The sequence below is a fragment of the Streptomyces sp. NPDC006384 genome (genome assembly GCF_042870695.1).
Classification (GTDB): Bacteria; Actinomycetota; Actinomycetes; order Streptomycetales; family Streptomycetaceae; genus Streptomyces.
This window is the reverse complement of record NZ_JBIAHR010000025.1, coordinates 56,881-114,551: the sequence shown is the minus strand read 5'-3', so window position 1 is coordinate 114,551 and position 57,671 is coordinate 56,881. Positions and strand designations below refer to the sequence as shown.

Sequence of the window (57,671 nt, the reverse complement as noted above, 5' to 3'; positions counted from 1 at the left end):
CGTCGTCGCCCTCAACGGCTTCGACGGGCAGCAGCCGTACACCCCGGACGAGGTGCGCGAGGCGCTGCAGATCGGCCCCGACACCCCCATCATCACGACCGACGCCCGGAACCGTGCGGACGCCAAGAGCGCGCTGATCACGCTGGTGGAGCACGCGCTGATGGCACGGCTGAGGTAGGCCGGCGGCCAGGAAGATCCAATTCCTCGGGGGTCTACGGCAGTTGCCGTAGACCCTCCGGAGCCGGCTGTGTCCTTCGACACGGCCGGCCGCGGTGTTCATAACGTTTCGGCAGAGGAATCGGGTGGTACCGACACCCCTCGCGGTCGGCCGGTGCCGCTGTGCGCACGAACGTCCCGTCTTTTGACGGACCTCGCTCTTTATGACCGTTTTATCTGGGGCTTACCTCACGGGCGCCCCTCGCGTTCCACTGTTTGGAAGAGCGCTGGTCGTCGTGCTGGAATGCCAGAACTGCCCAATGGCCAAGGACGTACTCAGCAGTAGCACGTACCCGACGGCGACTGGGCGCTGAGACACTGCGGCACGTGTAGGTGCCGACCGCCGAGAGGTTGTTGGTCGAGTGAGGCGAAGCAAGAACAGTCCCGAGCCATCGGCCCGGGGCAACTTCACCCCGCCGCCGCGTACAGCGGCTCCCACCCCCGTGGCCGCTCCGGAACCCGCGCCCGCTCCGAGCGGCGGCCGCCTCTCGCCGCGCAACTGGCGGGTGACCACCCGGCTGAACGCGATCCTGCTCATACCCGTGCTGGTCGGCCTCGTCATGGGCGGCTTCCAGGTGAAGAGCTCGGTCGACACCTGGCAGGACGCCGAGGACGCCAGGAGCACCGCGCGCCTGGTGCGGGCCTCCCTCGCCTACGCCGGCGCCCTCTACAACGAGCGTGACATCACCGCCGCTCCCCTGCTGCAGGGCAAGGGCGAGCAGGACGAGACGGTCGTCAGGGCCCGTTCGGCGACCGACCGGGCCGCCGACGCCTTCGACGAGGCCGCCCGGGACATGCCCGCCAAGGCCGGCCTGGAGCGCCGGCTGAAGGTGTTCCGCGAGCAGGAGCCCAAGCTGCAGACGCTGCGCGCCGCCGCCTACACCTCCAAGCTCAAGGGCGTGGAGACCGAGGAGGGTTACACCGGTGTCGCCCACCCCCTGATGGAGTTCGCCAACGAGCTCGGCCTGGGCACCGGCAACATCACCTCCTACGGCCGTACCGTCTACGCGATCTCCCTGACCAAGGCCGCGCTCTCGCTGGAGCGCTCCATCGGCATGCACATGCTGATCAAGCCGGGTCCGGAGCCGAGCCACCTCGCCAGCCAGCGCGTCGCGCTCTCCTCGTACGCCTACCTCGAGCGCATCGCGGTCGAGGAGTACATCGGCGGCGGTACCGAGGCGGACGCGCAGAAGCTCGAGGACGCCGAGAAGAAGGCGCGGGAGGACGGCGCGGCCATGGCCAGGGAGGCCAAGGCCAAGGACCCGGACTACGTCGCGCCGCCGTCCAACCCGACCACCATGGTCTCCGAGCTGGCCGGTCTGTCCTCCACGGACTCCGACGCCCGCGCCGAGCTGGCCGGGCAGGGCATCACGCCGGACAACTGGTGGGCGGTCAACACCCTCAAGTTCGACGCCTACGGCAAGATCGAGTCGGATCTGGCCGACAAGGCGGTGGACGAGGCCTCCGCCATCGCCGACGACGCCGAGCAGGACGCCTACATCACCGGCGCCGTGGTCGTCATCGCCCTCCTCGCCGCGTTCGTCCTGGCCGGCATGGTGGCCCGTCAGATGAGCCGCTCCATGCACCGGCTGCGCAACGCCGCCTTCGACGTCGCCGAGCAGCGTCTTCCGGCGCTGGTCGACCAGCTCTCCCGCACCGACCCCGGCCGGGTCGACACCCGGGTGGCGCCGATCCCGATCGGCTCGACCGACGAGATCGGCGAAGTCGCCCGCGCCTTCGACCAGGTGCACCGCGAGGCGGTCCGGCTCGCCGCCGAGCAGGCCCTGCTGCGGGGCAACATCAACGCGATCTTCACCAACCTCTCGCGCCGCAACCAGTCGCTGATCGAGGGCCAGCTGAGCCTGATCACCGACCTGGAGAACAACGAGGCCGACCCCGACCAGCTGGAGAACCTCTTCCGCCTGGACCACCTGGCCACCCGTATGCGCCGCAACGGCGAGAACCTCCTGGTCCTCGCCGGCGAGGAGCCCGGCCGCCGCTGGGACCAGCCGGTGCCGCTGGTCGACGTGCTGCGCGCCGCCTCCTCCGAGGTGGAGCAGTACGAGCGCATCGAACTGCAGGGCGTCCCGGAGGCCGAGATCCACGGCCGTGCCGTGACCGACCTCGTGCACCTGCTGGCCGAGCTGCTGGAGAACGCCACCACGTTCTCCTCCCCGCAGACCAAGGTCCGCGTCACCGCGACCCGGCTGCCCGACGGCCGCATCATGGTCGAGATCCACGACAAGGGCATCGGCCTGACCGCCGAGGACTTCGCGGACATCAACCACAAGCTGGCCAACCCGCCGACCGTGGACGCCGCGATCTCGCAGCGCATGGGCCTGTTCGTGGTCGGCCGCCTGTCCGGCCGGCACGGCATCCGCGTCCAGCTGCGCCCCTCCGGCGAGCAGGCAGGCACCACCTCGCTGGTCATGCTCCCGGACGCCATCACCCACGGTGGCGGCGGCGAGCAGCAGCCGCGCGACGAGTTCACCGTCTCGCAGATCATCCCGGAGCAGAACGTCCAGGGCGAGCACTCCGGCCAGTCCGGTCAGCCCCTGCGGACCGCCGCCGAGCTGGGCTTCGACGACAGCCGCTACACCGAGGTCCCCGACGACATCCGCGAGCTCGACCCCGTCGGCCGCTCCCTGCTGCGCGAGGAACGCCGCGCGGCCCTGGAGGCCCAGGCGCAGTCCGAGCAGTCCGGCCCGGCGGAGCACGGCGGGCACGGGAGTGCCGGGACGGCCGGGTTCCAGGACCAGTTCACCGGGCAGCAGCCGGTCTACGGCCAGGACCCGAACGGCTACCAGGGTCCAGACGGTTACCAGGACCCGAACGGCTACCAGGGCCTGCAGAACGGGACCTACGACCAGCAGACGGCGTACGGCGACCAGCAGCAGACGGCGTACGGCGACCAGTACTACGCGCAGGACGGCGGCCGGCCGCAGGGCGAGGGTCATGCGCCGGGCGACGGCTACGCCGACCCGTCCTACGCCGACCCGTCCTATGCGGAGCCCGGCCGGGGCGGGCACGAGCCCGCCGCCTCCGGCGCCCAGGAGACGTACACGGCCTTCGAGCAGCGCCGCCACCAGGACGACTGGCCCCAGCCGGACGGTTACCGAAGCGGCCTGCCGGGACAGTACGCCGCGGGTGCCGTGGAAGCGGAATCCTCGCAGGCCGCTGACGCGGGCGAGGCGGAACGCGTAGGCTTCGACCGTCCGGGGGCGGATTCCTCCGCGGCCCACGAGCTCACCGACGCCGGTCTTCCGCGCCGCGGTTCCGCCGCGGGCGGTCCGGGTGAGGCGAGGCGCGCGGACCACGGGACGCCGGCTTCGGCACCGGCCGCGGGCGACACCGGCGACTGGCGTTCGGCCAACGACGAGCGCTGGCAGCAGGCTTCACAGCTGCGCAAGCCGAAGGCGGGCGGGGTGACCCCCTCCGGTCTGCCGCGGCGGGTCCCCAAGGCCAATCTGGTCGAGGGCGCCGCCGAGGCCACTCCTCAGGGAGGCCCACAGGTCTCCCGCGCCCCGGAGGACGTCCGGGGCAGGCTGAGCAACCTGCGGCGCGGCGTCGAACGGGGCCGCACCGCAGGCAGTGAAACGAACGGCCAGGACACAAGGAACGAAGACCGTGGTCCTGACAGCACCTACAACCAGGAGCGTTAGTGTGAGCCCGATGAGCCAGGCGGCACAGAACCTGAACTGGTTGATCACCAACTTCGTGGACAACACCCCGGGGGTGTCCCACACGGTGGTGGTCTCCGCCGACGGACTCCTTCTGGCGATGTCCGAAGGGTTCCCCCGCGACCGCGCCGACCAGCTCGCGGCCGTCGCCTCCGGTCTGACCTCGCTGACCGCCGGCGCCTCGCGCATCTTCGAGGGCGGCAGCGTGAACCAGACGGTTGTGGAGATGGAGCGGGGATTCCTTTTCATCATGTCCATCTCCGACGGTTCCTCGCTCGCCGTTCTCGCCCACCCCGAAGCGGACATCGGCCTCATCGGGTACGAGATGGCCCTTCTGGTGGACCGTGCGGGTACGGTCCTGACGCCCGATCTGCGGGCCGAGCTCCAGGGGAGCCTTCTCAACTGAAGGACAGACGGTGCGTTTTGGCGTCCCGTGGCCGTAAAGTTTCGGGACGCGGCTCCACAGCGATGGACGCCAGGCACAGTCGGAGGAGGAGAAAGTGGCAACACCCCCAGGCGGTCCGTTTTCGGACAACTGGTCGTACGGCCCCGCACAGAGTCAGAACGACGGCTCCGCGAACGGGTACGGGTACGGCTTCCCCTCCGTCCCGGGCCACCGGCAGCCGTACGCGCCGCAGGGTCCCGCTCCTTCGCCGTACGACCAGCCGCACGCTCCGCGCGTCCAGCCCCCTGTGCAGCCGCAGCGCCGCACCCCTGAGCCGGCGCCCGCAGGGGCGTCGAACAACCCCCTGGTGCGCCCGTACGCCATGACGGGCGGCCGTACCAGGCCGCGGTACCAGCTCGCCATCGAGGCGCTGGTGCACACCACCGCGCAGCCGCACCAGATGCAGGGCCAGCTGCCCGAGCATCAGCGGATCTGCAACCTCTGCCGGGAGATCAAGTCGGTGGCCGAGATCTCGGCCCTGCTGACCATCCCTCTCGGCGTGGCCAGGATCCTCGTCGCCGACTTGGCGGAGGCGGGCCTGGTCGCCATCCATCAGCCCGGCGGCGACGACAACGCCGGCGGCCAGCCAGACGTGACATTGCTCGAAAGGGTGCTCAGTGGACTTCGCAAGCTCTAGCGGAGGGCCTTCCCGCTCCACCACGTCCGCGAAGATCGTGGTGGCGGGCGGTTTCGGCGTCGGCAAGACCACGTTCGTCGGCGCCGTCTCGGAGATCAACCCGCTGCGCACCGAGGCCGTGATGACATCCGCGTCAGCGGGCATCGACGACCTCACCCACACCGGGGACAAGACGACCACCACGGTCGCCATGGACTTCGGCCGCATCACGCTCGACCAGGACCTGATCCTGTACCTGTTCGGCACGCCCGGCCAGGACCGTTTCTGGTTCATGTGGGACGACCTGGTGCGCGGCGCCATCGGCGCGGTCGTGCTGGTCGACACGAGGCGGCTGGCCGACTGCTTCCCGGCCGTCGACTACTTCGAGAACTCCGGGCTGCCGTTCGTCATCGCCCTCAACGGCTTCGACGGGCAGCAGCCGTACAACCCGGACGAGGTCCGGGAGGCGCTGCAGATCGGCCCCGACACGCCGATCATCACGACGGACGCGCGGCACCGGGCGGACGCGAAGTCGACGCTGATCACCCTCGTGGAGCACGCGCTGATGGCGCGGCTGCGCTAGCGCTCCGCGCGGTCTGCGGGCACCCCGTAGCGCCGGGTTGCGACACGCCCCCTGCGGCCACTGGGCTGCCGGGGGCTGTTTCGTCGCCGGGTGCGGGTGGCCGGTGGCTGGTGGCGCCCGCGCGGCGGAGCCGCATACCGGCACGGCCCCGCGTCCCTGGGTGAGCTGCCCAGCCCTTGGCCATACGTAGAGGCCCCCTCCAGGTGCGGAGGGGGCCTCTACGTATGGTCAGGTCAGCGCCAGCTGTGCGGTGCTCGGAAGCCGGGCTCGCGCTCCAGGCGGCGCCAGCCGGCGCGGACGCGGCCGCCGCCGTGGACGGGGGCGATCCCGGCGGGGCGGGCGGCGGCGCGGGCCAGCAGGAGGGCCGTGATGGCGGCGACCTCCTCGGGCTCGGCGTGGCCCTTCTCGACGCGGATGTCGGGAATGGACATGGGGGTGGCTCCTCGGGTCACTGCGGCGGGTTGCCGTGCTTGCGGGAGGGCAGATCGGCGTGCTTGGTCTGGAGCATCGCCAGGGACCTGATGAGGACCTCGCGGGTCTCGGCCGGGTCGATGACGTCGTCGACCAGGCCGCGTTCGGCCGCGTAGTAGGGGTGCATCAGCTCGGTCTTGTACTCCTTGACCATGCGGGCCCGCATGGCCTCGGGGTCCTCGGCCTCGGCGATCTGCCGGCGGAAGATGACGTTGGCGGCACCCTCGGCGCCCATCACGGCGATCTCGTTGGTGGGCCAGGCGTAGGTGAGGTCGGCGCCGATGGACTGGGAGTCCATGACGATGTACGCGCCGCCGTAGGCCTTGCGCAGGATCAGGGAGATGCGCGGCACGGTCGCGTTGCAGTACGCGTACAGCAGCTTGGCGCCGTGGCGGATGATGCCGCCGTGTTCCTGGTCGACGCCGGGCAGGAAGCCGGGGACGTCGAGGAAGGTGACGATGGGGATGTTGAAGGCGTCGCACATCTGGACGAAACGGGCGGCCTTCTCGCTGGCCTCGATGTCCAGGACGCCGGCCAGGGTCTGCGGCTGGTTGGCGACGATGCCCACGACCTGCCCGTCCAGGCGGGCCAGCGCGCAGATGATGTTGCGGGCCCAGCGCTCGTGGACCTCGAGGTACTCGCCGTCGTCGACGATCTCCTCGATCACCTTCGCCATGTCGTACGGCCGGTTGCCGTCCGCCGGGACCAGGTCGAGGAGCGTGTCGCCGCGGCGGTCGACCGGGTCCGACGACTCGGTGCGCGGCGGGTTCTCGCGGTTGTTCTGCGGGAGGAGGGAGAGGAGGTAGCGGACCTCGGCGATGCAGGTCTCCTCGTCGTCGTAGGCGAAGTGACACACGCCGGAGGTCTCGGCGTGCACGTCCGCGCCGCCGAGCCCGTTCTGGGTGATCTCCTCGCCGGTGACCGCCTTGACCACGTCCGGACCGGTGATGAACATCTGCGAGGTGTCACGGACCATGAACACGAAGTCCGTCAGCGCCGGGCTGTAGGCCGCGCCGCCGGCGCACGGGCCGAGCATGACGCTGATCTGCGGGATCACACCCGACGCCTTGGTGTTGCGCTGGAAGATGCCCCCGTAACCGGCGAGCGCGCTGACGCCCTCCTGGATGCGGGCACCGGCGCCGTCGTTCAGCGACACCAGCGGCGCACCGGCCGCGATGGCCATGTCCATGATCTTGTGGATCTTCGTGGCGTGGGCCTCGCCCAGCGCGCCGCCGAAGATCCGGAAGTCGTGCGCGTAGACGAAGACCGTACGGCCCTCCACCGTGCCCCAGCCGGTGATCACACCGTCCGTGTACGGCTTCTTCGCCTCCAGGCCGAACCCCGTCGCCCGGTGCCGCCGCAACTGCTCGACCTCCCGGAACGACCCCGGGTCCACCAGCAGTTCGATCCGCTCGCGCGCCGTCAGCTTGCCCTTGGCGTGCTGCGCCGCCGTCGCCTTCTCGCTCGGCCCGGCCAGCGCCCGCGCACGGATCTCGTGCAGCTCGGCCACTCGCCCGCGCGCGTCCGTCGGCTCACCCGGCGCCTCATCCAAAACGGTCATGTAGCGACTCTACGAAGCGGACGGGGCAAAGCGAGCCGTCGACTCCGCACAGTCTCCGGCGTGTTTTCCTGGTAACCCTGAACAGAACCCCGCCGGTATGCAGCCCTTTCGACTGCTCAGAGGGCCCGAGTCTTGTAGAGGTCGCACAAAGCCGTCGGCTGAGAGTCACCTCACATTCATGGGTGGTACATACCACCTCTGGAGTGACACGGGGGCTCCGGAAGATCCTTCCGGAAAACATCTCCGATGATGTTGAACATTGAACAGAATAGGACTACGGTCGTTCTCGTTGCAGTGATTGAACATTCAACGAAAACCAAGGAGAACGTCATGGGCCTCTTCGGCAACAAGTCCGCCACCCCGGCCGCCACCACCCCCGCCGCCGTCGACCCCGGCCTCGCCGCCCTCACCGGTGACTACGTGATCGACCCGTCGCACACCACGCTCGGCTTCGTCGCCCGGCACGCCATGGTCACCAACGTCAAGGGCAAGTTCCTCGACTTCACCGGCACGCTGCACCTGGACGGAAGCGACCCGTCCGCCTCCACCGCGTCCCTCGACATCGCGATGGACAGCATCGACACCGGGTCCGCCGACCGCGACGGCCACCTGAAGAGCGCGGACTTCTTCAGGACGGACGAGTTCCCCACGATGACCTTCCGTTCCACCAGGGCGGAGGCCCTCGGCGGTGACGACTACCGCATCACCGGCGACCTGACGATCCTCGGCACCACCAAGCCGGTCACCATCGACCTGGAGTTCAACGGCGCCGCCAAGGACCCCTTCGGCAACGAGCGCGTCGGCTTCGAGGGCAAGGCGGAGATCCTGCGCTCCGAGTGGGGCCTGACCTGGAACGCGGCCCTGGAGACGGGCGGCGTGCTGGTGTCCGACAAGATCAAGCTGACCTTCGACATCTCGGCGGTCAAGCAGGCCTGAGGCCCGCTCTCCGGCGGCGTGCCTCCCGGTGCCCTCCGCTCCTCAGAAGCCTCCGCCGAAGTCCCCTCCGCTGCCGCCCCCGCCGAAGCCGCCGCCCCCGCCGAAGTCGCCGAAACCGCCCCCGAAGTCACCGGGGTCGAAGTCGCCGCCGGAGACGTCGCCGCCGTATCCGCCGAAGTCGCCGTATCCGGCGCCGTAGTCGGCACCGTAGGAGGGGGTGGCCATCATGCCGCCCAGCATCGTGCCGACCAGCAGGCCGGGCAGGATGCCGCCGCCGAAGTATCCGCCGGCCCAGGGGCCGTAGGCCGGGCCCGCGTCCCAGTAGGGGCGGCGGCCGTAGTCGGTCTCCACCTCGCGGACCATGGGGTCACGCCCGTCGGACAGGCGGGCCCGGTCGGCCGCGCAGACCGGCACCTTGCGGGTGGCGCCTCCCGGCGGCGTCCACATCGCGTCGGCGACGGACGGGCCGTGGCGCGGGTCGAAGAAGCACGGCGGACGGCGCTCGGGCAGGGGCCTGCCCTCACGGCGGGCGGCGAGCCGGGCCAGGGAGAAGCGGCCGTCCTCCAGGGCCTCGGTGACGGCACGGACGTCCTCCGGCCGGCGGGCGGCCGCCATGGACGCCTTGGCCTGTTCGTAGGCGTCGAGAGCGTGCCCGTAGTCCGCGCGCATCGCGTCGTCCGCGCCGGGCTCCGCCGGGTGGAAGTCCAGCCGGTCGAGTTCCTCGCCGAAGGCCGTGATGTCCTCGTCGACCACCACCCGCAGCCGCTCCAGCGCGGCCCGCTGCTCCTCCTCGCGCCGGAGCCGGCCGCGCCGCGCCAGGGCGTAGGCGCCCGCGCCGCCGGCCACCACGACCGCGCCGAGACCGATCAGGGCGCCGGCCGGGACGGTACCGCCGCCCGAGTCCCACGAGGCGGGCGCCGAACCGCGCACGCTGCGCAGCGCGCCGTCGACGAAGTCGTTCAGCTGGGCCTTGGGGTCACCGGCGCCCTGCACGGCGGCGACCAGGTTGTTCACACCCTGCCGGCCGAGCACGCTGCTGTCGGCGCGGGCGTCGAAGCGGTCGCCGAGCCGGATGCCGTACAGGCCGGTGACGCCGGTCTCGGTGCGGAGGTTCCGGAAGAGGTCGCGCGTCGGGTAGTCCGCGGGGAGGACCGCCACGAAGACCGGTTCGTCCGCGCTCTCGATCTTGTCGGCGAGCGCCTCGGCGTCCGCCTCGGAGAGCAGGTCGGAGGCGGCCGGGTCCACGTACACGGGACTCTCGCGCAGAGCGGCGCCGATCTCGGACACGCTCGTGGCCGCCTGGGCGCCGGGCGCACCGGCCGTCAGCACCGCCAGGGCGGCGACGACCGGCACGACCAGCAGTCGTATGAGGACTCGTATGCGAACGTCCGTCATACGTTCGAAAGTACCCGAATCCTCGTCGAAGAGACATCAGTGAGGAGACAGGAAAAAACACCCGACCGGGCCTCATCGGGCCGGCGAGACCCCCGCGCGCAGCAGGCCGTACGTGTACGCGTCCTCCAGTGCCTGCCAGGAGGCGGCGATGACGTTGTCGGCGACTCCGACCGTGGACCATTCGCCCTTGCCGTCGGAGGTGGAGATGAGGACCCGGGTCGTGGACTGGGTGCCGTGCACGCCCTCCAGGATGCGGACCTTGTAGTCGACCAGGCCGAGGCCGGCGAGCTCGGGGTAGATCTTCTCCAGGGCGACGCGCAGCGCGCGGTCCAGGGCGTTGACCGGGCCGTTGCCCTCGGCCGTGGCGAGGATGCGCTCGCCCTTGGCCCACAGCTTCACGGTGGCCTCGTTGGCGTGGGTGCCGTCGGGGCGGTCCTCGGTGATCGCGCGCCAGGACTCGACCTGGAAGTACTCCAGCCGCTTGCCCTCGGCCTCCGCGCGCAGCAGGAGTTCGAAGCTGGCGTCCGCGGCCTCGTACGTGTACCCCTTGAGCTCGCGCTCCTTCACCCGCTCGACGACCCGGCCGACCAGTTCGCGGTCGCCGCCGAGGTCGACGCCGAGCTCCTTGCCCTTGAGCTCGATGGAGGCGCGGCCGGCCATGTCGGAGACCAGCATCCGCATGGTGTTGCCGACCAGCTCGGGGTCGATGTGCTGGTACAGGTCCGGGTCGACCTTGATGGCGGAGGCGTGCAGGCCGGCCTTGTGCGCGAACGCCGAGACGCCGACGTAGGGCTGGTGGGTGGAGGGGGTGAGGTTGACGACCTCGGCGATGGCGTGGGAGATGCGGGTCATCTCGCGCAGCCGGCCCTCCGGCAGCACCTTCTTGCCGTACTTCAGCTCGAGGGCGGCCACGACCGGGAAGAGGTTGGCGTTGCCGACGCGCTCGCCGTAGCCGTTGGCCGTGCACTGGACGTGGGTGGCGCCCGCGTCGACGGCGGCGAGGGTGTTGGCGACCGCGCAGCCGGTGTCGTCCTGGGCGTGGATGCCGAGCCGGGCACCGGTGTCGGCGAGCACCGTGGCGACCACGGCCTGGATCTGCGCCGGGAGCATGCCGCCGTTGGTGTCGCACAGGACGACCACGTCGGCGCCCGCCTCGGAGGCGGCGCGGACGACGGCCTTGGCGTACTCGGGGTTGGCGCGGTAGCCGTCGAAGAAGTGCTCGCAGTCGACGAAGACCCGGCGGCCCTGGGCCTTCAGGTGGGAGACCGTGTCCGCGACCATGGCCAGGTTCTCGTCGAGCGTGGTGCGCAGCGCCAGTTCGACGTGCCGGTCGTGGGACTTGGCGACCAGCGTGATCACCTGGGCACCGGACTCCAGCAACGCCCTGACCTGCGGGTCGTCGGCGGCGGTCGTACCGGCGCGGCGGGTGGAGCCGAAGGCGACGAGCTGGGCGTGGCGGAACTCGATCTCCTGCTGGGCACGGGCGAAGAACTCGGTGTCCCGCGGGTTCGCGCCGGGCCAGCCGCCCTCGATGAAGCCGACGCCGAAGTCGTCCAGGTGCCGTGCGATGGCCAGCTTGTCCGCGACGGTGAGGTTGATGCCCTCGCGCTGCGCGCCGTCGCGCAGGGTGGTGTCGAAGACGTGGAACGAATCGTCGAGTTCGCTGGATGCGGTCATGATCTGAAGGCTCCTGTAGGGGATCTCGGTCTACCGGAATGACCGGTTCCACCGTCCGTCTATGATCCCTCGCGCTCTCCTCCCGGCTTGAGGTGGGCCGGGAAAACGAAAAACCCCTCGCGGGTGCGAGAGGTCTGCGCGCGGGTCGAGGACGACGGTGTCCACCCGTACCTGGTCGTACGTGGTGGTCACTGCGGACCGGCGCGCCTGCTGCCAATAATCATGGCGAACGAGAGCACGGGGGCAGTCTGGCACAGTCCCTCCCCCTTCTCGCCGCCCGTCTCAGCATGCGAGCGCCGGCGTCCGGCGCGGGGCGCGCCCCGTGCGGGATGTGCTCGGGTCAGGGTTGCGCGTGCAGGCCTTCGGCGAGGAACTCGGCCACGTGACCGAGGACCTGGACCCGGTCCGTGCCCCGCAGGCCGACCGCCACGTTGATGGCGAAGCCGTCGAGGAGCGCGCGCAGGCGGGTCGCGAAGCGGTCGGGGTCGACGGGCCGGAACTCGCCGCGCGAGACGCCCTCCGCGAGCAGGGCGACCAGGTCACGGTGCCAGGCGCGCTCGATGGCGGCCTGCCGGTCGCGGGCGTCGGATTCGACGGCGGCGCTCTGCGAGCGGTTCCACACCTCCAGCCACAGCGTCCAGTGCGGGTCGCGGTGGCCGTCGGGGACGTACAGGTCGACGTAGGCGTCGAGGCGTTCGCGGGCGGTGCCCGGCCGGGCGAGGAGACGGCCGCGCTCGGCGCCGAGGCGGCCCTCGCTCCACTCCAGGGTGCGCAGCAGCAGTTCGTCCTTGGAGCGGAAGTAGTAGAGGAGATGGCCGCTGCTCATGCCGACCTCGCGGCCGAGCGCCGCCATGGTGAGTTTCTCCAGACCGCGCTCGGCGATCATCCCCATGGCGGCGGCGAGGACCTCCTCGCGCGGTGGTGCGTGTCTGCGCGCTCCGGCCGCACCGGCCATCCCTGCTCCTCTAGACCCTCGGCTGCTGCTGCGTGATGCAGTGGATGCCTCCACCGTTCGCGAAGATCGTACGGGCGTCGACCAGGGTGACGGTGCGCTCGGGGAACAGCCGCCGGAAGACGTCCGCGGCGACCTCGTCGTTGGGGTCGTCGAAGGCGCACAGGACGACGCCGCCGTTGCACAGGTAGTGGTTGATGTACGAGTAGTCGACCCAGTCGCCGTCCTCGTCCTTCAGGACGGTCGGCGCGGGCACCTCGACGACCTCCAGCGGGCGGCCCTGGGCGTCGGTCTGGCCGCGCAGGATCTCCAGGTACGTCCGCGAGCGGGCGTGGTCCGGGTGGGCGGGGTCGCGCTGGCTGTGCACGAGGACGGTGCCCGGCCGCGCGAAGGCCGCGACGATGTCGACGTGGCCCTGGGTGCCGTAGGTGCCGTAGTCGGCGGTGAGGCCGTGCGGGAGCCAGATGGCCTTGGTGGTGCCGAGCTTGGCGTGGATCTCCGCCTCGACCTGCTCACGGGTCCAGCCGGGGTTGCGGCCCGCGCCGAGCTGCACCGTCTCGGTCAGCAGGACCGTGCCCTCGCCGTCGACGTGGATGGCGCCGCCCTCGTTGACGAGGGTGCTGCTCAGCGTGGGGACGCCGGCGAGGTCCGCGACGTGGCGGGCGATCTCGGAGTCGTGCTCCCAGCGGGCCCAGTCCTGGGCGCCCCAGCCGTTGAACACCCAGTCCACGGCGGCCAGGCGGCCCTCCTCGTCGGTCACGAAGGTGGGGCCGATGTCCCGCATCCACGCGTCGTCCAGTTCGCGCTCGACCAGGTCGACGTCGGGGCCGAGCAGTTCGCGCGCGGTGTCGCCCTGACCGGGGCCGTGCACCATCGTCACCGGTTCGAAGCGGCGCACGGCGCGGGCCACGGCCGCCCAGGCGGCGCGGGCGTCCGCCAGCTCGGCGTCGCTCGCGAACGTCGGGTTGGGGCCGGGCCAGGCCATCCAGGTGCGTTCGTGCGGGGCCCACTCGGGGGGCATGCGGAAGGTCATGGAGGTGTCCCAGAGGGTCTAAGGACCAGGAGGTCAGAGGAAGTAGAGGCGGTTGAGGGAGACGGAGTCGGCCGGTTCGGAGCGCAGCGGGTCCCCGTCGAGGGTGACGAGCCCGGTGCGCTGGTCGACGTCGACCTGTCCGGTACGGGAGTTCAGCCGCAGGTCGGCCGGGCCGATGCCGCGGGTGCCGCGCACGGCGACCCGGCGGCGGCGGGTCGGCATGGTGTCGTGGCCCTGGTCGAGGGCGGCCTGGGCGACGAAGGCGACGGAGATGTCGGCGGGCGTGGCGCCGTGCGCGCCGAACTGCGGGCCCAGGACGAGGGGCTCGCAGGTGTCGGTGGCCGCGTTCGGGTCGCCGACGACGCCGTAGGCCGGGAAGCCGGACTTCAGGACGAGCTGCGGCTTGGCGCCGAAGTACTCCGGGCGCCACAGGACGATGTCGGCGAGCTTGCCGACCTCGATCGAGCCGACCTCGTGGGCGAGGCCGTGGGCGATGGCCGGGTTGATGGTCAGCTTGGCCATGTAGCGCAGGACGCGCTCGTTGTCGTTGTCGTCGTCGGGGGCGCCGAACTCGGCCTTCATCTTGCCGGCCATGGCGAAGGTGCGGCGGACGGTCTCGCCGGCGCGGCCCATGCCCTGGGCGTCGGAGGAGGTGATGCCGATCGCGCCCAGGTCGTGCAGCACGTCCTCGGCGCCCATCGTCCCGGCGCGGATGCGGTCGCGGGCCATGGCGGCGTCGCCCGGCAGGTCGGTCTTCAGGTCGTGGACGGAGACGATCATGCCGTAGTGCTCGGCGACCGCGTCCCGGCCGAAGGGCAGGGTGGGGTTGGTGGAGGAGCCGATGACGTTGGGGACGCCGGCCATCTTGAGCACGTTGGGGACGTGTCCGCCGCCGCAGCCCTCGATGTGGAAGGCGTGGATGGTGCGGCCCTCCAGGACCCGGAGGGTGTCCTCCACGGAGAGGCATTCGTTGAGGCCGTCGCTGTGCAGGGCGACCTGGACGTCGTGCTCCTCGGCGACGCGCAGCGCGGTGTCCAGGGCGCGGGTGTGGGCGCCCATGTCCTCGTGCACCTTGAAGCCGGACGCCCCGCCCTCGGCCAGCGCCTCGACGAGCGGCGCCTCGTGGGAGGAGGAACCCCGGCCCAGGAAGCCGATGTTGACCGGCCAGGCGTCGAAGGCGCCGAACGCGTGCTTCAGCGCCCAGGGCGAGTTGACGCCGACGCCCCAGACGGGGCCGAACTCCTGCCCGATGATCGTCGTCACGCCGGAGGCGAGGGACGCCTCCATGATCCGCGGGGAGAGCAGGTGGACGTGGGTGTCGACGGCTCCGGCGGTGGCGATGAGGCCCTCGCCGGAGACGATCGAGGTGCCGGTGCCGACCACGACGTCGACGCCGTCGAGGGTGTCGGGGTTGCCGGCCCGGCCGATGGCGTGGATCCGGCCCTCGCGGATGCCGATGGAGACCTTGCGGATGCCCTGCACGGCGTCGATGACGACGACGTTGCTGATGACGACGTCGCAGGTCTCGCGGACGGCGGCGGCCTTGAGGTGGAGTCCGTCGCGGGCGGTCTTGCCGAAGCCGGCGAGGAACTCGTCGCCGTACTTCTGGGAGTCGGACTCGACGCGGATCACCAGACCCGAGTCGCCGAGGCGGACCCGGTCGCCGGCGCGGGGGCCGTGGGTCGCGGCGTACTCGTACGGGGTGAGGCGGCGGGCCTCGGCGGGGTGTCCTCCTGGACGGCTCATCGCTCGCCTCCTTCCGGCGTCTCCTGCACGACGCCCAGATATCCGCAGGCCGCGGCGCGGCGCAGGGCCTCTTCCTTGGCACCCGGGGCGTCCAGCGGCCCGTCGACCAGACCGGCGAAGCCGATCGCGACGCGCCGGCCGCCGATGGGCACGAGGCCGACCTCGGCGCTCTCCCCCGGTCCGAAGCGGACGGAGGACCCGGCGGGCACGGCCAGCCGCATGCCGTAGGCCCGCTCGCGGTCGAAGTCCAGGCGCGGGTTGGCCTCGAAGAAGTGGAAGTGGGAGGTGACGGAGACGGGCACGGTGGCGGTGTTGGTGACCGTCAGCCGCACCTCCGCCTCGGGCTCCGCGTGCTGCGGGCCGGGCAGCAGCGCGCCGGGCGCGTCCTCGCCGGCCCCTCCGCCGAGGGGGTCGGTGACGATCGCGAGCCGGGAGCCGTCGTCGAAGACCGCCTCCACGTGCACCTCGGTGACCACGTCGGCCACGCCGGGCAGCACGTCGTCCGGGCCGAGCACGGACCGGGCGCGCTCGATCGCCTCCGCGAGGCGGGCGCCGTCGCGGGCGGCCTCGCACACGGTGTCCGCGATCAGAGCCGTCGCCTCGGGGACGTTCAGCCTGAGGCCCCTGGCCCGGCGGGCGCGGGCCAGCTCGGCCGCGCCGAAGAGCAGCAGCCGGTCACGTTCCGTGGGAGTCAGTCTCACGACGCGGCACCTCCTTGCCTTCCACATTTAGAGCATCACTCTAAACGTGAATGACAGGGAAACAAACCATCGGCAGAGCAGACGACGGACATCACATTGAGCGCCGCTCTAATCTCCGGACAGACGTCGGCCCCGCTCCCCGGGCTCACAAGGAGACCGGGGCGGAGCCCCGAGGGGTCCGCCCCGGTACCGGGCGGGCCGGGCCGGGTCAGGCCAGGCGGTGCATCCAGCCGTGCGTGTCCTCGGCGGTACCGCGCTGGATGTCCAGCAGCGCGTCACGGAGCCGCCGCGTGACCTCGCCGGGCTCGCCGCCGCTCTGCTGCCACTCCGCGCCCTCGCGCTTGACCGTGCCGACCGGCGTGATCACGGCCGCCGTGCCGCAGGCGAAGACCTCGGTGAGGGTGCCGTTCTCCGAGTCGCGCTGCCACTGGTCGACCGAGATGCGGCCCTCCTCGGCCTCGTAGCCGAGGTCGCGGGCGACGGTGAGCAGGGAGTCGCGGGTGACGCCCTCCAGGATGGACCCGGTGAGGGAGGGCGTGATGATCTTGTCGCCGTACACGAAGTACAGGTTCATGCCGCCGAGCTCCTCGACCCACTTGCGCTCGATCGCGTCGAGGTAGCAGACCTGGTCGCAGCCCTTGGCCGCGGCCTCGGCCTGGGCGAGCAGGGAGGCCGCGTAGTTGCCGCCGGTCTTGGCGTCGCCCATGCCGCCGGGGACGGCGCGGACGCGGTCCTCGGAGACCCAGATGGAGACCGGCTTGACGCCGCCGGGGAAGTAGGCGCCGGCCGGGGAGGCGATGACGACGAAGAGGTACTCGTTGGCCGGCTTCACGCCCAGGCCGACCTCGGTCGCGATCATGAACGGGCGCAGGTAGAGGGATTCCTCGCCGCCGTGCGCGGGGACCCACTTCTCGTCCTGCCGCACCAGCGCGTCGCACGCCTCGATGAAGGTCTCCACCGGCAGCTCCGGCATGCCGAGCCGGCGCGAGGACGCCTGGAAGCGCTGCGCGTTCTTCTCCGGGCGGAAGGTGGCGACGGATCCGTCGGGGCGGCGGTAGGCCTTCAGCCCCTCGAAGATCTCCTGCGCGTAGTGCAGGACCATGGTGGCCGGGTCGAGGGAGAGCGGGGCGTACGGGACGAGCTGTCCGTCGTGCCAGCCGCGGCCCTCGGTCCACTTGATCGTCACCATGTGGTCGGTGAAGTGGCGGCCGAAGCCAGGGCTGGCCAGAATCGCCTGGCGCTCCGCGTCGGAGAGCGGGTGGGCGGAGGGCTTGAGCTCGATCGTGGGCGTCGTCATGGAGTGATGTCCTTCACCGGTTCTGATTGTGACGGGCCGCTGTCACGCCCGTACGGCCGGTGGCCGGTGCTAGGACGTCCGAGCATTCCCTCATGTCGCGGCTTCGCGTTCGATTATCTCGCGCGGCCCGCGCCGGATGAAACGGGGTGAAGGCGGCCCAGGGTTCGATGGTCCCACCCGGCGGACGCAGGAGAAAGCCGCCGGGTGCCTTGTTTCCGGGACCCGGCGGCTTCGGAGAGTCGGTTCTCGAGTGCGCTGCCCGGTCAGCCGGCTACGCGTACGGCGAGCGCGTCACCGATCTCGGAGGTGCTGCGCGCGGGCTTGCCGACGCGCTCGCCGAGGTCGGCGGCGACGGCCTCCTCGATCCGGGCGGCCTCCGCCTCGTGGCCGAGGTGGCGCAGCAGCAGGGCGACGGACAGGACCGTGGCGGTGGGGTCGGCCTTGCCCTGGCCGGCGATGTCGGGCGCGGAACCGTGGACCGGCTCGAACATCGAGGGGAACTCGCCGGACGGGTTGATGTTCCCGCTGGCGGCGACGCCGATGCCGCCGGAGACGGCCGCGGCGAGGTCGGTGATGATGTCGCCGAAGAGGTTGTCGGTGACGATCACGTCGAAGCGGCCGGGGTCGGTGACGAGGTAGATCGTCGCGGCGTCGACGTGGATGTAGTCGGTGGTGACCTCGGGGTACTCCTCGGCCACCTTGTTGAAGACGTCGGTCCACAGGTGACCCGCGAAGGTCAGCACGTTGTTCTTGTGCACCAGCGTGAGCTTCTTGCGCGGGCGGGCCTGGGCGCGGGCGAACGCGTCGCGGACGACGCGTTCGACGCCGTAGGCCGTGTTGACGGAGACCTCGGTGGCGACCTCGTGCGCGGTGCCCTTGCGGATGGTGCCGCCGTTGCCGGTGTACGGGCCCTCGGTGCCCTCGCGGACGACGACGAAGTCGATCTCCGGCTGGCCGGCGAGCGGGGTGGCGACGCCCGGCAGGAGCTTGGACGGCCGCAGGTTGACGTGGTGGTCGAAGGCGAAGCGGAGCTTGAGCAGGAAGCCGCGCTCCAGCACGCCGGAGGGCACCGACGGGTCGCCGATCGCGCCGAGCAGGATGGCGTCGTGGGCCTTGAGGGCGTCGAGATCGGCGTCGGTGAGGGTCTCACCGGTGGCGTGGTAGCGCCGGGCGCCGAAGTCGTACTCCTTGGTCTCCAGCTTCACATCCTGCGGAAGGACGGCGGAGAGGACCTTGAGACCCTCGGCCACGACCTCCTGGCCGATGCCGTCACCGGGGATCACTGCGAGATTGAGGATGCGAGAGCTTGCCGACATGCGCAGCACCCTACTCTCCGTCCCAGGGGATGACACGAGGTGTCCGCCATGCGGACGGCCGCCGTCGTTCCCGCCGCTCAGTGGCCGGTGGAACCGCCGTTGTCGCGGCGGTCGAGGGCGCGCTGGAGGGCGGCCGCGGCGTTCTTGCGGTCGGAGTCGCTCGTACGGGAGAGGTGGCGGACTCGGCGGCGGACGGTGGTCTCGGCCATGGGAATCGACTCCTTCGGCACAGCGCACGAGGGGCGCGGGAAAGGGGATCACGAGAGGCCGGAAGGGGGCGGGGAGCGCGGTGCCGCAGGGATTGCCTGCACGGGGCCCGGCTCACGACCGCCTGTCGCTCGATCGAGCGGGACGTTCGGCTCCTACCAAGCTAAGGGAGTCCGGAGCGCCTGTCTCCACCATTACTCGGACTTCCTACTATCTGAGACGGTGACCTCCGGCACACCTCGCCCGCCTGCGAAAACGCCGACGGGCCAGGTCGGGTGACCTGGCCCGTCGGCGGGCGTACCGAGGGGGCGTCAGCCCATGTGCGGGTACGTGTAGTCGGTCGGCGCGACCAGCGTCTCCTTGATGGCGCGGGTCAGCGTCCAGCGCATCAGGTTCTGCGGGGCGCCGGCCTTGTCGTTGGTGCCGGAGGCACGGCCGCCGCCGAAGGGCTGCTGGCCGACGACGGCGCCGGTCGACTTGTCGTTGATGTAGAAGTTGCCGGCCGCGTAGCGCAGCTTCTCCATCGTGTACGCCGCCGCCGCGCGGTCGTTGGAGATGACCGAGCCGGTGAGGGCGTAGTCGGAGACCGACTCCATCTGGGTCAGCATCTCGTCGTACTTGTCGTCCTCGTAGACGTGCACGGCGAGGATCGGGCCGAAGTACTCGGTGCGGAAGACCTCGTTCTCCGGGTCGGTGCACTCGATGACGGTCGGGCGGACGAAGTAGCCGACCGAGTCGTCGTAGGAGCCGCCGGCGACGATCGTGCAGGCGTCGTCCTCCTTGGCGCGGTCGATGGCGGCCTTGTTCTTGGCGAAGGACCGCTCGTCGATGACGGCGCCCATGAAGTTCGACAGGTCGGTGACGTCACCCATGGTGAGTCCGTCGACCTCGGCGGCGAACTCCTCCTTGAAGCCGTCGTTCCAGATGGACGCCGGGATGTAGGCGCGGGAGGTGGCGCTGCACTTCTGGCCCTGGTACTCGAAGGCACCGCGGGTCAGGGCGGTCTTCAGGACGGCGCGGTCGGCGCTCGGGTGGGCGACCAGGAAGTCCTTGCCGCCGGTCTCGCCGACCAGGCGCGGGTAGGTGCGGTACTTCTCGATGTTGTTGCCGACCGTCTTCCACAGGTGCTGGAAGGTCTTGGTCGAGCCGGTGAAGTGGATGCCGGCCAGGTCGCGGTGGTTCAGGGCGACCTCGGAGACCTCCAGGCCGTCGCCGGTGACCAGGTTGATGACGCCCTTGGGCAGCCCGGCCTCCTCCAGCAGCTCCATGAGCAGCACGGCGGCGTGGGTCTGCGTCGGGGACGGCTTCCAGACCACCACGTTGCCCATCAGGGCCGGGGCGGTGGGCAGGTTGGCCGCGATCGCGCTGAAGTTGAACGGCGTGATCGCGTAGACGAAGCCCTCCAGCGGGCGGTGGTCCAGGCGGTTCCAGACGCCCGGCGAGTTGGCCGGGGGCTGCTCGGCGAGGATGTTCCGCGCGTAGTGGACGTTGAAGCGCCAGAAGTCGACCAGCTCGCAGGGGCTGTCGATCTCGGCCTGCTGGGCCGTCTTGGACTGGCCGAGCATGGTGGAGGCGGCGATGGTCTCGCGCCACGGGCCGGACAGCAGCTCGGCGGCGCGCAGGATGATCGCCGCGCGGTCGTCGAAGGCCATCGCGCGCCACGCCGGGGCGGCGGCCAGGGCGGCGTCGATAGCGTCCTGCGCGTCCTGCTGCGTGGCGTTCGCGTACGTGCCCAGGCGGGCCTTGTGGTTGTGCGGCTGCACGACGTCGAAGCGCTCGCCGCCGCCCATCCGCTTCACACCATCGATGGTGCAGGGCAGGTCGATCGGGTTGTCGGCCAGCTCCTTGAGCTTGGCCTCCAGGCGGGCGCGCTCGGGCGAGCCGGGGGCGTAGCCGTGCACCGGCTCGTTGACGGGGGCGGGGACCTGGGTCACAGCGTCCATGGGTTCCGTAACTCCTTTAACTGAGCGGTCTTGCGAGCGGGTGGGCTCAGCCCTTGGTGACCATCGAGCGGGCGAAGAAGCGCAGGTTCGCCGGCTTCTCCGCGAGACGGCGCATGAAGTAGCCGTACCAGTCGGTGCCGTAGGCCGTGTAGACGCGCATGCGGTGGCCCTCGGCGGCCAGTCGCAGGTGCTCCTCGCTCCGGATGCCGTACAGCATCTGGAACTCGTACTCGTCGAGCTTGCGGCCGGCGGTGCGGGCCAGCTCCTGCGCGATGGAGATCAGGCGCGGGTCGTGGGACCCGATCATCGGGTAGCCCTCGCCCTCCATCAGCGTGCGCAGGATCCGGACGTACGCCTTGTCGATCTCGTGCTTCTGCTGGTAGGCGACCTCGGCGGGCTCCTTGTAGGCGCCCTTCACCAACCGTACGCGAGAGCCGTTGCCGGCGAGGCGGCGCGCGTCGGCCTCGGTGCGGAAGAGGTAGGCCTGGATGACGCAGCCGGTCTGCGGGAAGTCCTTCCGCAGCTCCTCGTGGATGGCGAACATCGAGTCGAGGGTGGTGTGGTCCTCGGCGTCCAGGGTGACCGTGGTGCCGATCCCGGCGGCGGCCTCGACGACCGGGCGGACGTTCTTCAGGGCCAGCTCGTGGCCGCCGTCCAGCGCCTGGCCGAACATCGACAGCTTCACGGACATCTCGGCACGGGTGCCGAGGTCCAGCGGCCTGAGCCGGTCGATCAGCTCCAGGTAGGCGTCGCGGGCGGCCTCGGCCTGGGCGGGGGTCGTGATGTCCTCGCCGACGACGTCCATCGTCAGCTCCAGACCCTTGCCCGCGAGGTCCTGGACGATCGGCACGATCTCGTCGACCGTCTCGCCGGGGATGAACCGGTCGACGACCGGCTTGGTCACCGGCGCGGCCGAGACCAGACGTCGCATCCTGTCGCTGCGCGACGCGGCGAGAATCACGGGACCCAGCACGGGGCACCTCCACTTACCGAACAACACAAGGCCGCTACCCGATGTTTCGGAAACGGCACGGAGAACCACCGTCGAATCTAAGGACCTCCCCGATCGTCGGCCATCGACAGCTGTCACGCATCCGTGCCGCGCTTCTCAGACAGATGTATGAAGACGCGGGTGCGAATGAGGCAGAATGCCCGGGTGACGTCGGATTCCAGAGGTGCGGCAGGCTCCGGGGGCTCCCGGGGCGACTACCAGGAGCTGGTCGACGAGATCTCCGAGCTGCTGGGCGCGCCGGCGACGCTGGAGAACCGCGACTTCGAGCTGATCGCCTTCGGCGCGTACGACAGCGAGGGGGAGCTGGACCCCTCCGCGCTGGACCCGGTGCGCACCCGTTCGATCCTCACCCGCCGTTCGACGGCGGCCGTCCGGGCCTGGTTCGAGGGCTTCGGCATCACCCGGGCGAAGGGCCCGGTCCGTATCCCGCCGGCCCCGGAGGCGGGGGTGTACCGGGGGCGGACCTGTCTGCCGGTGCGGCACCGGGGTGTCGTCCTCGGGTACGTCTGGCTCCTGGACACCGACCCGGGGCCGACGGAGCGGCAGCTCGCGGCGGCGATGGAGGTGACGGCCCGGATCGGCGCGCTGCTCGCGGACGAGGCGCAGCACGGCGCGGATCTCAGCCGGGAGCTGCGGGCGGTGCTGACCACCGAGCGCGACTGGCAGCGGGACATGGCCGTGGCCGAACTGCGCACCGCCCTCGGCACCCGCGCCGGCACCCTGCACACGGTGGTGTGCGTGGCCCCCTGGCCGTCCGCCGGCCCCGACGACGCGCCCTCGGTGCGTACGGTGCCGGGGGCGACGGCGCTGTGCACGGTGCCGTGGGACGGGGCGGCCGCCCCCGGGTCCGGATCGGCCCGGTCGCTGGCGGTGCTGGTCCGGCTGCGCTCGGCGGACGTCCTGACCCCTGCCACCTCGGCGGCGGGGCGGCTGCGGGAACGGGCCCGCGGTGCGGCGGGAGCCGCTGCGGCGGCGGACGTCGCGGCCGGTGTCTCCGCCCCGCGCACCGGGCTCGCGGAGCTGGCGGACGCCTGGTGGGAGGCGTCGGCGGCGGCCCGGGCGGCGCTCGCCGAGACCCGGTTCGGGCCGGTCGCCGAGTGGGGGGCCATCGGCCCGTTCCGCCTGCTGGCCGCGCTGCCCCCGCGGGCCGCGCACGACCCCGCCGTACGGGCGCTGCTCTCCCCCGCCCACCGTGAGCTGGCCCGTACCGCCGAGGTGTACCTGGACTGCGCGGGCCAGGCCGGCCGCACCGCCGCCGCGCTGGGCATCCACCGGCAGACGCTGTACTACCGCCTCTCCCGCGTCGAGCGGCTCACGGGCCTGGACCTGGACGACGGCGAGGACCGGCTGCTGCTGCACATGGCGTTGAAGGCCGCCCGGCTGTGAGCGCGCTCAGCTCTTCCGGAAGCCCTCGACGGCCCGGCGCAGCCCCTCGGTGAGCCGGTCGGCCTCGGGGGCGTACTGCGGGCCGAAGGACCACTGGACCATCAGTCCCATCAGCAGGGTGACGTAGAAACTGCCGAGCGTGTCGACGGTCTCCTCCGGGACGTCCTCCTCCCGGCCGCCCATGAAGAGCGTCACGAGGCCGCGCGCGCCGTCCCGCTGGGCGCGCGCGAGGTGGTCCCGCACCTCGGGGAGCGAGTCCCCGAGGGCCACGATCTCCATGCTGAGCCGCCACAACGAGCCCGGGTCGCGCATCGTGCCGATGATGTTCGCGTACACCGCCGTGAACCGTTCCGGCGAGCCGGGTTCACCGGGCAGGTCGGCCTCGGCGCCGCCCCCCTCGAAGGCGTCGGACATCGCCTCCACCAGCTCCACGTAGGCCTGGGCGAGCAGCGCGTCCTTCGACCCGTAGTGGTAGCCGATCGACGCCAGGTTGGTGCCCGACTCCTTGACGATGTCCCGCGCGGTCGTCCGCGCGAACCCCTTCCGCAGCAGGCAGCGCTTGGCGCCTTCCAGCAGGTCTTCGCGGTGTCCCATGACGTCACCCTACTCCCGCCCCATACAACCGTCCCATACGCATGTCTCATACAGATGTCCCACACGGGCGTCCCATACAACAGTCTCATACAAGCGTCATAGACAAACGTATAGGACGTGCGTACAGTCACCGGCATGACAACCGAACCGACGGTCACCTCCCCGACCGCACGCGCCGGACGCCGCGAGTGGACGGCCCTGTGCGTGCTGATGCTCCCGCTGCTGCTGGTCTCCATGGACGTGTCGGTCCTGTACTTCGCCATCCCGGCGATCAACGCCGACCTGACGCCGAGCGGCACCCAGCAGCTGTGGATCTTCGACGTCTACGCCTTCGCCGTGGCCGGCCTGCTGATCACCATGGGCTCGGTCGGCGACCGCATCGGCCGGCGCAGGCTGCTGCTGATCGGTGCCGTCGCCTTCGGTGCCGCCTCGCTGGCCGCGGCGTACGCGAGCAGCGCCGAGATGCTCATCGCGGCCCGCGCGCTGCTCGGCATCGGCGGCGCCACGCTGATGCCCTCGACGCTGGCCCTGGTCCGCTCCCTCTTCACCGACTCCGCCCAGCGTGCGCAGGCCATCGCGATCTGGTCCGGCGTGATGACGGCCGGCGTGGCGCTCGGCTCGGTGCTGAGCGGAGTGCTGGTGGAGTTCTTCTGGTGGGGCTCGGTCTTCCTGGTGAACCTGCCGGCGATGGTCCTGCTCCTGGTCCTGGGCCCGCTCCTGCTGCCCGAGTCGAAGGACCCGGCGCCGGGCCGCTTCGACCGGGTGAGCGTCCCGCTGTCGATGGCCGCGGTGCTGCCGGTCGTCTACGGCCTCAAGGAGATCTCGTCCGAGGGCTGGAACGTCCGCTACGTCATGGCGGTCACCGTGGGCCTGCTGTTCGCGGCCCTGTTCGTGCACCGGCAGCGGACCGCCGCCTCGCCGATGGTCTCCCCCGACCTCTTCCGCAGGCGCGGTTTCGCCCCCGCCGTCGTCCTCAACCTCGTCACGATGTTCGCGATGATGGGCTCGGCGTTCTTCACCACGCAGTACCTCCAGTCGGTCCTGGACAAGAGCGCGCTGGAGGCCGCCCTGTGGGCGCTGCTGCCCTCGGTGCCGATCGGCCTCGCCGCCCCGCTCGCCGCGTACCTGGTGCGCAGGGGCGTCGACCGCGCCCACGTGGTGGCCGCGGGCTTCACCGTCGCCGCCTGCGGCTACGCGCTGCTGACGCTGGTGGACACGGACGCGCTGACGCCGGCGCTGGTGGCCTGCGGTGTCCTCGCCTCGGGCGTCACCATGGTGATGTCCCAGATCATGGACCTGGCGCTGAGCGCCGCCCCGGTGGAACGGGCGGGCTCCGCGTCCTCGCTGATGGAGACCGGCACGGAGTTCGGCGGGGCGCTCGGGATGGCGGTGCTCGGTTCCATCGGTACGGCGGTCTACCGGCAGGAGATGCCGGACTCGGCTCCGGCGGTGGCGCACGAGACGCTGGGCGGCGCGCTGGCCGTCGCCGAACAGATGCCGGGGCGCGCGGGAGACGCACTGGCCACGGCGGCGCGGGAGGCGTTCACCAGCGGTATGCACGCGGCGGCGGTCGCGGGCGCGGTGGTGCTGGCGGCCGCCGCGGTGCTGGCGTCGGTGACACTGCGGAAGGTCCGGGTGTGCGAGGAGACGTGCACGGAGAACGCCGGACGGGCTGACCGGTTCAGCCCGTCCGGCATGTGAGGACGGCCCGTTCAGGGTGAACGGGGGCTCGGGGGGTGAAGCCCCCGGATCACGTCAGATCAGGTTCACCGACCGGGCCGAGGCCGCGCCGATCTCCGAGGCGACCTCGGTCAGCACCCCGGCGGGCACCGTGTCGTCGACGGTCAGCACCGCGAGGGCCTCGCCGCCGACCGTCGCACGGGCGACCTGCATACCGGCGATGTTGAGGCCGGCCTCGCCGATGATGCGGCCGACGGTGCCGACGACGCCCGGACGGTCCTCGTAGCGCAGCACCACCATGTGGTCGGCGAGGGCGAGGTCGACGTCGTACTCGCCGATGGCGACGATCTTCTGCACGTGCTTCGGGCCGGCCAGCGTGCCGGAGACCGAGACCTCCTGGCCGTCGGCGAGGGTGCCGCGCACGGTGACGACGTTGCGGTGCTCCGGGGACTCGGAGCTGGTGGTCAGCCGGACCTCGACGCCGCGCTCCTGGGCGAACAGCGGGGCGTTGACGTAGGAGACGGTCTCGTCGACGACGTCCTCGAAGACGCCCTTGAGGGCGGACAGCTCCAGCACCTTCACGTCGTGCTGGGTGATCTCGCCGTAGACCTCGACGTCGAGGCGGACGGCGACCTCGCCGGCGAGCGCGGTGAAGATGCGGCCGAGGCGCTCGGCGAGCGGCAGACCCGGCTTGACGTCCTCGGCGATGACACCGCCCTGGACGTTCACCGCGTCGGGGACCAGCTCACCGGCGAGGGCCAGGCGGACGGACCTGGCGACGGCGATGCCGGCCTTCTCCTGGGCCTCGTCGGTGGAGGCGCCGAGGTGCGGGGTGCAGACGACCTGGTCGAACTCGAACAGCGGCGAGTCGGTGCAGGGCTCCTTGGCGTACACGTCCAGACCGGCGCCGGCGACGCGGCCTTCCTTGAGCGCCGAGTACAGCGCCTCCTCGTCGACGATGCCGCCGCGCGCGGCGTTGACGATGCGGACGCTCGGCTTGACCTTGCGCAGCGCCTCGTCGCCGATCAGGCCGAGGGTCTCGGGGGTCTTGGGCAGGTGGACGGTGATGAAGTCGGAGACCTCGAGCAGCTCGTCCAGCGACAGGACCTTGACGCCCATCTGCGCGGCGCGCGCGGGCTGCACGTAGGGGTCGTAGGCGACGACCTTCATGCCGAAGGCCGACATGCGCTGGGCGACCAGGGCGCCGATGCGGCCGAGGCCGACGACGCCGAGGGTCTTCTCGGCGAGCTCGACGCCGGTGTACTTGCTGCGCTTCCACTCGCCGTTCTTCAGCGCGGCGTTGGCCTGCGGGATGTTGCGGGCGGTGGCGAGGATCAGGCCGCAGGCCAGCTCGGCGGCGGTCACGATGTTGGAGGTCGGGGCGTTGACCACCATCACGCCGGCCTTGGTGGCGGCGGAGACGTCCACGTTGTCCAGGCCGACACCGGCGCGGGCGACGACCTTCAGCTTCTTCGCGGCGGCGATGGCCTCGGCGTCCACCTTGGTGGCGGAGCGGACCAGGATCGCGTCCACGTCGGCGATGGCGGGGAGCAGTTCGGCCCGGTCCGCACCGTTGCAGTGGCGGATCTCGAAGTCGGGGCCGAGCGCGTCCACGGTCGCGGGCGACAGCTCTTCGGCGATGAGTACGACGGGTTTCGAGCTCACGTGAGTCCTCACAAGTCCAATGCGGACGGCCGTCCCGACGGCCGCAGGCGGTGGAGGGTAGTGACGCCGGGCGGCGCGGGGGCGTGCCTGCACTTCTCCGGAGTCGCTAGGCCGCGTGGAAGACGCACGACGCTGTGAGCCTGACGCGTATGTGTTCAGCAGTGTAGTGGTGTGCCGGGCGTCGTCCTGCGCCTGTACGGAAGGATCACCCGTCCGTGGGTGGACGGGGTGGACAACGCCGTCCACCCGGCGCCGCCCTGATCCGCCGAAGGGCCGGGGCGGTCACCGCCCCGGCCCCCGGCGACGAGGCTTACGCCTCCTCGTCGACCCAGCTCATGAGCTTGCGCAGCTCCTTGCCGGTGGTCTCCAGCAGGTGCTCGGAGTCCTGCTGCTTGTACTCGTTGTACTTCTTCAGACCGCCGTGGTACTCGTCCATCCAGTTCTTGGCGAAGGTGCCGTCCTGGATCTCGGCGAGGACCTTCTTCATCTCGGCCTTGGTGGCGTCGGTGATGATCCGCGGGCCGGTGACGTAGTCGCCCCACTCGGCGGTCTCGGAGATCGACCAGCGCATCTTCTCCAGGCCGCCCTCGTACATGAGGTCCACGATCAGCTTCAGCTCGTGCAGGCACTCGAAGTAGGCGATCTCCGGCTGGTAGCCGGCCTCGGTCAGGGTCTCGAAGCCCGCCTTGACCAGCGCCGCGGTGCCACCGCACAGGACGGCCTGCTCGCCGAAGAGGTCGGTCTCGGTCTCCTCGGTGAAGGTCGTCTTGATGACGCCGGCGCGGGTGCCGCCGATGCCCTTCGCGTACGACAGGGCCAGCGCGAAGGCGTTGCCGGTCGCGTCCTGCTCGACGGCGGCGATGCAGGGGACGCCGCGGCCCTCCTCGTACTGACGGCGCACCAGGTGGCCCGGGCCCTTGGGGGCGACCATGCAGACGTCCACGCCGGCCGGGGGCTTGATGAAGCCGTAGCGGATGTTCAGGCCGTGGCCGAAGAACAGGGCGTCGCCGTCCTTCAGGTTGTCCTTGATGTGCTTCTCGTAGACCTCGGCCTGGATGGGGTCCGGGACCAGGATCATGATGACGTCGGCCTCGGCGGCGGCCTCGGACGGGCTCACCACGCGCAGGCCCTGCTCCTCGGCCTTGGCCTTGGACTTGGATCCCTCGTGCAGACCGACGCGCACGTCGACGCCGGAGTCGCGCAGCGACAGGGCGTGGGCGTGGCCCTGGCTGCCGTACCCGATGACCGCGACCTTGCGGCCCTGGATGATGGACAGGTCGGCGTCGGCGTCGTAGAACAGCTCGGCCACTGGGTTCTCTCCTTGTGTGCAGGTGTTGCGTCCCACCGTATGCCGGTGGGGGGAAGGGAAGTTTCGGGGTCTCGGAATGCGGGCGGCCGGTGGTGTGCGCGACCGCCCGTCTCCGTCGTTACGCGGACCGGTCGAGCGCGCGCAGCGAGCGGTCGGTGATCGAACGGCCCCCGCGGCCGATCGCGATCGTCCCGGACTGGACGAGTTCCTTGATGCCGTACGGTTCCAGCATCTTGAGCATGGCGGACAGCTTGTCGCTGCTGCCGGTGGCCTCGATGGTGACGGCGTCCGGGGAGACGTCGACGGTCTTGGCGCGGAAGAGCTGGACGATCTCGACGATCTGGGAGCGCGTCTCGTTGTCGGAGCGCACCTTCACCAGGACGAGTTCGCGCTGCACGGCCTGGCCGGGGTCCAGCTCGACGATCTTGAGCACGTTGACGAGCTTGTTGAGCTGCTTGGTCACCTGCTCGAGGGGGAACTCCTCGACGCTCACCACGATGGTGATGCGGGAGATGTCGGGGTGCTCGGTGACGCCGACGGCGAGCGAGTCGATGTTGAAGCCGCGGCGGGAGAACAGGGCGGCGATCCGGGCGAGGATGCCGGGCGTGTTCTCCACCAGGACGGAGAGCGTGTGCTTGGACATGTTCTGCTTCCTCTGCTGGTCCTGACGGCTCTCAGTCGTCTTCGCCGTCGCCGAAGTCGGGGCGGACGTCCCGGGCGGCCATGATCTCGTCGTTGGATGTGCCGGCGGCGACCATCGGCCAGACCATCGCGTCCTCGTGGACGATGAAGTCGACGACGACGGGGCGGTCGTTGACGGCGTTGGCCTCCTCGATGACCTTGTCGAGGTCGGCGGGGTCCTCGCAGCGGATGGCGTAGCAGCCCATGGCCTCCGACAGCTTCACGAAGTCGGGGACGCGGGTGCCGCGGGCGTCCGGGTCGATGTTGTCCGGGCCGGAGTGCAGCACGGTGTTGGAGTACCGCTGGTTGTAGAACAGGGTCTGCCACTGGCGGACCATCCCGAGGGCGCCGTTGTTGATGACGGCGACCTTGATCGGGATGTTGTTCAGGGCGCAGGTGGTGAGCTCCTGGTTGGTCATCTGGAAGCAGCCGTCGCCGTCGATCGCCCAGACGGTGCGGTCGGGGGCGCCGGCCTTGGCGCCCATGGCGGCGGGGACGGCGTAGCCCATGGTCCCGGCGCCGCCGGAGTTCAGCCAGGTGGCGGGCTTGTCGTACTGGATGAAGTGCGCGGCCCACATCTGGTGCTGGCCGACGCCGGCGGCGAAGATCGTGCCCTCGGGGGCGAGCTGTCCGATGCGCTCGATGACCGCCTGCGGGGACAGGGAGCCGTCCTCGGGCTGGTCGTAGCCGAGGGGGTAGGTGTCGCGCCAGCGGCTGAGGTCCTTCCACCAGGCGCTGTAGTCGCCCTTGTTGCCCTCGGCGTGCTCCTTCTGGACGGCCTGGACGAGGTCGGCGATGACCTCGCGGGCGTCACCGACGATCGGCACGTCGGCCTCGCGGTTCTTGCCGATCTCCGCCGGGTCGATGTCGGCGTGGACGATCTTGGCGTACGGGGCGAAGCTGTCCAGCTTGCCGGTGACGCGGTCGTCGAAGCGGGCGCCGAGGGCGACGATCAGGTCGGCCTTCTGCAGCGCGGTGACGGCGGTGACCGCACCGTGCATGCCCGGCATCCCCACGTGCAGCGGGTGGCTGTCGGGGAACGCGCCGAGCGCCATCAGGGTGGTGGTGACGGGCGCTCCGGTGAGTTCGGCGAGGACCTTCAGCTCGGCGGTGGCCCGCGCCTTGAGGACGCCGCCGCCGACGTAGAGCACCGGGCGCTTGGCGGCGGTGATGAGCTTGGCGGCCTCGCGGATCTGCTTGGCGTGCGGCTTGGTGACGGGGCGGTAGCCGGGCAGGTCCGTGGCCGGCGGCCAGGAGAAGACCGTCTGCGCCTGCAGCACGTCCTTCGGGATGTCGACGAGGACCGGGCCGGGGCGGCCGGTGGAGGCGATGTGGAACGCCTCCGCGATCGTCTTCGGGATGTCCTCGGCCCGGGTGACCAGGAAGCTGTGCTTGGTGATCGGCATCGTGATGCCGACGATGTCCGCCTCCTGGAAGGCGTCCGTGCCGATCGCCTTGGTGACGACCTGGCCGGTGATCGCGACCAGCGGCACCGAGTCCATGTTCGCGTCGGCGATCGGTGTCACCAGGTTGGTGGCGCCGGGGCCCGAGGTCGCCATGCAGACGCCGACCTTGCCGGTGGCCTGGGCGTAACCGGTGGCCGCGTGGCCGGCGCCCTGCTCGTGACGGACGAGCACGTGGCGCACCCGGCTGGAGTCCATCATCGGGTCGTACGCGGGAAGGATCGTGCCCCCGGGAATGCCGAATACGGTGTCGACCCCGACCTCCTCAAGCGAGCGGATGAGGGACTTCGCGCCCGTGACGTGCTCGGGGGCGGACTGTCCTCCGGATCGGGGCCGCGGCTGCGGGTGAGGGGCCCCGGTGGCCTGCTCGGTCATCGGCATTCTCTTCTCGATGCTGAGGGTTTTTGCGAGGATTGGGCGATCTGCGGCTGTTGCTCGGCAGGTGCCTGTGCAACAAAAAACCCCTCGTGCCATAAGGCAAGCGAGGGGAGCGCGCCGGGTGTGGATCGCTGGGAGTCCGGGTCGGTCCGGACGTCACCAAGCTTCAGCCGACGCGCTGTCCAAGTACGAGAATTCGGGTGCGCATGGCACTGACCCTCTCCCCGGCACGCACTCACTGTCAAGTGGGTGGGACGGGAGTCTCATTATGTGAGCGCAGAGCCGTGCCGCGGCCCAGGACGGCCGGCAGTCCGGTGGTGACGCCGCCGATGACGCCGCTGGTGGGGGCGTTGCCGGTGCCCACGCCGGCGCTGCCGGTGTACATCCCCGTGGTCACCCCCGCGCCGCCGGCGAACACCGGTTCGGCCGGTCCGTGCGGTACCGGATAGTGGCCGATGCCGAGGGATCTGCGCAGCCGGTGCTCGTCCAGCGGGCCGGAGAAGGCCATGCCCTGCCCGTGCGTGCAGCCCATCGCGCGCAGGGCGACGATCTGCTCGGGCAGGTCCACGCCTTCGGCCACGGACGTGAGCCCGAGGTCGGTCGCGATGCGCAGCAGCCCGCTGGTGATCTTGTGCAGCCGCGCGGACTCCACCACCCCCTCGACCAGGCTCCGGTCGAGCTTGAGGACGTCGACGGGGAGCCGTCTGAGGGCGGTGATCGCCGCGTGGCCGCTGCCGAAGCCGTCGAGGGTGATCCGGACGCCGACCCGTCTGAGGGCGTTCAGCCGCCGCTCCAGCTCGTCCAGGCCGGTCCGGGGGTCGATGTCGGACAGCTCGATCACCAGGGACCCCGGCGGCAGTCCGTGCCGGGTCAGCAGGGCCTCCACGGAGCCCAGCGGCATGGAGCGGTCGAGGAGCCGACGGGCGCCGATCCGCACCGCGACGGGCACCGACAGGCCGGCCGCCGCCCGCTGGACGGCGTGCTCGACGGCCTCCCGGAGCACCCAGCGGTCCAGCTCGGCGGTCTTGTCGCCGTCCTCGGCCACCCGCAGGAACTCGGCGGGGGTGAACAGCACTCCCTGGGACGAGCGCCAGCGCGCCTGGGCGCAGACCGAGGTGATCCGGCCGTCGGTGAGGGAGACCACCGGCTGGTGCAGCAGGGCGAACTCGCCGTCGTGCAGCGCGGCCCGCAGCCGCCCGGCCAGCTCGGCCTTGCGGACGACGTCCTGCTGCATCTGCGGCCGGTACAGCTCGACGCGTCCCTTGCCGCCGGCCTTGGCGCGGTACATCGCGAGGTCGGCGTTGCGCAGCAGCTCTCCCGCGCCGAGCCCCGGTTCGGCGAAGGCCACGCCGATGGAGGCGTTGACGCGGACGTCGTTGCCGTCGATGAGGTAGGGCTGCGAGAGGGTGGTCCTGAGGCGGTCGGCGAGCTCCAGGATGTGCCTCTCGCGGGCGGCCCGGTCCCGCGTGCCGTCCCCGGCGATCAGGGCCGCGAACTCGTCGCCGCCGAGCCGGGCGGCGGTGTCGCCCTTGCGGACGGCGTCGTGGAGTCTGCGGGCGGCCTGGACGAGGAGTTCGTCCCCGGCCTGGTGGCCGATGGTGTCGTTGACGGCCTTGAAGCCGTCGAGGTCGATGAAGAGCACCGCCGTGCCGCGCAGGGCGGCGCCCCGGTCCGAGGCGCGGCGGCCGGACAGGGCCTGCTGGACGCGCCGGGTGAACAGGGCGCGGTTGGGCAGGTCGGTGAGCGGGTCGTGCTCGGCGTTGTGCTGGAGCTGTGCCTGCAGGCGCACGCGCTCGGTGACGTCCCGGCTGTTGAAGATGAGGCCGCCGTGGTGGCGGTTGACGGTGGACTCGACGTTGAGCCAGCCGCCGTCGCCGGAGCGGAAGCGGCACTCGATGCGCGTGGTGGGTTCCTCGACGGGGTTCGCGGCGAGGAAGCGGCGCACCTCGTGGACGACGCAGCCGAGGTCCTCCGGGTGGATGAGGGCGGCCAGCTCGCTGCCCTCGAGTTCCTCCGCCGGACGGCCGTAGACCCCGGCGGCGGCCGGGGAGACGTAGCGGAGGATGCCGTTGGGCGCGGCGATCATGATGACGTCGCTGGAACCCTGCACGAGGGAGCGGAAGTGGTTCTCCTTCTGGGCCAGTTCCTGGGTGAGGGTGATGTTGTCGAGCAGCATGATGCCCTGGCGGGCGACGAGGGCGAGAACCACCGTGCCGCAGGTCAGGAGCACGACACGGTCGACGCTGCGGCCGTTGAGGACGTTGTAGAGGATGCTCAGGGTGCAGACGGCGGCGGCGAGGTAGGGCGTGAGCGCGGCCAGCGAGCCGGCGATCGGCCGGGCGGCCGGGTAGCGGATGAGCTCGTGGCCCCGTGCCGTCCCCGTCTCCGGCGTGAGCGCCGGGCCGTGGACCCCGCCGCGTCGGCCGGGCACGTGCTCGTGGCCCCCGTGCGTGTGTCCGTCGGGTGCGGCTGGGCCACCGGGTCTGCCGTGGCCGTCAGGGCCGCCGGAGTGGTCCGGGTCCTGTGCCTGCCCGGGGCGGGAGGCGGCCCAGGGGGCGTAGGCGAGCAGCAGCGAACCCGCGAACCAGCCGGCGTCGAGCAACTGGCCGGAGCGGTAGCTGTGCTGCATCAGCGGCGAGGTGAACAGGGCGTCGCACATCACGGTCAGGGCGAGCGCCCCGATGACGGTGTTGACCGTGGTCCTTCCCCTGGGCGAGCGTCTGAAGTGCAGCGCGAGCACCATGCTGACCAGGGCGATGTCGAGCAGGGGGTACGCCACCGAGAGCGCGGCGTGCGCGACGCTGGAGCCGCCCTCGGCCTTGGCCGCCTGGGCGAGGGCCAGGCTCCAGGCCAGGGTCAGCAGCGAGCCGCCGATCAGCCAGGCGTCCAGCCCGAGGCAGATCCAGCCGGCCTTCGTCGCCGGCCGCTTGGCCAGCACGAGCAGCCCCACGATGGCGGGCGGCGCGAAGCACAGGAAGAACAGGTCGGCATAACTGGGGCTCGGCACCGACTGCCGCAGGACGACCTCGTACCATCCCCAGACCAGATTGCCCAGGGCGGCCATCGCCGAGGAGAGGGCGAACAGCAGCCAGGCGGGGCGGTAACGGACCCGGGGGCCGCGGGCGTAGAGGAAGCAGGAGACCGCGGCGGCGCAGGCGCCGGCGCTCAGTCCGAAGTCGCCCATGATCTTGGCGACGTACTCGGAGCCCCAGCCGAACGCGGCACCGACGGCGTATGCCGCGCAGATCAGGGCGAGGACGAGCTGGCGGACCAGGGCCGGCCGGCCCGCGGCGGCCGTCGGCCGGGCCGACGGCGGGCCGGGCTCGGGCCGCGTCCGCGGCCCTTTGTCCAGCGTGGGTGCGGGAGAGGGCGGACTCACCGGGACCTCCCGGTCCGGGCCGCCCCCGCGTCCCGCAGTCCCCGGTGCGCCGGGTGGGCCTGCCTCCTGCGGCCGCCGGGGCAGCGCCGGTGACGGCCGGAGCGGCCGTGAGGGCCACCGTGGTGGTCGTGGTGACCGTGCCGGTCCCGTCCGCGCGCGGCCTTGCGCCAGGGCCGGCGGCTCCGCCGCGTCGGGTCGTTCGTCCATAGGCCGTGCATCGCCCGTCGCCCCCCTCACAGTCTGAGTCGTCCATCCCCGGCGCCGAACGGTCCCCGGCGCGTCCCCTGTCGGACGATACACCAGTCTCGTCACTCAGGGACATAGCTTCTCTACTCTCCGTAACTAGCAGGGAGTATGCGGGTACCCACCGCTTCCGGGGAGTCGCGCACGGTGCCCGGGGCGGGTCACCCGCCCGTCGTCAGGATCACGTTGCGCAGCGGTTCCCGGTTCACGAACCGGGTCAACTGGTCCGCCAGCAACCGCTCGGCGCGTGGCCGGAACGCGGACGTCGGCCCGCCGGCGTGCGGGCTGACGAGTACTCCGGGAGCCTGCCACAGGGGGTGGCCCGGCGGCAGCGGTTCGGGGTCGGTGACGTCGAGCGCGGCGGTGATGCGCCCGCTCTCCAGCTCGGCGAGCAGCGCCTTGGTGTCGACGACGGGGCCGCGCGCCACGTTGACGAGCAGGGCCCCGTCCTTCATCCGGGCCAGGAAGTCCGCGTTCACCAGGCCACGGGTCGCCTCGGTGAGCGGCGTGGAGAGGATGACGACGTCCGACTCGGGCAGCAGGGCGGGCAGTTCGGTGAGCGGGTGCACCGGACCGCGCGCCGTGGTGCGCGCGGAGCGCGCGACGCGCGCCACCCGCGCGACCTCGAACGGCACGAGCCGGTCCTCGATCGCGGCGCCGATCGAGCCGTAGCCGACGATGAGCACGTTCCGGTCGGCGAGCGCGGGCCGGAAACCGCCGAGCCACTCGCCCCGGTCCTGCGCCCGCACGAAGTCGGGCACCCCGCGCAGCGACGCCAGGATCAGCGCGAGGGTCAGCTCCGCCGTGCTGGCCTCGTGCACGCCGCGCGCGTTGCACAGCCGCACGCCGTCGGGCAGGTGCCGGAGGCCGGGTTCGACGTGGTCGATGCCGGCGGACAGCGTCTGGACGACCTGGACGGAGCGCATGTGCGGCAGCGGGCGTACGCCGACCCCGCTGGGCTTCATGTAGGGGACGACGTAGAACGCGCAGTCGGCCGGGTCTGCGGGGAAGTCCTCCTCGCCGTTCCAGCAGCGGTAGACGGGCCCCTCGGGAAGGCCCTCGATCTCGTCCGGCGGGATGGGCAGCCACACGTCAGGAGTCATGTCCAGGAGGCTATGTCAGGGCCCTCGGACGGCAGAGGTTAGGTTGGGTGATCCGACGAGGGAGGGTCACGACCAGGTGGAGCGCAGGACGATCGGCGCGACGGCACTCGCGGTGGGGGCCGTCGGCCTGGGGTGCATGCCGATGAACTGGGCGTACAGCGCCTCGCGGCAGCGGGGCGAGGAGTCGGTCAGGGCGGTGCACCGGGCCCTGGACCTGGGCGTCTCCCTGCTGGACACGGCGGACATGTACGGCCCGTTCACCAACGAGCTGCTGCTCGGGCGGGTGTTGAAGGAGCGGCGGTCCGACGCCTTCGTGTCGACGAAGGTCGGGCTGCTGGTGGGCGATCAGCACATCGTGGCCAACGGCCGCCCCGGCTATGTGCGGCGGGCCTGCGACGCCTCGCTGCGCCGGCTGCAGACGGACGTCATCGACCTCTACCAGTTGCACCGCGCCGACCCGGAGGTTCCCGTCGAGGAGACGTGGGGCGCGATGGCGGAGCTGGTGCGGGCGGGGAAGGTGCGGGCCCTGGGGCTGTGCGCGATCGACGCGCGGTCGGCCCGGCGGCCGGGGACGCGGCTGTACGACGCGACGATCCGGCAGCTGGAGCGGGTGCAGCAGATCTTCCCGGTGAGCGCGGTGCAGGCCGAGCTGTCGGTGTGGTCGCCCCAGGCGCTGCGGACGCTGCTGCCGTGGTGCGTGACGCGCGGGGTCGGTTTCCTCGCCGCGATGCCGCTGGGCAACGGCTTCCTGACCGGCACGCTGACGCCCGGACAGGGCTTCGAGCCGGACGACCTGCGTGCCCGGCACCCCCGTTTCACCGCCGAGATGATGGCCGCCAACCAGCCGATCGTGGCCGGGCTGCGCCGGATCGCTGCCCGGCACGGCGACGACGTCACTCCGGCGCAGGTGGCGCTGGCCTGGGTGCTGGCGCAGGGGCCGCACGTGGTGCCCGTGCCCGGCACCAAGCGGGAGCGCTGGGTGACGCAGAACGCGGGGGCGGCGGCGCTGCGGCTGACCGAGCGGGATCTGGCGGAGGTGCGGGAGCTGCCGGCGGCGCAGGGATCGTGGGACTGAGACGGTTTCCCGGTTCGGGATTCGGTGACCGGGAACCTGGGGAGGCCCGGCGGAGTATGACAGGGAGAACCCGCCGCGTCGAAGGGACCATGATCGTGCGACGTCGTTCCGTGACGGCCGTGCTGGCCGCCGCTCTCCTACTGACGGCCGGCTGTTCCGGGGACGGTGAGCCGTCGGGCGCGGACCGGAGCGCCTCCGCGGGTCCCACGACGGCGGGGGCGTCGCCCTCGGGTACGGCCGCCGGACAGGCACCGCCGGCGAAGGGCTCGGTGAAGGTGCTCCGCACCGTCGCCACGGGCCTGAAGAGCCCGTGGGGCCTGGCCCCGCTGCCGGACGGCGGCCTGCTGGTCTCCTCGCGCGACGAGGCCACGATCACCCGGGTCGACGAGAGGACCGGCCGGACGACGGAGCTCGGCGAGGTGCCCGGGGTGTCGCCGGCCGGGGAGGGCGGCCTCCTGGGCATCGCCCTCTCCCCCGACTACGCGTCGGACCACATGGTCTACGCGTACTTCACCTCGGCCTCCGACAACCGCATCGTCCGCATGCGGTACGACGCGAAGAAGCCGCCGGGCCGGCAACTGGGCGCCCCGGACACGGTGTTCAAGGGCATCCCGAAGGGCTTCACCCACAACGGCGGCCGGATCGCCTTCGGGCCGGACGGGATGCTGTACGCGGGCACGGGCGAGAGCGGTGAGCCGGGCCTGTCGCAGCGGAAGGACTCGCTCGGCGGCAAGATCCTGCGCATGACACCGGACGGTGAGCCGGCCCCCGGCAACCCGTTCCCCCGCTCCCCCGTGTACTCGTACGGGCACCGCAATGTGCAGGGGCTGGCCTGGGACGGCGAGCAGCGGCTGTTCGCCTCGGAGTTCGGGCAGAAGACCTGGGACGAGCTGAACGCGATCGCGCCGGGTGTCAACTACGGCTGGCCCGAGGCGGAGGGCGAATCCGGTGACTCCGCCTTCCACGATCCGCTCGCCCAGTGGAGCACCGACGAGGCCTCCCCCAGCGGCATCGCCCACGCCGGGGGCAGTGTCTGGATGGCGGGCCTGCGCGGCGAACGGCTGTGGCGCGTCCCGCTGAAGGGCACGCGGGCGGCGGCCGAACCACAGGCGTTCCTGGAGGGCGAGTACGGCCGGCTGCGCACGGTGGCCGCGGCGGGCGACGACCGGCTGTGGCTGGTGACGAGCAACACGGACGGCCGGGGCGAGGCGAAGGACGGGGACGACCGGATCCTGGAGCTGGAGGTGCGCTAAGGGGTGACCCCGGTGCCCTCCGCCTCGTCCGGGGCGTCCGGGGAATCGTCCTCCGCGGGCCTGGGGTGCGGCAGGTGGACGACGACCTTGCCCGAGCCGAGGTCTATCGGGCCGCGGCCCGGGTCGCCGTCGCCCACGTCCACCCGGGTCAGCTCCAGCCTGTTCCGTTCCTCGCGGGTGTGCTTGCGGCCGGGCGAGAAAAGCTCCTCGAAAGTGTGGAACACGCGGCCTCCTCGGTCGGCGTGCCTGCCAGGGTAGGCCTCAGCCGGCCGAACGGGACAGGGGCTTTCCGGTCGGGAACAGGCCCAGCCGGTGGGCCAGTGCCGCCGCCTCGCCGCGGCCCGAGACGCCGAGCTTGGCCAGGATGTTGGAGACGTGGACGCTGGCGGTCTTCGGCGAGATGAACAGCTCCTCGGCTATCCGGCGGTTGGTATGGCCCTCGGAGACCAGACGCAGCACGTCGCGTTCGCGGCTGGTGAGGCCGAGGGCCTCGGCCGGGTCGGCGGGAGCCGCGGCCGGGGCGGCGGTGTGACCGAGCGGGAGCCGGGCGCGCCGGGCGAGCAGGGCGACGGCGTCGCCGAGCGGCCGGGCGCCGAGGTGAGCGGCGACGGTGCCGGCCAGCCGGAGCAGTTCCGTGGCGCGGGCCCGCTCGTCCTCGCCGCCGATCTCCAGCAGGGCGCCGGCCAGCCGGTGGCGGACGCGGGCGAGGTCGTAGGGACGCTCCAGCGACTCGAACGCGGTGACCACCTCCGACCATGCCTGTACGGTGTCGCGCCCCTCGGCGCGGTCGAGTTCGGCGCGGACCCACCGCTCGTGGGCGTGCCAGACCGGGGCGCCCGTGGTGAGCGTCCTGGCGGTCTCGGCGAGGCGTCGCAGCACGGCGGCGCGGCCTTTCTCGGCGCCGTGCGGGCGGTGTGGGGCGGCCTCGGCCTCGGCGGCGGCCAGCAGCAGGGGCCAGCCGTAGCGCTGGGTGCCGGGCGGGAGGCCGGCCGTCAGGGCCTGGTCGAGTTCCGCCCGGGCGTCCGGGATGCGGCCCTCGGCGGCGGCGATGCCGATGGCGAGGGTGGCGAGCGGCAGCCGGTACTGCGGTACGAGGTCGACCGCGCCGTAGACGGAGCGGGCCTCGGCAAGCAGCCGGGCGGCCTCGGCCGTCCCGCCGCGGGCGAGGGCGACGACGGCACGCTTGAGGAGTGCGCCACCGCGGGGTGCGGCTCCCCGGCCGGGGGCCCCGGCGGTGCCCGCGGCCTCGATCGCCTCGTCCCAGCGGCCCAGGGAGATCAGGGAATCGGCGAGATTGCCCCACACCCAGGCCTCGGACTCCAGCAGGCCGGACCGCCGGGTGAGGTCGATGCCCTCGCGCAGGATGACGACCGCCTCCTCGGAGCGGCCGATGCCTTCCAGGACCGAGGGCAGGTTGACGTGGCTGCGGGCGACCACGACGGACTGTCCCTGGGCCACCGCCCGGTCTCTGACCCGGTGCATCTCGGCGAGTCCCGCGTCGATGTGACCCGCCTGGACCATCAGCCCGCCGAGAGTGAGCCGGGTGTTGAGTTCGATGTCGGAGGCGCCGACCATGCGCGCGTACTCCACGGCGCGCTCCGCGGCGGTCACCGCGTCGGGGCCCGGCTCGTGGAGCATCGCCCAGTTGGCGGCCATGGACAGCACCTCGGCGTGCACCTTGGACGGCGGCAGGCCGCGGACCAGTTCCTGGGCGATGCCGAGTTCCCGCCGGCCGTCGCCGCGGCCCTGGGACTGGACCAGCAAGGAGCGCTGCGCCCAGAACCACGCGGCGCGCTGCGGGTCCCGTCCGTTCGGCCCGGTGTCGGGGCGGGGTCCCTGCTCCTCCTCCAGCAGGCGCAGCGCCCGCTTGGTGATCTTCAGGGCGCGTTCGCGTTCCCCGCACAGCCGGCCGGCCACGGCGGCCTCGGCCATCAGGTCCAGATAGTGCAGGGGCGTGGTCTGCGGGTCGCAACCGCAGGGAGGGTAGACCTCGGTGTAGTCGACGGGGCGCAGGGTGGCGCGTATGTCGTCGGGGGCCGCGTCCCACAGCTCCATGGCCCTCTCCAGCAGCCGCAGTTGCTCGGAGTAGGCGTGGCGGCGGCGGGCCTCGACGGAGGCGTCCAGCACGGCGGGCAGCGCCTTGGCCGGGTCGTGGGCGTGGTACCAGTAGCTGGCCAGTCGCATCACGCGCTCGGTGGCGGGCACCAGCGTGGGATCGGCTTCCAGGGCCTCGGCGTAGCGGCGGTTGATGCGGGAGCGCTCACCGGGGAGCAGGTCGTCGGCGACGGCCTCGCGGACCAGGGAGTGCCGGAAGCGGTAGCCGTCGCCGTCGGGCGCCGGGAGCAGGAGGTTGGCGCCCACGGCGGCCCGCAGCGCCTCGATGAGGTCGTCCTCGGCGAGCCGGGCGACGGCGGCGAGCAGCCGGTGCTCGACGGTGGAACCGCCCTCGGCGACGATCCGGGCGACGCGCTGCGCGCTCTCCGGCAGGGCTTCGACACGGACCAGGAGCAGGTCGCGCAGGGAGTCGGTGAGGCCGGTGCGGCAGCCCTCGTGGGCGGCGACGGCGAGTTCCTCGACGAAGAAGGCGTTGCCGTCGGAGCGCTCGAAGATCTCGTCGACCTGGCGCGGGTCGGGTTCGTGGGCGAGGATGCCGGCGATCTGGCGGCCGGCCTCCTCACGGGTGAAGCGGCCGAGTTCGATGCGGCGGACGGTGCGCAGGCGGTCGAGTTCGGCGAGCAGCGGGCGCAGCGGGTGGCGGCGGTGGATGTCGTCGGAGCGGTAGGTGGCCAGGACGACGAGGCGGCCGGTGCGCAGGGTGCGGAAGAGGTAGGCGATCAGGTGGCGGGTGGAGGCGTCGGCCCAGTGCAGGTCCTCCAGGACGAGGACGACGGTGTGCCGGGCGGTGACGCGTTCCAGCAGGCGGGCGGTGAGTTCGAAGAGGCGGGCCACGCTCTCCTCGTCGTGCCTGCCGCCGCCGCTGCCGGTGCCCGGGGCGCTCTCGGCCAGTTCGGGCAGCAGCCGGGCCAGTTCCTCCTCCTGTCCGGCGGCGGCGTCGGCCAGTTCCCCGGGCAGTTCGCGGCGCAGGGCGCGCAGCGCGGTGGAGAAGGGGGCGAAGGGCAGTCCGTCGGCGCCGATCTCGACGCAGCCGCCGAGCGCGACGACGGCGCCCTTCCGGCGTGCGGCGGTGGCGAACTCCTCGACGAGGCGGGTCTTGCCGACGCCCGCCTCGCCGCCGAGCAGCAGTGCCTGCGGTTCTCCGCCGGCGGCACGGGCGAGGGCGTCGTCCAGCGTGTCGAGTTCGCCCGCGCGGCCGACGAACACGGGGCTCAGGGATCTGTTCTCCACGGAGGGGAGCATCGCACGCGGGTCCGACACCGGGGCACCGGTTTTCCGCGGGCGGGCGGTGGGCCGCACGACGGCGGGGAGAAAGGCCGCGCGGCCTCCCTCCCCGGTCCCGCCGTTCACGCGGCCCTGGCGAACCGGTTCCGGCGGAAGCGGAACCTATGGCTCTCCGCCGGAGCGGCGCCGGGGCGGGCTTCTCGGCGGGCGGCGCGGCGGACGCGGACAGCCTCGCGGGCCAGCCGTGCCTCGTCGGCCCGGCGGATCAGTTCGGCGGTGCGGAGCAGGTGGAGCTCGTACTCGTCCATGGTGTTCCCCTCGGTGGGAGTCGGTGTCGGTTCGCTCGCTGCGATGCCTTCACCTTCGTCTCCCAGGGGGGTCCGCCGCATCGGGTGGGTTCCGCATCTTCGGCGCCCGGAGGGGGCCTTAGACACGGGTGAGGGGCCTTAGGGCGTGCGCCGGGGGCGCGCCGATGCCCATAAGGCCCCTCAGGATGTGCGGGGACGTCAGCCCGCGGACGGTACGGCCAGCATGACGTCGGTGTACTTGAGCACGGCCAGGAGCAGGCCGATCACGCCCAGCGCGACGCCACCCCAGGAGACCGACCTGATCCACGCCGCCTGCGGCCCGCCGGGCGTGCCGAAGGCCGGCCGGACCAGCACCACGACGCCGACGACCAGTGCGAGCAGCGCGAAGACGCCGCCCCAGAGCGCGGTGGCCTGCCAGGCGTCGCCGTAGCCCTTCTCCAGCATGGTCTGGACGCTGGAGGACGAGGTCGTCTCCAGCTGTCCGAAGACCGACTCGCGGGCGGAGGCGACGGTGCCGACCCAGCTCCCCGTCAGCGACACGACGCCCAGCCCGGCGGAGACGACGGCACCGGCGCCCTGGCCGACACCGGACGGGGCTGCCTTCCCGGCCGCACCGGCGCCGGTGTCTGCGTCGGCGTCGGCGTCGGCGTCGGCGTCGGCGTCGGCGTCGGCGTCATCGGCGGCGGGGCCGTCCGCCGTGGTGTCACCGTCCGCGGCCGTGTCCTCGGTGGCCTCGTTGCCCGGCGTCCCGTCCGTCTCGTCCGTCTTGTCGCGGCCGGTCTTCGCGACGGTCTCGTCGGCTGTCTTCGTTCCCATGGTCCGCACCGTACGGGCGCTCTCTGAGAGGTCCCTTAACGGGCGTCGTGAGCGCCGCGCGCGCGGGCCGCGCGCCATTCGGGGGCCAGCACCGCCCACACCTCCGTGTCCTGGCGGACCCCCCGGTAGGGGAAGCTCTCGCGCAGGACGCCCTCCCGCGTCATGCCGAGCCGCCGGGCGGCGTTGACGCTGGGGGTGTTCGCGGAGGACGCGTGCCACTCCACGCGGTGCATGCCGCGCTCCTCGAAGGCCCAGTCGATCAGGACGCGGGCGCCGCGGGTGACCAGGCCCTTTCCCGTCCCGGCGGGCTCCAGCCAGCAGCCGATCTCGCAGACGCCGGTGGCGGCGTCGAATACCCGGAAGAGCAGTCCGCCGACGAGTTCGCCCTCCAGCCACAGGCCGTGCAGGAAGCCGCTGTCGGCGGCGCGCCGGTCGGCGTAGGACTGGAGCAGTTCGCGGGCGGAGGCGACGTCGGTGGCCTTGGTCCCGAAGGGGATGTGCCGGGTGATGAAGTCCCGGCCCCGGTCCAGATGGGCCAGGAACTCCTCGGCGTGCCAGGTCTCCAGGGGGCGCAGTTCGGCGCCGTCGTCACCCAGTGGTATCGCGTACATCCCGCTGCCGTACCTCCTCCGTGAGCACGTCCGCCACCTCGGCGTCCGTCGCCGCGGCCAGCCTCTCATGGGCGGCACGGGACTCGGGCGGCTCGATGCTGATGCGGGGCAGGATCCGGTCCAGGCCGCGCGGCAGCCACCAGTTGGCGCGGCCGAGCAGGTGCATCAGGGCGGGCACCAGGAGGGTGCGCAGGACGAAGGCGTCCAGGGCGACGGCGGCGGCGAGCGCGATGCCGAACATGGCGATCACCCGGTCGCCGCTGAGGACGAAGGCGAGGAAGACCGAGATCATGATGACCGCGGCGGAGTTGATCACCCGGCTGGTCTCGGCGAGGCCGACGCGGACGGCCCGGCGGTTGTCGCCGGTCTCCAGCCACTCCTCGTACATGCGGCTGACCAGGAAGACCTGGTAGTCCATGGAGAGCCCGAAGAGCACCGACACCATGATCACGGGGAGGAAGGGCTCGATCGGGCCGGCGCTGCCGAGTCCGAGGAGTTCGCTGCCCCAGCCCCACTGGAAGATCACGACGACGACGCCGAAGGAGGCTGCGACCGCGGCGACGTTCATCGCGGCGGCCTTGAGGGGTATGCCGACGGAGCGGAAGGCCAGCAGGAGCAGCAGGCAGCCCAGGCCGATGACGACGCCGACGAAGAGGGGCAGCTTGCCGACGATGACGTCGGCGAAGTCGTCGTACCCGGCCGTCACCCCGCCGACGTGCACGTCGAGCGCGGTGCCGGCCTCGGCCCGCGGCAGCACCTCGGTGCGCAGCCGCTCCACGAGGTCGCTGGTGTCCGGGGACTGCGGGGACGACTCGGGCACGACCGTGAGGTAGGCGGTGTCGCCGCCCGAGTTGTACGTCACCGGGGTCACCGAGGCGACGCCCTCGGTGGTGCGCAGGGAGGCGTCGAGGTTGTCCAGGGCGAGCCGGTCCTCGGCGCCGCCGACCTCGGTGACCAGGGTGAGGGGGCCGTTCACGCCGGGGCCGAAGCCCTCGGCGAGGAGGTCGTAGGCCTGGCGGGTGGTGCTGCCCTGGGGGTCGTTGCCCTGGTCGGAGGTGCCCAGGCGCAGTCCGAGGGTGGGCAGCGCGAGGACCGTGACGACGACGAGGGCGAGGGCGCCGAGCAGCTTGGGGTGCCGCTCGACGAAGGCCGACCAGCGTGCGGCGAACCCGGTGGGCAGTTCCGGCTCGGGCCCGTGTTCGGCGAGCCGGCGCCGCTCGCGCCGGCTCAGGGCGCGCGGGCCGATGTACGACAGCAGGGCCGGCAGCAGGGTCACGGAGGCGGCGACGGTGAGGACCACGGTGAGCGAGGCGGCGACGGCGACGCCGTTGAGGAAGCCGAGCCGGAGGATCAGCATGCCCAGCAGGGCGATGCACACGGTGGCCCCCGCGAAGACGACCGCGCGTCCGGTGGTCGCCACGGCGTTCTCGGCGGCCTCGGCGACGGTGAGCCCCCGTTTCAGGCCGCGCCGGTGCCGGGTGACGATGAACAGGGCGTAGTCGATGCCGACGCCCAGTCCGATGAGGGTGCCCAGCATGGGCGCGAAGTCGGCGACGGTCATGGCGTGGCCGAGCAGGGTGATGCCGGCGTAGGCGGTGCCGACGGAGACCAGCGCGGTGGCGATGGGCAGCAGGGCGGCGGCGAGGGAGCCGAAGGCGAGGAAGAGCACCACCGCGGCCACGGCCACACCGAGGGCCTCGGCGAGGTGTCCGCCCGGCGCCTCGGTGAGCGCGACGCCGCTGCCGCCGAGTTCCACCCGGAGTCCGTCGGTCCCGGCCGCCTTCGCGGTGTCGACCACGGCCCGCGCCTCGGCCGGGTCGAGGTCCTGGGCGGCTTCCGCGAAGGTGACGGTGGCGTACGCGGTGCGGCCGTCCTCGCTGATCAGCGGCGAGTCCGGGGCGTCGTACGGGCTGGTGACGGAGGCCACCCCGGGCAGTTCCGCGATGCGGTCCAGGGTGCGGGTCATGGTCTGTTCGACGTCGGCGGCGCGGACGGTGCCCGTGGTGGTGTGCCAGACGACGGTGTCGCTGTCGCCGCCGGTCCCGGGGAAGCCCGACCGGAGCAGCCGGTAGGCGCGGTCGGAACCGGTGCCGGCGACCCCGTAGTCGTTGGAGTACGCGGATCCGGTGACGGCGGCGGCCGCGGCGACCCCGCCGAAGGCGAGGAGCCAGAGCAGAACGGCGACGAGGCGGCGCTGGACACACCAGCGTGCGAGGGCTGCCACGGACGTGCTCCCGGGGTGTCTGATTGTGGATCTTTGTCAGGGAACAGTCGTGCATGACGTGAACGGCCCGCAAAGAACGCATGAGCGATGCAAGGACACTCTTGCAGTCAGAAGTGATCGTTTGCGGACTTCGTGGCCTTCTTCACAGGGCCTTCGTGCCACTGCGCAACACCGGTACGCCGGTACGCCGCTGTACCGGTACGCCGAGGGGGACGCACCGTGTCCGGTGCGTCCCCCTCGGGCGGTGCGGAGCGGCGTCAGCCCTCGACGCCCAGCTTCTGCAGGATCAGCTCCTTGACACGGGCAGCGTCCGCCTGGCCTCGGGTCGCCTTCATGACGGCGCCGACCAGGGCGCCGGCCGCGGCCACCTTGCCGCCGCGGATCTTGTCCGCGACGCCCGGGTTGCCGGCGATGGCCTCGTCGACGGCGGCGGTCAGCGCGCCCTCGTCGGAGACGACCTTCAGGCCGCGCTTGTCGACGACCTCGTCCGGCGTGCCCTCGCCGGCGAGGACGCCCTCGATGACCTGGCGGGCCAGCTTGTCGTTGAGGTCGCCCTTCTTGACCAGCTCGGCGACCCGCGCGACCTGCTCCGGCGTGATCGCCAGCTCGTCCAGCGGCTTCTGGGACTCGTTGGCGCTGCGGGCCAGCTCGCCCATCCACCACTTGCGGGCGGAGGCCGCGTCGGCGCCGGCGTCGATCGTGGCGACGATCAGGTCCAGCGCGCCGGCGTTGAGGATGGCCTGCATGTCGGTGCCGGAGACGCCCCACTCCTCGCGGAGCCGGTTGCGGCGCACCAGCGGCAGCTCGGGCAGGGCGGAACGGATCTCCTCGACCCACTCGCGCGAGGGGGCCACGGGAACCAGGTCGGGCTCCGGGAAGTACCGGTAGTCCTCGGCCTCCTCCTTCACGCGGCCCGAGGTCGTGGACCCGGTGTCCTCGTGGAAGTGGCGGGTCTCCTGGACGATCGTGCCGCCGCCGCTCAGGACGGCCGCGTGCCGCTGGATCTCGAAACGGGCCGCGCGCTCCACGGACCGCAGCGAGTTGACGTTCTTCGTCTCCGAGCGGGTGCCGAACTTCTCCTGGCCGTGCGGGCGCAGCGACAGGTTCACGTCGCAGCGCATCTGGCCCATCTCCATGCGGGCCTCGGACACGCCGAGCGCCCGGATGACCTCGCGCAGCTCACGGACGTACGCCCGCGCGACCTCGGGGGCGCGCTCGCCCGCGCCCTCGATCGGCTTGGTGACGATCTCGATGAGCGGGATGCCGGCGCGGTTGTAGTCCAGCAGGGAGTGGGACGCGCCGTGGATACGGCCGGTGGCGCCGCCGACGTGCGTCGACTTGCCGGTGTCCTCCTCCATGTGGGCGCGCTCGATCTGGACGCGGAAGGTCTCCCCGTCCTCCAGCTGTACGTCGAGGTAGCCGTCGAAGGCGATCGGCTCGTCGTACTGGGAGGTCTGGAAGTTCTTCGGCATGTCCGGATAGAAGTAGTTCTTCCGGGCGAAGCGGCACCATTCGGCGATCTGGCAGTTCAGCGCGAGGCCGATCTTGATCGCGGACTCGACGCCGGTCGCGTTGACGACCGGGAGCGCGCCGGGCATGCCGAGGCAGACGGGGCAGGTCTGGGTGTTCGGTTCGGCGCCGAGCGCGGTCGAACAGCCGCAGAACATCTTGGTCCTGGTGCCGAGTTCGACATGGACCTCGAGGCCCATGACGGGGTCGTACGAAGCGAGTGCGTCCTCGTACGACACCAGGTCGGTCGTGGTGGTCACGGTGTAACTTCCCTCTCAGCCCAGCAGGACGTCGTCGTCGCCCAGCCGCTTCAGCTCGCGGTACAGGATGGCGAGGTTGGTGACGACCGCGGCGCCGGTCACGACGGCGTCGAGCAGTCGCAGCGTGTCGTTCTCGCCACGCGCCTTCTTGATCTGCTTGTAGACCCCGACGGCGCCGAACGCCGAGGTGGCCATCGAGACGTACAGACCGGACTTGGACTTCTTGAAGCCCTTGGCCTTGGACAGTGCGTTCACAGCGACGGTGCCTCCTCGATCAGCGGGTGGCCCCACTTTTCCACGAAGGCGGCCTCGACGGCGGCGCCGACCCTGTAGAGCCGGTCGTCCTTCATGGCGGGGGCGATGATCTGCAGACCCACCGGCAGGTTGTCCTCGGGGGCGAGGCCGCAGGGCAGCGACATGGCCGCGTTGCCCGCCAGGTTGGTGGGGATGGTGCACAGGTCGGCGAGGTACATCGCCATCGGGTCGTCGGCGCGCTCGCCGATCGCGAAGGCGGTGGTCGGGGTCGTCGGGGAGACGATCACGTCGACCTGCTCGAAGGCCTTCTCGAAGTCCCGCGTGATGAGGGTGCGGACCTTCTGGGCGCTGCCGTAGTACGCGTCGTAGTAGCCGGAGCTGAGGGCGTACGTGCCGAGCATGATGCGGCGCTTGACCTCGGGGCCGAAGCCGGCCTCGCGGGTCAGGGAGGTGACCTCCTCGGCGGAGTGCGTGCCGTCGTCGCCGACGCGCGCGCCGTAGCGCAGGCCGTCGAAGCGGGCGAGGTTGGAGGAGCACTCGGAGGGGGCGATCAGGTAGTACGCGGAGAGCGCGAGGTCGAAGGACGGGCAGTCCAGCTCGACGATCTCGGCGCCCAGCTCCTTCAGCAGCTCGACGGACTCGTCGAAGCGCTGGACGACGCCGGCCTGGTAGCCCTCGCCGCGGAACTGCTTGACGACGCCGACGCGCATGCCGGCGACGCTGCCGTTGCGGGCGGCCTCGACGACCGGCGGGACGGGGGCGTCGATGGAGGTGGAGTCCATCGGGTCGTGCCCGGCGATCACCTCGTGCAGCAGGGCCGCGTCCAGGACCGTGCGGGCGCAGGGGCCGCCCTGGTCGAGGGAGGAGGAGAAGGCGACCATGCCGTAGCGGGAGACGGCGCCGTAGGTCGGCTTGACGCCGACCGTGCCGGTGACGGCCGCGGGCTGGCGGATGGAGCCGCCGGTGTCGGTGCCGATGGCCAGCGGGGCCTGGAAGGCGGCGAGGGCTGCGGAGGAGCCGCCGCCGGAGCCGCCGGGGATCTTGGTGAGGTCCCAGGGGTTGCCGGTCGGGCCGTAGGCGCTGTTCTCGGTGGAGGACCCCATGGCGAACTCGTCCATGTTGGTCTTGCCGAGGATGACGACGTCGGCGGCCTTCAGCTTCCTGGTGACCGTCGCGTCGTACGGCGGGATCCAGCCCTCGAGGATCTTCGAGCCGACGGTGGTCGGCACACCCTCGGTGGTGAAGATGTCCTTGAGCGCGAGGGGGACGCCGGCCAGCGGGCCGAGCTTCTCGCCGCGCTCGCGCTTGGCGTCGACGGCGCGGGCCTGGGCGAGGGCGCCCTCGCGGTCGACGTGCAGGAAGGCGTGCACCTTCTCGTCGACGGCCTCGATGCGGGCCAGGTGGGCCTCGGTGACCTCGACGGCCGTCAGCTCGCCGGAGGCGATCTTCGCGGCGATCTCGGCCGCGGTGAGCTTGATGATGGGATCGCTCATGGCGGTTTACTCCTCCCCCAGGATCTGCGGCACCTTGAAACGCTGCTGCTCCTGGGCCGGGGCGCCGGAGAGCGCCTGCTCGGGCGTGAGCGACGGACGGACCTCGTCCGGCCGCATGACGTTCGTCAGCGGGAGCGGGTGCGAGGTCGGCGGTACGTCTTGGTCGGCGACCTCACTGACGCGGGCGACCGCGCCGATGATGTCGTCCAGCTGTCCCGCGAAGTGCTCGAGCTCTTCGGGCTTCAGCTCCAGACGCGCCAGCCGGGCGAGGTGGGCGACCTCCTCGCGCGTGATGCCAGGCATGCAGCGTTCCTCTGGGGTGAGTGTGTGGTTGGGGCAAATCGGCTTTGGCAAGTCGGTTTGGCCCAATCCTATGGGGCGGCGCCCCGTGGCCGTTAAACGGTTTCCCCCCGGGGCCGCCCGAGCCGCGCGGTGGCGGCGGGAGGGCACCCGCTCCCCCTCCCGGCGGGCGGCTCGGCGGCGTCTTCTCCGCGGGCGGCGCGCCCGTCCGCCGCGGGCGCGACAGGGGGCACCACGGCGCGGCGCCGTGGGCGGGTCACTCGTCGGCCGTCGCCGCGGGCAGGGCGGCGGCGGGGCGCACCCAGCCGCGGGCGCCCCGGGCGCGCAGCCATGCCGTCGTCTCCTCCGGCGGCATGGCCGCCGCGACCAGCCAGCCCTGTACGGCGTCGCAGCCGAGGTCGCGCAGGCGCTCCCAGGTCTCGTCGTCCTCGACCCCCTCGGCGACGACGAGGAGCCCCAGGGAGTGGGCGAGGTCGACGGTGCAGCGCACGATCTCGGCGTCCTCGGTGTCGACGGCCAGCCGCCCCACGAACGAGCGGTCGATCTTGAGTTCGCTGACGGGGAGCCGGCGCAGGTGGACCAGGGAGGAGTAGCCGGTGCCGAAGTCGTCGAGGGACATCTTCACGCCGTGCGCGGTCAGTGCGGCGAGGGTGTCGGCGGCGCGCTGCGGGTCCTCCAGCAGGACGTGTTCCGTGATCTCGAGCTGGAGCGCCCCCGCCGGGACTCCGTGCCGGGCCAGCCGCGCGGCGACCGAGCCCGCGAAGCCGGGGGTGTGGACGTCGCGCGGGGAGACGTTGACCGCGACGGGCACGAACAGGCCCTGGGACCGCCACCGGGCGACCTGTCCGAGCGCCGTCTCCAGCACGTACTCCGTCAGCCGGGGCATCAGCCCGGAGGACTCGGCGATCGCTATGAACTCGTCCGGCGGCACCCTGCCGCGCTCGGGGTGCACCCAGCGGACCAGCGCCTCCAGGCCGGCCACCTGTCCGTCGAAGCGGACCTTGGGCTGGTAGTGGAGCTGCACCTCGTGCGCGTCCAGGGCGCGGCGCAGGTCGCCCAGCAGCCCGAGCCGGTCCGGGGTGTTGGAGTCGCGCTTGGACTCGTAGACCTCGACGCCCGTGCGGTCCCGCTTCGCCTGGTACATGGCCACGTCCGCCCGGCGCAGCAGCCCTTCGGCGTCCAGCGCGTGGTCGGGGAAGACGGCGACGCCGGCGCTGGCCTCCAGGACGAGGGTGAGCCCGTCCAGGTCGAGCGGGGAGCCGAGCTCGGTGACCAGGCCCCGGGCGAGCCGGGTGGCCGAGGTGGTGGAGTCGGCGACCGGCAGCAGGACGGCGAACTCGTCGCCGCCCAGCCGCGCGGCCTCCGCCCCGCGCGGCAGTGCCAGCCGCAGCCGGTCGGCGGTCTGCAGCAGCAGCCGGTCGCCGGCGAGATGTCCGAGAGTGTCGTTGACCGACCGGAAACGGTCGAGGTCGATCAGCATCAGGGCGGCGCGGGCGCCGATCCGTTCGGCGTCGTCCAGCGCGGCCCAGGTCCGCTCCAGCAGCCACTGCCGGTTGGGCAGTCCGGTCAGCGGGTCGCGCAGCTGCTCCTCGGCCCGGGCGCGGGCGATCCACAGCGTGGAGTCGAGGGCGATCAGCGGGATGGAGAACAGCGGCAGCAGCAGCGGCTTGGCGACGGCGACCACGCAGACCAGCGGCGCGATGCCGAGCAGTGCGACGGCCACCAGGCCGTGTCTGACCAGGGCGGTGCGGGCGGCGGTCGGCAGTCCGGCGCGCGGGGCGTGCAGATACCACAGCAGGACCCGGGTGACGGCGAGGTAGGCGACGGCGACGAGCACCACCTTGGGGGCCGCGTCCACCCCCCAGGTGCCGGGGTCCCAGGGCTCCTCCCCGGTCGGTACGGTGCCGCAGAGGCCCAGCAGCAGGGCGCCCGCGGCGATGCCGAGGATGTCCACCGCGCCGTGCAGGACGCCCTGCCGCCAGTGGTCCCGGCGGGCGATGCCGACCAGGACGACGACGATGAGGCTGACCAGGCCGGCCGGGACCCAGCCGTAGAGCAGCAGGACGGCGAGGGTGAGGGCGGCGCCGGAGCCGGTGCCGCCCCACCAGCGGGAGCGGCCGAGCAATACCAGGTGGCCGACGACGATGCCGGTCAGCACGGCCAGGGACCAGCCGGCGGGACCGGACGGGAAGAGGGCGTGGCCCTCGGTGAAGGTCCCGAGGAAGCCGGCTCCGAGGACGAGCCCGGCCAGGACGACGACCGCCGCGGGCAACACGGGCCGGGCCGGGCGCCGTCCGGGATCGCCGCCGGCCGGCGCGGGCGGGCCCGCGGCGGCCGGCGGGGCGGTGCCCGGGTTGTTCGGCGGGGCGGTGCCCGGGGCGTTCGCCGCGGGGTGCCGTGCGCCACCATCGCGCCGCCCGAGCCACCGGCTCACGTGCCACGTCGCCACCAGGTGGCGCGGGCGCAGCCGTGAGCCCGCGGCGGCGCTCTCGGTCGGTTCCATTCCCGTCCCTCTCACGGCCGGCGGCGCCCACGCCGCACGGCCCGACGCCCGACTACCCCTCAACGGCTCCGCGTTGGAGAATTCCTCCCCCTGTTCCCCGGGGCAGGGGATGCCCCCGGCCGCGGCTGGGCACGGCAGGCGCACCCCTCAACAGTAGGCCGCGGAAGGCTTCCAGGGGCACCGGTCGCCGACGGTTGCCCGAATGCGCCCCGGCCACCCGTATGCAACTGGTATGCGCCGATCGGGCGACCTTCAACCGCCCCTACTCGGCCGAAAGCGCGGCGCCGGCCGCCGCCTCGGGTCCCTCCTCGAGCAGGACCGTGAAACCGCCCTCGTCCAGGACCGGCACCTTGAGCTGCACCGCCTTGTCGTACTTGGAGCCGGGGTTGTCGCCCACGACCACGAACGACGTCTTCTTGGACACCGATCCGGTCACCTTGGCGCCCCGGCTCTGCAGGGCGTCCTTGGCCCCGTCCCGGGTGAAGTTCTCCAGGGTGCCGGTGACGACGACGGTGAGTCCCTCCAGGGGGCGCGGGCCCTCGTCCTCACCGGTCGTCCGGTCCTCCAGCGGGACTCCGGCCGCCTTCCACTTCCTGACGATCTCCCGGTGCCAGTCCTCGGCGAACCATTCCTTGAGGGAGGCGGCGATGATGTCGCCGACCCCTTCCGTGGCCGCCAGCTCCTCCTCGGTGGCCTGCTCGATGCGGTCGAGGGAGCGGAACTCCCGGGCGAGGGTGCGGGCGGCGACCGGGCCGACGTGCCGGATGGAGAGGCCGTTGAGGAACCGGGCGAGCGGCCGGTTCTTGGCCTCCTCGATGTTCTTCAGCAGCGCGAGGGTGTTCTTCTTCGGCGCGCCCTCCTTGGTGGCGAAGACCGGGACGACCTTCTCCTCGCCGGTCTTCGGGTCGCGCTTGGGCAGTCCGCTGTCCGGGTCGAGGACGTACGCCTTGATGGGCAGCAGCTTCTCGACGGTGAGGTCGAAGAGGTCGCCCTCGTCGACGAGCGGCGGGTCGGCCGGTTCCAGCGGCCGGGTGAGGGCGGCCGCGACGACGGCGCCGAAGTGCTCGATGTCCAGGCACTCCCGGCCGGCGAGGTAGGTGACGCGCTCGCGCAACTGGGCGGGGCAGGTACGGGCGTTGGGGCAACGCAGGTCGATGTCGCCCTCCTTCATCGCCTTCAGCGGCGTCCCGCACTCGGGGCATTCGGCCGGCATCACGAACTCGCGCTCGCTGCCGTCCCGCAGGTCGGCGACCGGTCCGAGGATCTCGGGGATCACGTCACCGGCCTTGCGCAGCACCACCGTGTCACCGATGAGGACGCCCTTGGCCTTGACGACCTCCTGGTTGTGCAGGGTGGCGAACTCGACCTCGCTGCCTGCCACGGTGACCGGCTCGACCTGCGCGTACGGGGTGACGCGGCCGGTGCGGCCGACGCCCACCTTGATGTCGAGCAGCTTGGTGTTGACCTCTTCGGGCGCGTACTTGTAGGCGATGGCCCAGCGGGGGGCGCGGGCGGTGGAGCCGAGGCGTCCCTGGAGGCGGATCTCGTCGAGCTTGACGACGACGCCGTCGATCTCGTGCGCCACGGAGTGCCGGTTCTCGCCGTAGTACGTGATGAACTCCCGTACGCCGTCGAGGCCGTCGACCACCCTGTTGTGCGGGGAGGTGGGCAGGCCCCAGGACGCCAGGAGGTCGTAGGCCTGGGAGAGACGGGTCATGCCCGTGTAGCCCTCCAGGGCGCCGATGCCGTGGACGACCATGTGCAGGGGGCGGGTGGCGGTGACGCGCGGGTCCTTCTGGCGGAGCGAACCGGCCGCCGCGTTGCGGGGGTTGGCGAAGGGTTTGTCGCCGGCCTCGACGAGGCGGGCGTTGAGCTCCTGGAACTTCTCCATCGGGAAGTAGACCTCGCCGCGGATCTCCACGAGGTCGGGGACCTGCTCGCCCGCCAGGCGCTCCGGGATCTCGGCGATGGTGCGGACGTTGGGCGTGATGTCCTCACCGGTGCGGCCGTCGCCGCGGGTGGCGGCGCGGACGAGCCGGCCGCGCTCGTAGGTGAGGTTGACGGCGAGTCCGTCGACCTTCAGCTCGCACAGGAAGTGGTACTCCTGCTCGCCCAGTTCCTTCGCGATGCGCTCGGTCCAGGCGGCGAGTTCGTCGTCGTTGAAGGTGTTGTCGAGGGAGAGCATGCGGGAGCGGTGCTCGACGGCCGTGAACTCCGTCTCGTAGGAGCCGGCGACCTTCTGGGTCGGCGAGTCCGGGGTGCGCAGCTCCGGGTACTCCTCCTCCAGCTCCTCCAGGGAACGCAGCAGCCGGTCGAAGTCCGCGTCGCTGACGACGGGGGCGTCCTTCACGTAGTACCGGAAGCGGTGTTCCTCGATCTGCTCAGCGAGCCGCACGTGCTTCTCGCGCGCCTCGGCGGGCACGTTCGTCGTCTCCGCCTGCTTGTCGCCGGCCACCGTCATGTCCTCCCGTTACTCTGGGTCGTCCGCGAGTGATCTCGCCGCCCGGGCGCAGTGGGCGAGGGCCCGGCGGGCGTACTCGGGGGAGGCGCCCGCGAGTCCGCACGACGGGGTGAGGGTCACCGCCTCCGCGAGAAGCCCCGGATGCAGCCCCAGCCTGCGCCACAGCGTCCTGACCCCCATGACGCTACCGGCAGGGTCTGACAACGGGCCGTCCGTCCCCGGCACGACACCGGCCAGCAGCCGGGTGCCGCCCTCCACCGCCTCGCCGATCGCGTCGTCGTCACGTTCGGTGAGGAGGGAGAAGTCGAAGGAGATTCCCGCGACGCCGGCCCGGCGCAGCAGGGCGAAGGGGACGTCGGGTGCGCAGGAGTGGACCACGACGGGGCCGCCGTCGTGGGCCCCGGCGACGTCCCTGAGGGCCGCCTCCACGATCTGCCGGTCCACGGCCCGGTACGTGCGGTAGCCGCTGGCGGAGCGGACGCTGCCGCGCAGCACGGCGGTGAGGGACGGTTCGTCGAGCTGGAGCACGGGCGTCGCGCCGGGCACGCGGCGCCGGATCTCGGCGAGGTGCAGGCGCAGGCCCTCGGCGAGGGATGCGGCGAGGTCGCGGGTGGCGCCGGCGTCGGACAGGACGGCCTCGCCGCTCCGCAGCTCCAGGGACGCGGCCAGTGACCAGGGGCCGACGGCCTGGACCTTCAGCGGCCCCTCGTACCCCTGGGTGAACTCCTCCAGCGCGTCGAGGTCCTCCCGCAGCCAGGCCCGGGCCCGTTTCGTGTCCCGGCCCGGCCGGTCGCCGAGGCGCCAGCCGCTGGGCTCCACGCGCGCGTACAGCTCGACGAGCAGGCCGGCGGTGCGGCCGATCATGTCGGCGCCGGGGCCGCGGGCGGGGAGCTCGGGGAGGTACGGGAAGTCCTCGAAGGTGCCGGTGACGGTCTTGACGGCCTCTCGGGCGTCCTGGCCCGGCATGGATCCGATGCCGGTGGCGGGGGCGGGGGGGAGGTTGTCGTTCACGGAGGGAAGACTACGCAGGTCTCCGACGGGGGGGGCGGGGGGCGGTGCGGTGGGGGCGGTGCCGGAGGGGCGGTGCGGTGGGGGCGGTGAGGGGTTCTCGCCCCCGCCGCCCCTTCCCTCCCCCACTCTCGGCTTCGCTCGAGCGGGAGGTGCCCCCATCGTCTCCGGGGGCTGCCGCTCCAGGGTCCCCGCTTTCGGCCCTGGACGGGTCTCGTCCTCGAACGCCGGACGGGCCGGGTCTCCGACCCGGCGTCACCTTCCGGGGCGTACCGTCAGGTCGTTGACCTCCGCGTCCCTGGGCAGGTCCAGGGCCATGAGGATCGTCGTGGCGACCGACTCGGGGTCGATCCACTTCGCGGGGTCGTACTCCTTGCCCTCCTGCTGGTGGACCTTGGCCTGCATGGGGCTGGCGGTGCGGCCGGGGTAGACGGAGGTGACGCGGACGCCGTTCGCGTGCTCCTCGTGGCGGAGGGAGTCGGCGAGCGCCTTGAGGCCGTGCTTGGAGGCGGCGTACGCGGACCAGCCGGCGTGGGCGTTGAGTCCGGAGCCGGAGTTGACGAAGAGGACGTGTCCCTGGGCGACGCGGAGCTGGGGCAGGAAGAGGCGGGTCAGCTCGGCGGGGGCGATCAGGTTGACGGCCAGCTGGTGGCGCCAGGACCTGGGGGTGAGGTCGCCGACCGTTCCGAGGTCGACGACACCCGCGATGTGCAGCAGGGAGTCCACGCGGTCGGGCAGCGTCTGGTGCGAGAAGGCCCAGGAGAGCTTGTCGGGGTCCGACAGGTCGCCGACCAGCGTCTTCGCGCCGGGGAACGCGGCCGCCAGTTCCTTCGCGCGGCCCGCGTCGCGCGCGTGCAGCACGATCTCGTCGCCGCGTTCGTGCAGGCGGCGGGCGACGGCCGCGCCGATGCCGGAGCCCGCTCCGGTGATCACATGTGTAGCCATGCCCACCATGCTGGCATCACCGGATGCCGCGGCTCTCCTCCAGGTAGGCCAGCGCCCCGGCCGGTTCCTCGGCGAAGAACACCAGCTCGGTGAGGGGGCGGGGCAGGAATCCCTCGTCCTCCATGCGGCGGAACTGCTCCTTGAGGCCGTCGTAGAAGCCCGCCGTGTTGAGCAGGACGACCGGCTTGTCGGTGTGCCCGTGCTTCTTCAGCTCCAGGATCTCGGTGGCCTCGTCGAGGGTGCCGGTGCCGCCCACCATGATGACCACGGCGTCGGCCTTCTCCAGCAGCAGCCGCTTGCGCTCGGCGAGGTCCCCGGCGATCACCATCTCGTCGGCGCCCTCGCGCGCCTTGGCGGCCAGGAAGTCCACGGAGACGCCCAGCAGCCTGCCGCCGGCCTCCTGCACGCTGTCGGCGACCACCTTCATCAGACCGACGTCCGAGCCGCCCCAGACCAGGGTGTGACCGCCCTTGCCGAGCAGTTCGGCGAACTGCTTCGCGGGGCGCGTGTAGCGCTCGTCGAGGTCGGCGGCGGAGAGGAAGACGCAGATGTTCATGGCCTCCACCGTACGGCCCGGCCGGGAAGGGAAGAACCCGGCCCCGGGGCACGCTGTAGTGACCGACACCACTGCCACCGAGGAGGACGATCGTGACCAAGGGTCATCGCATCACCGTCGAGCGGAGCGGCCGGCACGTACGCGTGGCGCACGGCGGACAGGTCCTGGCGGAGAGCGACCGGGCGCTGGTCCTGCGGGAGACGGGCTGTCCCGACCGGTACTACATCCCCGCCGACGACGTACGCCTCGACCTGCTGACGCCGTCCGGCACGACCACCCACTGCCCCTTCAAGGGCGACGCCTCCTACTGGTCGCTGCCGGACGCGCCGGACCTGGTGTGGGCCTACACGGAGCCGAAGCCGGAGGTGGCGGAGATCAAAGGCCACCTGTGCTTCTACGACACCGAGGTGTCCTGACCGGCCGGCCGGTCGGGACGGTCCGGCCGGGGCGGGGCAGGGGTCAGGCCATGTCCGCCGTCGCGCGCACGGTCGTCGCGATGGTCGCCGAGCCGACCACGCGGGTGCCGTCGTACAGGACGATCGCCTGGCCGGGGGCCACGCCGCGCACCGGCTCGGTGAAGGAGACCTCCAGGGTGCCGTCGACCAGTTCGGCCCGTACCGCGGTCTCGCCGCCGTGGGCGCGCAGCTGGGCGGTGTAGGTGCCGGGGCCGGTGGGGGCGGCGCCGCACCAGCGGGGCCTGATCGCGGTCAGGGCGGTGACGTCCAGGGCCTCGGCCGGGCCGACGGTGACGGTGTTGTCCACGGGTGAGATGTCGAGGACGTAGCGGGGCTTGCCGTCGGGGGCGGGCGTGCCGATGCGCAGGCCCTTGCGCTGGCCGATGGTGAAGCCGTACGCCCCCTCGTGGGTGCCGAGCTTCTGACCGGACTCGTCGACGATGTCGCCCTCGGCCCGGCCCAGCCGGTTCGCGAGGAAGCCCTGGGTGTCGCCGTCGGCGATGAAGCAGATGTCGTGCGAGTCGGGCTTCTTGGCGACGGCCAGTCCCCTGCGCTCGGCCTCCGCGCGGATCTCTTCCTTGGTGGTGACGGTGTCGCCGAGCGGGAACAGGGCGTGCGCGAGCTGCCGGTCG

The 57,671-nt window shown here is 72.0% G+C and carries 47 protein-coding genes (2 of these 47 only partly in view); 11 read left to right on the top strand and 36 right to left on the bottom strand.

The annotated features are described in order from the left end of the window. The 5 genes from ACFYOJ_RS29065 to ACFYOJ_RS29045 form a co-directional block, all read left to right on the top strand. On the top strand, positions 1–178 hold the 3' end of the coding sequence (locus ACFYOJ_RS29065; protein ID WP_356555980.1) for an ATP/GTP-binding protein. Its footprint begins 398 nt before the window's first position; only the last 178 of its 576 coding nucleotides appear in the window; its start codon lies beyond the left edge, outside the window; its stop codon occupies positions 176–178. Between the two features lie 400 nt (positions 179–578). Continuing rightward, positions 579–3,878 carry a nitrate- and nitrite sensing domain-containing protein gene (locus tag ACFYOJ_RS29060; RefSeq protein WP_356555982.1) on the top strand — a complete coding sequence of 1,100 codons (3,300 nt, stop codon included), beginning with the start codon at positions 579–581 and terminating at the stop codon, positions 3,876–3,878. Between the two features lie 10 nt (positions 3,879–3,888). Continuing rightward, a complete protein-coding gene (locus tag ACFYOJ_RS29055; protein WP_004983065.1) occupies positions 3,889–4,302 on the top strand; it encodes a roadblock/LC7 domain-containing protein in 414 nt (137 codons plus the stop codon). A gap of 94 nt (positions 4,303–4,396) precedes the next feature. Then, positions 4,397–4,978, top strand: coding sequence for a DUF742 domain-containing protein (locus tag ACFYOJ_RS29050; protein WP_356555983.1), 582 nt, complete (start codon positions 4,397–4,399; stop codon positions 4,976–4,978). Then, positions 4,959–5,540, top strand: a complete 582-nt coding sequence (locus tag ACFYOJ_RS29045; RefSeq protein WP_026243582.1) for an ATP/GTP-binding protein — start codon at positions 4,959–4,961, stop codon at positions 5,538–5,540. Before ACFYOJ_RS29050 ends, ACFYOJ_RS29045 begins: the two co-directional genes overlap by 20 nt. A 233-nt stretch (positions 5,541–5,773) precedes the next feature. Here the strand turns inward: ACFYOJ_RS29045 and ACFYOJ_RS29040 are convergent, their stop codons facing one another. After that, positions 5,774–5,971, bottom strand: coding sequence for an acyl-CoA carboxylase epsilon subunit (locus ACFYOJ_RS29040; RefSeq protein WP_356555985.1), 198 nt, complete (start codon positions 5,969–5,971; stop codon positions 5,774–5,776). A gap of 17 nt (positions 5,972–5,988) precedes the next feature. Beyond that, positions 5,989–7,572 carry an acyl-CoA carboxylase subunit beta gene (locus ACFYOJ_RS29035; protein WP_356555987.1) on the bottom strand — a complete coding sequence of 528 codons (1,584 nt, stop codon included), beginning with the start codon at positions 7,570–7,572 and terminating at the stop codon, positions 5,989–5,991. A 330-nt stretch (positions 7,573–7,902) separates the two neighbouring features. On the opposite strand from ACFYOJ_RS29035, the gene ACFYOJ_RS29030 reads away from it, so the two are divergent. Next, positions 7,903–8,508, top strand: a complete 606-nt coding sequence (locus ACFYOJ_RS29030; protein ID WP_356555989.1) for a YceI family protein — start codon at positions 7,903–7,905, stop codon at positions 8,506–8,508. A 42-nt stretch (positions 8,509–8,550) separates the two neighbouring features. Here ACFYOJ_RS29030 and ACFYOJ_RS29025 read toward each other — a convergent pair whose 3' ends face one another. The 11 genes from ACFYOJ_RS29025 to ACFYOJ_RS28975 all read right to left on the bottom strand — a co-directional run bounded on the left by ACFYOJ_RS29025 (position 8,551) and on the right by ACFYOJ_RS28975 (position 21,748). Next, complete coding sequence (locus ACFYOJ_RS29025) at positions 8,551–9,903, bottom strand: hypothetical protein (RefSeq protein WP_356555991.1); 1,353 nt, start codon at positions 9,901–9,903, stop codon at positions 8,551–8,553. Positions 9,904–9,975: 72 nt separating this feature from the next. Further along, complete coding sequence (gene cimA / locus ACFYOJ_RS29020; RefSeq protein WP_356555993.1) at positions 9,976–11,580, bottom strand: citramalate synthase; 1,605 nt, start codon at positions 11,578–11,580, stop codon at positions 9,976–9,978. Positions 11,581–11,920: 340 nt separating this feature from the next. After that, positions 11,921–12,535 (bottom strand): TetR/AcrR family transcriptional regulator, encoded by a 615-nt coding sequence (locus ACFYOJ_RS29015; RefSeq protein ID WP_356555994.1) that lies wholly within the window; start codon positions 12,533–12,535, stop codon positions 11,921–11,923. Between the two features lie 10 nt (positions 12,536–12,545). Next, the gene (locus ACFYOJ_RS29010; RefSeq protein WP_356555995.1) at positions 12,546–13,565 is read right to left on the bottom strand and encodes an agmatine deiminase family protein; all 1,020 of its coding nucleotides are present in this window, start codon (positions 13,563–13,565) and stop codon (positions 12,546–12,548) included. Between the two features lie 33 nt (positions 13,566–13,598). Continuing rightward, positions 13,599–15,311, bottom strand: coding sequence for an urease subunit alpha (locus ACFYOJ_RS29005; RefSeq protein ID WP_356555996.1), 1,713 nt, complete (start codon positions 15,309–15,311; stop codon positions 13,599–13,601). Further along, a complete protein-coding gene (gene ureA / locus ACFYOJ_RS29000) occupies positions 15,308–16,012 on the bottom strand; it encodes an urease subunit gamma (RefSeq protein ID WP_356555998.1) in 705 nt (234 codons plus the stop codon). Before ureA ends, ACFYOJ_RS29005 begins: the two co-directional genes overlap by 4 nt. A gap of 208 nt (positions 16,013–16,220) precedes the next feature. Beyond that, a complete protein-coding gene (locus tag ACFYOJ_RS28995; RefSeq protein ID WP_356556000.1) occupies positions 16,221–17,309 on the bottom strand; it encodes a branched-chain amino acid aminotransferase in 1,089 nt (362 codons plus the stop codon). Positions 17,310–17,572: 263 nt separating this feature from the next. Next, positions 17,573–18,625, bottom strand: coding sequence for a 3-isopropylmalate dehydrogenase (locus ACFYOJ_RS28990; RefSeq protein ID WP_356556002.1), 1,053 nt, complete (start codon positions 18,623–18,625; stop codon positions 17,573–17,575). A 77-nt stretch (positions 18,626–18,702) separates the two neighbouring features. Next, positions 18,703–18,834, bottom strand: a complete 132-nt coding sequence (locus ACFYOJ_RS28985) for a hypothetical protein (RefSeq protein ID WP_302185845.1) — start codon at positions 18,832–18,834, stop codon at positions 18,703–18,705. Between the two features lie 309 nt (positions 18,835–19,143). Continuing rightward, positions 19,144–20,775 (bottom strand): L-glutamate gamma-semialdehyde dehydrogenase, encoded by a 1,632-nt coding sequence (gene pruA, locus ACFYOJ_RS28980; protein ID WP_356556004.1) that lies wholly within the window; start codon positions 20,773–20,775, stop codon positions 19,144–19,146. Positions 20,776–20,821: 46 nt separating this feature from the next. Further along, positions 20,822–21,748 (bottom strand): proline dehydrogenase family protein, encoded by a 927-nt coding sequence (locus ACFYOJ_RS28975; RefSeq protein ID WP_356556006.1) that lies wholly within the window; start codon positions 21,746–21,748, stop codon positions 20,822–20,824. A 165-nt stretch (positions 21,749–21,913) separates the two neighbouring features. Here ACFYOJ_RS28975 and ACFYOJ_RS28970 point away from each other — a divergent pair, with 165 nt between their 5' ends. Beyond that, a complete protein-coding gene (locus ACFYOJ_RS28970) occupies positions 21,914–23,173 on the top strand; it encodes a helix-turn-helix domain-containing protein (protein ID WP_356556007.1) in 1,260 nt (419 codons plus the stop codon). A 6-nt stretch (positions 23,174–23,179) separates the two neighbouring features. Here the strand turns inward: ACFYOJ_RS28970 and ACFYOJ_RS28965 are convergent, their stop codons facing one another. After that, on the bottom strand, positions 23,180–23,767 hold the full coding sequence (locus ACFYOJ_RS28965; RefSeq protein ID WP_356556009.1) for a TetR/AcrR family transcriptional regulator: 588 nt from the start codon (positions 23,765–23,767) through the stop codon (positions 23,180–23,182). A 135-nt stretch (positions 23,768–23,902) separates the two neighbouring features. Here ACFYOJ_RS28965 and ACFYOJ_RS28960 point away from each other — a divergent pair, with 135 nt between their 5' ends. Next, positions 23,903–25,468, top strand: coding sequence for an MFS transporter (locus ACFYOJ_RS28960; RefSeq protein WP_356556011.1), 1,566 nt, complete (start codon positions 23,903–23,905; stop codon positions 25,466–25,468). Positions 25,469–25,522: 54 nt separating this feature from the next. On the opposite strand, the gene serA is transcribed toward ACFYOJ_RS28960, so the two are convergent. The 6 genes from serA to ACFYOJ_RS28930 all read right to left on the bottom strand — a co-directional run bounded on the left by serA (position 25,523) and on the right by ACFYOJ_RS28930 (position 35,668). Continuing rightward, positions 25,523–27,112, bottom strand: coding sequence for a phosphoglycerate dehydrogenase (serA, locus tag ACFYOJ_RS28955; protein ID WP_356556012.1), 1,590 nt, complete (start codon positions 27,110–27,112; stop codon positions 25,523–25,525). 310 nt (positions 27,113–27,422) lie between these two features. Further along, on the bottom strand, positions 27,423–28,421 hold the full coding sequence (gene ilvC, locus ACFYOJ_RS28950) for a ketol-acid reductoisomerase (protein WP_356556014.1): 999 nt from the start codon (positions 28,419–28,421) through the stop codon (positions 27,423–27,425). 118 nt (positions 28,422–28,539) lie between these two features. Then, on the bottom strand, positions 28,540–29,064 hold the full coding sequence (gene ilvN / locus ACFYOJ_RS28945) for an acetolactate synthase small subunit (protein ID WP_356556016.1): 525 nt from the start codon (positions 29,062–29,064) through the stop codon (positions 28,540–28,542). A gap of 31 nt (positions 29,065–29,095) precedes the next feature. After that, complete coding sequence (locus tag ACFYOJ_RS28940; protein ID WP_356556018.1) at positions 29,096–30,940, bottom strand: acetolactate synthase large subunit; 1,845 nt, start codon at positions 30,938–30,940, stop codon at positions 29,096–29,098. Between the two features lie 244 nt (positions 30,941–31,184). Further along, complete coding sequence (locus tag ACFYOJ_RS28935) at positions 31,185–34,322, bottom strand: EAL domain-containing protein (RefSeq protein ID WP_356556020.1); 3,138 nt, start codon at positions 34,320–34,322, stop codon at positions 31,185–31,187. Positions 34,323–34,726: 404 nt separating this feature from the next. Beyond that, positions 34,727–35,668: a 2-hydroxyacid dehydrogenase gene (locus ACFYOJ_RS28930; protein ID WP_356556022.1), complete on the bottom strand. Its 942-nt coding sequence runs from the start codon at positions 35,666–35,668 to the stop codon at positions 34,727–34,729. A 76-nt stretch (positions 35,669–35,744) separates the two neighbouring features. Here ACFYOJ_RS28930 and ACFYOJ_RS28925 point away from each other — a divergent pair, with 76 nt between their 5' ends. Then, on the top strand, positions 35,745–36,743 hold the full coding sequence (locus ACFYOJ_RS28925; RefSeq protein ID WP_356556024.1) for an aldo/keto reductase: 999 nt from the start codon (positions 35,745–35,747) through the stop codon (positions 36,741–36,743). Positions 36,744–36,832: 89 nt separating this feature from the next. Then, positions 36,833–37,996, top strand: a complete 1,164-nt coding sequence (locus ACFYOJ_RS28920; protein WP_356556026.1) for a PQQ-dependent sugar dehydrogenase — start codon at positions 36,833–36,835, stop codon at positions 37,994–37,996. Here the strand turns inward: ACFYOJ_RS28920 and ACFYOJ_RS28915 are convergent. The 15 genes from ACFYOJ_RS28915 to ACFYOJ_RS28845 all read right to left on the bottom strand — a co-directional run bounded on the left by ACFYOJ_RS28915 (position 37,993) and on the right by ACFYOJ_RS28845 (position 56,584). Further along, positions 37,993–38,220 (bottom strand): DUF6191 domain-containing protein, encoded by a 228-nt coding sequence (locus tag ACFYOJ_RS28915; RefSeq protein WP_356556028.1) that lies wholly within the window; start codon positions 38,218–38,220, stop codon positions 37,993–37,995. The genes ACFYOJ_RS28920 and ACFYOJ_RS28915 overlap by 4 nt on opposite strands. A 37-nt stretch (positions 38,221–38,257) precedes the next feature. After that, a complete protein-coding gene (locus ACFYOJ_RS28910) occupies positions 38,258–41,353 on the bottom strand; it encodes an AAA family ATPase (protein WP_356556123.1) in 3,096 nt (1,031 codons plus the stop codon). Positions 41,354–41,457: 104 nt separating this feature from the next. After that, positions 41,458–41,643, bottom strand: coding sequence for a hypothetical protein (locus tag ACFYOJ_RS28905; protein WP_356556030.1), 186 nt, complete (start codon positions 41,641–41,643; stop codon positions 41,458–41,460). Between the two features lie 198 nt (positions 41,644–41,841). After that, positions 41,842–42,459: a hypothetical protein gene (locus tag ACFYOJ_RS28900; RefSeq protein WP_356556032.1), complete on the bottom strand. Its 618-nt coding sequence runs from the start codon at positions 42,457–42,459 to the stop codon at positions 41,842–41,844. Positions 42,460–42,494: 35 nt separating this feature from the next. After that, entirely contained in the window at positions 42,495–43,070 is a 576-nt protein-coding gene (locus tag ACFYOJ_RS28895) for a GNAT family protein (protein WP_356556033.1), read from the bottom strand. Further along, the gene (locus tag ACFYOJ_RS28890) at positions 43,048–45,294 is read right to left on the bottom strand and encodes an MMPL family transporter (RefSeq protein WP_356556035.1); all 2,247 of its coding nucleotides are present in this window, start codon (positions 45,292–45,294) and stop codon (positions 43,048–43,050) included. Before ACFYOJ_RS28890 ends, ACFYOJ_RS28895 begins: the two co-directional genes overlap by 23 nt. A gap of 257 nt (positions 45,295–45,551) precedes the next feature. After that, positions 45,552–47,063, bottom strand: coding sequence for an Asp-tRNA(Asn)/Glu-tRNA(Gln) amidotransferase subunit GatB (gene gatB / locus ACFYOJ_RS28885; RefSeq protein ID WP_356556037.1), 1,512 nt, complete (start codon positions 47,061–47,063; stop codon positions 45,552–45,554). Between the two features lie 15 nt (positions 47,064–47,078). Beyond that, the gene (locus ACFYOJ_RS28880; protein ID WP_356556039.1) at positions 47,079–47,318 is read right to left on the bottom strand and encodes a hypothetical protein; all 240 of its coding nucleotides are present in this window, start codon (positions 47,316–47,318) and stop codon (positions 47,079–47,081) included. Further along, the gene (gatA, locus tag ACFYOJ_RS28875; RefSeq protein WP_356556041.1) at positions 47,315–48,811 is read right to left on the bottom strand and encodes an Asp-tRNA(Asn)/Glu-tRNA(Gln) amidotransferase subunit GatA; all 1,497 of its coding nucleotides are present in this window, start codon (positions 48,809–48,811) and stop codon (positions 47,315–47,317) included. Before gatA ends, ACFYOJ_RS28880 begins: the two co-directional genes overlap by 4 nt. 6 nt (positions 48,812–48,817) lie before the next feature. Continuing rightward, on the bottom strand, positions 48,818–49,114 hold the full coding sequence (gatC, locus tag ACFYOJ_RS28870; RefSeq protein WP_003973500.1) for an Asp-tRNA(Asn)/Glu-tRNA(Gln) amidotransferase subunit GatC: 297 nt from the start codon (positions 49,112–49,114) through the stop codon (positions 48,818–48,820). A gap of 253 nt (positions 49,115–49,367) precedes the next feature. Continuing rightward, entirely contained in the window at positions 49,368–51,614 is a 2,247-nt protein-coding gene (locus tag ACFYOJ_RS28865; protein ID WP_356556043.1) for a bifunctional diguanylate cyclase/phosphodiesterase, read from the bottom strand. 262 nt (positions 51,615–51,876) lie between these two features. Continuing rightward, complete coding sequence (gene ligA / locus ACFYOJ_RS28860) at positions 51,877–54,075, bottom strand: NAD-dependent DNA ligase LigA (protein WP_356556045.1); 2,199 nt, start codon at positions 54,073–54,075, stop codon at positions 51,877–51,879. 9 nt (positions 54,076–54,084) lie between these two features. Next, positions 54,085–55,086, bottom strand: a complete 1,002-nt coding sequence (locus ACFYOJ_RS28855; protein ID WP_356556046.1) for a methionine synthase — start codon at positions 55,084–55,086, stop codon at positions 54,085–54,087. Between the two features lie 252 nt (positions 55,087–55,338). Continuing rightward, on the bottom strand, positions 55,339–56,028 hold the full coding sequence (locus ACFYOJ_RS28850) for an SDR family oxidoreductase (protein ID WP_356556047.1): 690 nt from the start codon (positions 56,026–56,028) through the stop codon (positions 55,339–55,341). Positions 56,029–56,044: 16 nt separating this feature from the next. After that, positions 56,045–56,584, bottom strand: coding sequence for a TIGR00730 family Rossman fold protein (locus ACFYOJ_RS28845; protein WP_356556049.1), 540 nt, complete (start codon positions 56,582–56,584; stop codon positions 56,045–56,047). A 92-nt stretch (positions 56,585–56,676) separates the two neighbouring features. Between ACFYOJ_RS28845 and ACFYOJ_RS28840 the strand changes: the two genes are divergently transcribed. Next, positions 56,677–57,000 carry a DUF427 domain-containing protein gene (locus ACFYOJ_RS28840; RefSeq protein WP_356556051.1) on the top strand — a complete coding sequence of 108 codons (324 nt, stop codon included), beginning with the start codon at positions 56,677–56,679 and terminating at the stop codon, positions 56,998–57,000. Between the two features lie 43 nt (positions 57,001–57,043). On the opposite strand, the gene mnmA is transcribed toward ACFYOJ_RS28840, so the two are convergent. Next, a protein-coding gene (gene mnmA, locus ACFYOJ_RS28835; protein ID WP_356556053.1) for a tRNA 2-thiouridine(34) synthase MnmA crosses the window boundary here: on the bottom strand, positions 57,044–57,671 show its 3' portion. Its footprint extends 503 nt past the window's final position; only the last 628 of its 1,131 coding nucleotides appear in the window; the start codon falls outside the window, past its right edge; its stop codon occupies positions 57,044–57,046.

Coding starts and splice junctions, on each gene's coding strand:
- ilvN (WP_356556016.1), bottom strand. CDS start 29,064: ATGTCCAAGCACACGCTCTCCGTCCTGGTGGAGAACACGCCCGGCATC.
- ACFYOJ_RS29035 (WP_356555987.1), bottom strand. CDS start 7,572: ATGACCGTTTTGGATGAGGCGCCGGGTGAGCCGACGGACGCGCGCGGG.
- ACFYOJ_RS28995 (WP_356556000.1), bottom strand. CDS start 17,309: ATGACGACGCCCACGATCGAGCTCAAGCCCTCCGCCCACCCGCTCTCC.
- ACFYOJ_RS29010 (WP_356555995.1), bottom strand. CDS start 13,565: ATGACCTTCCGCATGCCCCCCGAGTGGGCCCCGCACGAACGCACCTGG.
- gatA (WP_356556041.1), bottom strand. CDS start 48,811: ATGAGCGATCCCATCATCAAGCTCACCGCGGCCGAGATCGCCGCGAAG.
- ACFYOJ_RS29015 (WP_356555994.1), bottom strand. CDS start 12,535: ATGGCCGGTGCGGCCGGAGCGCGCAGACACGCACCACCGCGCGAGGAG.
- ACFYOJ_RS28965 (WP_356556009.1), bottom strand. CDS start 23,767: ATGGGACACCGCGAAGACCTGCTGGAAGGCGCCAAGCGCTGCCTGCTG.
- pruA (WP_356556004.1), bottom strand. CDS start 20,775: ATGGACGCTGTGACCCAGGTCCCCGCCCCCGTCAACGAGCCGGTGCAC.
- ligA (WP_356556045.1), bottom strand. CDS start 54,075: ATGACGGTGGCCGGCGACAAGCAGGCGGAGACGACGAACGTGCCCGCC.
- ACFYOJ_RS28910 (WP_356556123.1), bottom strand. CDS start 41,353: ATGCTCCCCTCCGTGGAGAACAGATCCCTGAGCCCCGTGTTCGTCGGC.
- cimA (WP_356555993.1), bottom strand. CDS start 11,580: ATGACCGCATCCAGCGAACTCGACGATTCGTTCCACGTCTTCGACACC.
- ACFYOJ_RS28895 (WP_356556033.1), bottom strand. CDS start 43,070: ATGTACGCGATACCACTGGGTGACGACGGCGCCGAACTGCGCCCCCTG.
- ACFYOJ_RS29025 (WP_356555991.1), bottom strand. CDS start 9,903: ATGACGGACGTTCGCATACGAGTCCTCATACGACTGCTGGTCGTGCCG.
- ACFYOJ_RS28865 (WP_356556043.1), bottom strand. CDS start 51,614: ATGGAACCGACCGAGAGCGCCGCCGCGGGCTCACGGCTGCGCCCGCGC.
- ACFYOJ_RS28905 (WP_356556030.1), bottom strand. CDS start 41,643: ATGGACGAGTACGAGCTCCACCTGCTCCGCACCGCCGAACTGATCCGC.
- ACFYOJ_RS29040 (WP_356555985.1), bottom strand. CDS start 5,971: ATGTCCATTCCCGACATCCGCGTCGAGAAGGGCCACGCCGAGCCCGAG.
- ACFYOJ_RS28845 (WP_356556049.1), bottom strand. CDS start 56,584: ATGAACATCTGCGTCTTCCTCTCCGCCGCCGACCTCGACGAGCGCTAC.
- ACFYOJ_RS29005 (WP_356555996.1), bottom strand. CDS start 15,311: ATGAGCCGTCCAGGAGGACACCCCGCCGAGGCCCGCCGCCTCACCCCG.
- ACFYOJ_RS29055 (WP_004983065.1), top strand. CDS start 3,889: ATGAGCCAGGCGGCACAGAACCTGAACTGGTTGATCACCAACTTCGTG.
- ACFYOJ_RS28850 (WP_356556047.1), bottom strand. CDS start 56,028: ATGGCTACACATGTGATCACCGGAGCGGGCTCCGGCATCGGCGCGGCC.
- ACFYOJ_RS29030 (WP_356555989.1), top strand. CDS start 7,903: ATGGGCCTCTTCGGCAACAAGTCCGCCACCCCGGCCGCCACCACCCCC.
- gatC (WP_003973500.1), bottom strand. CDS start 49,114: ATGCCTGGCATCACGCGCGAGGAGGTCGCCCACCTCGCCCGGCTGGCG.
- ACFYOJ_RS28920 (WP_356556026.1), top strand. CDS start 36,833: ATGATCGTGCGACGTCGTTCCGTGACGGCCGTGCTGGCCGCCGCTCTC.
- ACFYOJ_RS28900 (WP_356556032.1), bottom strand. CDS start 42,459: ATGGGAACGAAGACAGCCGACGAGACCGTCGCGAAGACCGGCCGCGAC.
- ACFYOJ_RS28970 (WP_356556007.1), top strand. CDS start 21,914: ATGAGGCAGAATGCCCGGGTGACGTCGGATTCCAGAGGTGCGGCAGGC.
- ACFYOJ_RS28960 (WP_356556011.1), top strand. CDS start 23,903: ATGACAACCGAACCGACGGTCACCTCCCCGACCGCACGCGCCGGACGC.
- ACFYOJ_RS28985 (WP_302185845.1), bottom strand. CDS start 18,834: ATGGCCGAGACCACCGTCCGCCGCCGAGTCCGCCACCTCTCCCGTACG.
- ACFYOJ_RS28940 (WP_356556018.1), bottom strand. CDS start 30,940: ATGACCGAGCAGGCCACCGGGGCCCCTCACCCGCAGCCGCGGCCCCGA.
- ACFYOJ_RS28930 (WP_356556022.1), bottom strand. CDS start 35,668: ATGACTCCTGACGTGTGGCTGCCCATCCCGCCGGACGAGATCGAGGGC.
- ACFYOJ_RS28990 (WP_356556002.1), bottom strand. CDS start 18,625: ATGTCGGCAAGCTCTCGCATCCTCAATCTCGCAGTGATCCCCGGTGAC.